We start from the raw sequence: 57671 nt of genomic DNA, 5'->3' as shown, positions 1-57671 counted from the left end.
CCGGCGCGGCACCTTCGAGGCGCGGGGCCGATCCTCGTCGTCGGCCCGCCAGACCGTGGGCGAGGCGGTGCGCTGCGGCTTGGCGGGCGCCCGCGCGGCGGCACGCGGGGCGGCGGCGGGCCGGGCCGGATCACGCGGCGGACGAGCGCTCGCAATGCGCGCCCGCGAAGCGGGGCGCTCGTCGTCCTGCGCCGCGCGGGCGGCACCCTTGGCGGCCTTTTTGGGGCTGCCGAACGGGGCGATCGCCTCGCGCACCGGGCTCTCGAAATCGACCCCGGCCTCCTCGGCCAGAGTCTTGCCGAGCTGTTCCTTCAGCACCTTGGTGCGGATTTCCTCGACGAGGCCGACTTCGAGGTCGCCGAGCTGGAACGGCCCGAACGAGAGCCGGATCAGACGGTTCACCGAGAGGCCGAGATGTTCGAGGATGCGCTTGACCTCGCGGTTCTTGCCCTCGCGCAGGCCCAGCGTCAGCCAGACGTTGTCGCCCTGGGCCCGGTCGAGCGTCGCCTCGACGGGGCCGTACTCCATCCCGTCGACGGTCACGCCCTTCTTCAGCTTGTCGAGATCGGCCTGGTTCACGTCGCCGAAGGCGCGCACGCGGTAGCGGCGCAGCCAGCCGGTGTCGGGATGCGCGATCACCTTGGCGAGACCGCCGTCGTTGGTGAGCAGCAGCAGCCCTTCGGTGTTGATGTCGAGCCGGCCGATGGCGACGACGCGGGGCAGGTCGTCGGGCAGACCGTCGAACACGGTGGCGCGCCCTTCCGGGTCGCGCGCCGTGGTGACGACGCCGCGGGGCTTGTGCAGGATCCACAGACGGGTGCGCTCGCGGGCCGGCAGCGGCTCGCCGTCGACGGTGATGCGGTCGGCATCGGTCACGTTGATCGCGGGCGAGGTCAGCACCTGCCCGTTCAGGGTGACGCGGCCGGCCTCGATCAGGGCCTCCGCGTCACGGCGCGAGGCGATGCCGGCCCGCGCGATGGCCTTGGCGATGCGCTCGCCTTCCGGCGTGGCGGCGGCTTGCTCGGGCGCGACGGCTTCTTCCGCGGGCGCGGCTTGGGTGGGGTCGTTGTTGTCGGTCATCCCGGCCCCTTAGCAGAGCGAGGGGCCGGGCAAAAGGAAAAGGCGGCCCGAAGGCCGCCTCTCCGCATCGGGCCGCGAGGCCCGAGCCGTCAGGGTGTCGTCACAGCCGCGGTGAGCGACCGCGCACGGCGCCCATCACCGCCGAGATCAGGAACAGCGCGATGGCGACGAAGAAGACGATCTTCGCCGCTTCCATCGCGGTGCCGGCGATGCCGCCGAAGCCGAGCAGAGCGGCGACCAGAGCGACGACGAGGAAGGTGACTGCCCAACCGATCATGGTGTCCTCCTAGAGGGGTCCGTATCTGGCTTGGAGAATTGCCAAGCTGCCCGGTTCGTTCCGTCCATGGACCATAAAACGTGTTCGGGGCGAAACGGTTCGCCGGGCGGCGGGCCTTGAAGCCCTCGCCCGGCGAGGAAAGGATCAGGGCCGTCGCTCGAAGCCGCGTGAGCGGGGACGGTGAACCGATCAGATCTTGCCTTTGATCTTGTCGGCGGTGTCGTGGGCGGCCTGCTTGGCGTCGCCCTTGAGCTGCTGGCCCTCGCCCTTGACCTCCTGAGCCTTGCCCTCCGCCTGGAGACGCTCGTTGTCGGTGGCCTTGCCGATGCCCTGCTTGACGTTGCCCGCGGCCTCGTTGGCGAGGCCCTTGATCTTGTCGACGGTGCTGCTCATGGCGCGTCTCCCGGCCCGGACCCGTCCCGACGGTGGCGTCGGGCTCGGTCGGACGGGAGGGCAACGAAGGCCCGCGCCGTCATGTTCCGCCGATTAACATTGCGGTGCGCCGCGGCTCGCTCACCTTTCGGAGAGGTCAGGCCGCCAGGGTGGCCTTGTCCGGCTCCCCTTCCTGCGCGGCGAGCAGGGCCGCGGCTTCCGCGGCGGGGCGGGGTGGGCTGAACAGGAAGCCCTGCACCTCGCGGGCGCCCTCGGCCCGGATGGCGGCGAGCTGCGGCTCGGTCTCGATGCCTTCCACCAGCGTGGTGATGCCGAGGCTCGCGCCCAAACCCACGATGGCGCGGATGATCGCTCCGGCATCCGGGCTCGTGGCGCAGTCGCGCACGAAGGAGCGGTCGATCTTGATCTTGTCGAAGGGGAAGCGGCGCAGGTAGCTGATGGAGGAATAGCCGGTGCCGAAATCGTCCATCGAGATGCGCACGCCGAGGCCCCGCAGGCCGTGCAGCGTCTCGAGATTGGCCTCGGTGTCGTCCAGCAGCACGCTCTCGGTGATTTCCAGTTCCAGCCGCGCCGCGTCGAGGCCGCTGGCGGCGAGCGCCGCGACCACGGTCTGGGCAAAGCGCCGGTGGCGCAGTTGCAGCGGCGAGACGTTGACGGCGACGCTGGTCTCGCCGGGCCAGGAGGCGGCGTCGCGGCAGGCCTGGCGCAGCACCCACTCACCGAGCGGCACGATCAGGCCGGTCTCCTCGGCGAGGGGAATGAACACCGCCGGGCTCACCAGGCCGCGCTCGGGATGGCGCCAGCGCACCAGCGCCTCCATGCCGGTGATGCGGTCGTCGGAAAGATCGACCAGCGGCTGATAATGCACCTCGAACCGGCCGGCCTGAAGCGCCTCGCGCAGTTCCCGCTCGAGCGCGAGGCGCTCGCGCACGGTCTCGTCCATCTTCGGCTCGAACAGGCGGAAGGTGCCCCGGCCCGCGGCCTTGGCCTCGTAGAGGGCCATGTCGGCCTCCTTCAGCAGGCGCTCGATGTCGCCCGCGCCGCCCTCGGGCAGGGCGAGCGCGATGCCGACGCTCATACCGATCTCGGCGTTGACGCCGTCGAGCCGGTAGGGCGCGCTGACGACGCGGATCAGCCGCTCGGCCAAAGCCGCCGCCTCGTCGGCATCCGCCACCGTGTAGAGCACCGCGAACTCGTCGCCGCCGAGCCGGGCGACGACGTCGCCCCCGCGCACCTGATTGCGCAGCCGGGCCGAGACTGCTTTGAGCAGGCCGTCGCCGACCGCGTGGCCGAAGCTGTCGTTGACCGGCTTGAACCGGTCGAGGTCGAGGCAGAGCACGGCGAGCCCCGTGCCGGCCGCACGCGCCTCGATGAGGCGCTCGGTGCCGATCTCGCGCAGAGCCGTGCGGTTGGGCAGATCGGTCAGCCCGTCGTGGCGGGCCATGTGGACGATGCGGGCCTCGTTGCGGCGCCGCTCGGTCACGTCCTCGAAGGTCGAGACCCAGCCGCCGCCCGCCATCGCCCGGTGGGTCACGGCGATCACCCGCCCGTCGGCGAGTTCGCGCATCAGCGCTTTCGGGCCGTCGGCGGAGAGCGAGGTGCGGGTGCCCTCGCTGATCGAATCGATCGTCACCCCGGCGCGATAGCGCCCGAGGGCGACCAAATGCTCGATGATCGCCTGCTGGGTCATGCCGACCCGAAGCGCGTCGGGCCCGAGCCCGAACATGTCGAGGTAGCGCCGGTTCCACACCTGCAGCCGATGCCTGTCGTCGAACAGGCACAGCCCCTGGCTCATGTTCTCCAGGGCCGCGTCGAAGCGCCGGTTCTGCTCGGTCAGTTCGGCATGGGCCTGCACCAGGGCGTCGCGGGTGCGGCGCTGCTCGCTCACGTCGCTGCCGACGCCACGATAGCCGAGGAACGCGCCCTCCGTTGAGAAGCAGGGGCGGCCGCTGATCTCGAACCAGCGCGGGGCGCCGTCGGGATGGCTGTAGACGTAGGTCAGTTCGCGGAACGGGCGCCGCGCGGCCAGGGCGGCGCGGTAGAGGTTCAGGCCCTCCGCCTCGAACGCCCAGGCGAAGGCCGCGCGATCGACGCCGAGCAGGTCCGCGACCGGGCGGCCGAGGAACGCGGCGGCCTCCGACGAGAGCCGGGTGAAGCGGCCCTCCGCATCCGTTTCCCAAATCCAGTCGGCGGCGATCTGGGCGAAATCCTCGAATTGCGTCCGGTTCATGGGGCGGCCCACATCGTGATTTTTTGCGGTGCAACCGCGCGATCCTGGGCGGGAATCTGCCCTCCGATGTCTTAATTTTTGTTGTGCCTAGCATTGAGGCAATATGCTTAGTCCTTGACCGCACAACACAATCGCCGCCGCCCCCGGCGACGGAGCGACCGGCGCCGGGCGGGAGCCAACCTCGGCCGCCGCCGTTGTCCCGGACATTTTCTCGAAGACTTTGCGAGGACAGCCCATGGCGGATGGCGGCGACCTGTTTCCCGGCTTCGACCCGCTCTGGATCGATGGGCCGGCCGGGCGCTGGTTCGCCCGCATCGGCGGCCGGGAGGACGCGACCCCGCTGCTGCTGCTCCACGGCTTTCCCCAGTGCCACGCGATGTGGCACCGGCTGGCGCCCGCGCTCGCCGAGCGGCACCGGGTGATCGCCCTCGACCTCAAGGGCTACGGCTGGTCGGCGGCGCCGGACTCGGAGAACGGCGAGGGCTACGCCAAGCGGCGGATCGCCGAAGAGATCGTCGCGGTGATGGAACGGATCGGGCACATCCATTTCCGGCTCGCCGGGCACGACCGCGGCGCGCGGGTCGCCTACCGCTTGGCGCTCGACGCGCCGGGCCGGGTCGAGCGCCTCGCGCTCCTCGACATCGTGCCGACGCATGTCCAGTGGGAGCGGATCGAGGCGCAAGCCGGGATGAACCCGCATTGGCCGTTCCTGGCGAAGCCCGCGCCGGAGCCGGAGCGGGAGATCGGCCGCGACCCGGACGGCTATTTCGAGGGCTTGCTGCGGCAGTGGAGCGGCCGGGACGACCTCTCGGCCTTCGACGAGCGGGCGCTCACCCTCTACCGGCCGGCCTGGGGCGTGCCCGAGCGCATCCACGCGATGTGCGAGGATTACCGCGCCGGCAGCGCCGACGGGCCGGACCGCGCCGCCGACCGGGCCGACCTCGCGGAGGGACGCACCCTGCCGATGCCGGTCCTCGTGCTGGCGAGCCGACGCTACCTCGACAAGGACAAGCCCGAGACCGCGCTCGACGCGTGGCGGCGCACCTTCGCCCCGAAGGCGGACGGCGTCTCCATCGACAGCGGCCACTTCATGGCCGAGGAGGCGCCGGATGCGACGCGCGCGGCGCTGACGCGGTTCTTCGCGGGGTGAAGGCGGCCCCGCGCCTCCCTCAGAACCGCTCCACCCACGGCCGCACCGCGACCTCGTCGCTCCAGGCAGAGCGGTCCTGGCGCAGCAGGGCGAGATAGGTTCCGGCAATCGCCTCCGGGTCGAGGGTGGCGTCGGGGCGATCCCCGGAATCGGGGCGGGCGGCAGAGCGGATCGCACCGTCGACGATGACGTGCGCCACGTGGATGCCCTGCGGCTGCAACTCGCGCGACAGGCTCTGGGCGAGGCCGCGGAGCGCAAACTTGCCCATGGCGAAGGGGGCGGATTCCGAAAAACCCTTCACGCTGGCGGAGGCGCCGGTGAACAGGATCGCGCCGTGCCGATGCGGCAGCATCCGCCGCGCCGCGGCTTGAGCGACGAAGAAGCCGCCGGTGGCCGTCACCGCGAGGGCGCGGGCGACCGCTGCCGGATCGAGATCGGCGATCCCGCCCCGCAGCCGGGCGCTGGCGTTGTAGACCACCACGTCGGGCGCCCCGCCGAGCGCCGGCTCACACCGGGCGAACAGGGCCTCGACCGCGCCCGGATCGGTGGCGTCGCAGGCGTGGAGCGCGGCCCCGGTCTCACCGGCCAGGGCTTCGAGCTTTTCGATGTTGCGCGCGGCGAGGGCGACCTTCAGACCCTCGGCAGCGAAGAGCCGGGCCAGGGACGCGCTGAGGCCGGAGCCGGCGCCGACGATCAGGGCGCGCCGATAGGTCGGGATCATGGGGGCCTCCTCGCTCTCCGCTCGAAGAAGGCGAGCCGGGGCGGCTGGTTCCGTGTCAGGCCCCCCGTTCCTGCACCAACACGACGATGTCGTCCCAGCGCGACAGGAAGGCGGCGACGCAGGCCGGGTCGAAATGACGGCCGGAATCCGCCTCGATATGGGCGCGGGCCTTCTCCAGCGGCCAGGCCGGCTTGTAGCTGCGGGCCGAGATCAGGGCGTCGAACACGTCGGCCACCGCCACGATGCGGCCGGAGCGGGGAATCTCCTCGCCCTTGAGGCCGCGGGGATAGCCGGTGCCGTCCCAGCGCTCGTGATGGGTCAGCGCCACCTCGGCGGCGATCTGGAGGAGGCGCGAAGGGCTGTCGTGCAGCATGCGGTAGCCGCGCAGCGCGTGCTGGCGCATCTCGACCCACTCCTCGTCCGTGAGGGGGCCGGCCTTGCGCAGGATGTGGTCGGGCACGCCGATCTTGCCGATGTCGTGCATGGTGGAGGCCAGCGCGATGTCGTCGGCCTCCGCCTGACTGAGGCCGAGCCCCTCGGCCACCGCGATGACGCAGCCGGCCACGCGGGTGAGGTGGTCGCCGGCCTGATCGTCGCGGTATTCGGCCGCCAGCATCAGGCGGCGGATGATCTCGCGCTCGCGGGCGGCGGCCTCGGCCAGCGCCTGGGCGGCGTCGCGGCGCATGGCGATCGCCCGGCGGGCGCTGTCGGCGCGGGCGAGCGCCAGCTCGATCAGCACCCCGACCCGGTCCTGGAGTTCCGGCCCGTCGAACGGCTTGGCGAGCACGTCGTCGGCGCCGACCTCGCGGGCGAGCCGCCGCAAGGCGCGGGCCTCGCCCGCGGCCACGAGCAGAACGGGGGTGCGGGACAGGGCCTCGCGCTCGCGTAGCGCCCGGATCAGAGCCGGGGCGTCGAAGCGCTCGGGCTCGGCCTCGACCACGATGACGTCGGGCGCCTGGGCGACGAGATCCTCGATCACCCGGACGCCGACGGAGACGATGCCGGTGCCGCAGGGCAGGCCGTGCAGGGCCAGGACCAGCGGGGCGGGGGTGCGCGCCGCCACGACCGCGACGCGGGCACGGCCGTCGGCCTCCCCATCCGGGAGCCGGGCCGGGCCGCCTTCCGGGGGCAGGAGGAGGGGCGCCTGCGGCACGGGATGGGCGCGCCGGGTCTCGAGCGCCGCGCTCAGCCGGGACAGGACGCGCTGGACCGGAGCCGGAATCACCGGGGCAGGCCCCCACGGCACGCGGGACGGAGCGATGTTTTGCGACCGGCTCTCGCCACCTTGCACAACCCTGCTCTAGATGCCCCCCGCATGAGCGACGACTTCTCCCTCGACCCGCGGCTCCTCGCCGACACGCATCACGTCGGCGACCTCGCCCTGTGCTCGGTCCTGCTGATGGACGACGCGCGTTTCCCGTGGCTGATCCTCGTGCCGCGCCGGACGGCCGCGAGCGAGCTGACCGACCTCGACGAAGCGGACGCCGCCGCCTTGACCGGGGAGATTCGCTTGACCGTCAAGGTGATACAAGCGCTCGCCCAACCCGACAAGGTGAACGTCGCGGCGCTCGGCAACGTCGTGGCGCAGCTCCATGTCCACGTCATCGCACGGTTCCGCTCGGACCCCGCCTGGCCGAATCCGGTCTGGGGCCACGGCGAGCGCAAGCCCTACCCGCCGCACGCCCGCGCCCAGATCCTGGAGCGCGCCGCCCAGCTCTTCGCGGCCGCCTGATGAGCGGCCCGGAGGCGAGCGGGCGCGCGGCCCTGGCCTATGTCGAGAGCGGCCTCGTGCGCCATTCGGCGGAAGGCGGCGCCGCCCCGGCCCTCGCCGAGGCCGGGGCGGGGGCCGGCCTGGTCCTGATGGCGGGAGAGCGGGTTGTCCTGCGCGTCGCGGCCGATTCGGCGACGGTCCTGCTCGAGCCCGGCGCGGGGGCACGGGCCGGGCACCTCAGCCACGAAGTCTTCCTCGGGCGGGTCGCGGAGCGGCCGGTCTTCGCCGCTTCCGTCGCGGCGGACATCGCCGAGATGTTTCCCGAGCCCGATTACCGGGCGGTCGATCTGCGCGCGCTCGCCAGCGAGGGCCGCGTCGCGACGGCCGAACTCGGCCTCGCGGCCACCGCCAAGTCGCTGCTGGCCTGGCACGCCCGCCACGGCTTCTGCGGCCGCTGCGGCAGCCCGACCACGGTCGGGGCCGGCGGCTTCCGGCGGGAATGCCCGGCTTGCGGCCTGCACCATTTCCCGCGCACCGATCCGGTGGCGATCATGCTGGTGCGGCGGGGCGGGACCTGCCTGCTGGGGCGCAGCCCGCACTTCAAGCCGGGGATGTATTCGTGCCTGGCCGGCTTCATCGAGCCCGGCGAGACGCTGGAGGACGCGGTGCGCCGCGAGACCTTCGAGGAGACCGGCGTGCGGGTGGGGGCGGTCGCCTACCACGCCTCGCAGCCCTGGCCCTTTCCCTCCTCTCTGATGCTCGGATGCGTCGGCGACGCCACGTCGGACGACATCGCGATCGATCCCGCCGAGTTGGAGGATGCGCGCTGGTTCTCTCGGCAGGACGTGGCCGCCATGCTGGCGGGCACGCATCCCGAGGGCTTCAGCCTGCCGCCGGCGACGGCCATCGCCCACCTTCTGGTGCGCGACTGGGTCGAAGGACGCCTCTGAGCGCCCGGCTCGGGCGCGCCTTCCGCGAGAGCCCCGGCCCGAACGGTGGGAACCGGCTTTCGGCAAACAGCCGATGCACCACGACACCCCGGACCATCGTGCCGAAGGCGGGATCCGGCATGATGCGCCAACCGCGACGATGTCCGATTAAAACAAGCAAACCCACGGAATAAGCGCGCGTCTCGAACGTGCTGCACCGTCCTGCGCGCGCCCTGGACAGCATACCCTCAGTCATTTTTGCAACGTGATCGGCTTACCGCATAAATTCTTGATGAAAAATCCGATTCCGGACCTTCCTGCCCTCTTCTTCCGCGACGCGTCTTGACATAGCGTTCGCCCGCACCAAGCGCGGTGTCAAAAAAAGCAAGTCCAAGATCTGGAGGAACGCCTGATGGCGACAGGAGCCGCAATACCGCGGACGGAAGCGGACGTCCGACCGATGACCGGCAACGAGAAGAAGGTCATTTTGGCCTCTTCGCTCGGCACCGTCTTCGAGTGGTACGATTTCTATCTCTACGGCTCGCTGGCGGCGATCATCGGCGCCCAGTTCTTCTCGGCCTATCCGGAGGCGACCCGCAACGTCTTCGCGCTGCTCGCCTTCGCGGCGGGCTTCCTCGTGCGCCCGTTCGGCGCCCTGGTGTTCGGCCGGCTCGGCGATTTGGTCGGGCGCAAGTACACCTTCCTCATCACCATCCTGATCATGGGCATCTCGACCTTCTGCGTCGGCCTGCTGCCCTCCTACACTACGCTCAACGCGTACGGCGTCGGCTGGGTCGCTCCGGTGACGCTGCTGGCCCTGCGGATGCTCCAGGGCCTCGCGCTGGGCGGCGAGTACGGCGGGGCGGCGGTCTACGTGGCCGAGCACGCGCCCAAGGGCCGGCGCGGCTTCTACACCGCCTTCATCCAGACCACGGCGACGCTGGGCCTGCTCCTGTCGCTGATGGTGATCCTGTTCACGCAGATCTACGTCAACGCCAACTACGCCCCCGTCCCGGTCACGGCCGCCGACGGCAGCGCCTCGACCATCACGGCCTTCGCCGCCTGGGGCTGGCGCATCCCGTTCCTGGTCTCGATCGTGCTGCTCGGCATCTCGGTCTGGATCCGGATGCAGATGCAGGAGAGTCCGGCCTTCAAGAAGATGAAGGAGGAGGGCACCGGCTCCAAGGCGCCGCTGTCGGAGGCCTTCGGCCAGTGGAAGAACGCCCGCTGGGCGCTGCTGGCCCTGCTCGGCCTCACCGCGGGCCAGGCCGTGGTCTGGTACACCGGCCAGTTCTACGCCCTGTTCTTCCTGCAATCGATCCTGAAGGTCGATCAGTTCACGGCCAACGTCCTCATCGCGTGGTCGCTGATCATCGCCACCGGCGGGTTCCTGTTCTTCGGCGCGCTCTCGGACAAGATCGGCCGCAAGCCGATCATCCTGGGCGGCTGCGTGATCGCGGCGCTGACCTTCTTCCCGCTGTTCAAGGCGCTGACCGCCGCCGCCAACCCGGCGCTCTACGCGGCGCAGCAGAACACGCAGGTGATCGTCAAGGCCGACCCGGCGGATTGCTCGTTCCAGTTCAATCCGGTCGGCACCGCCAAGTTCACCAACTCGTGCGACGTCGCCAAGGCGCTGCTCGCCCGCGGCGCGGTGAACTACACCACCGAAGATGCGCCTCCCGGCACCAAGGCCACCGTCAGCGTCGCCGGCAAGGAATTCGCGGCCTCCGACCCGACCTTCGCCAAGGATGTCGGCGCGGCGCTCACCGCGGCGGGCTACCCGGCGGCGACCGATCCGGGGATCGTCAAGATCGCCATCGACCCGAAGGACGGCCTGTCGAACTTCGCCAAGGTGATCGACATCTTCTCCGCGCAGAAGCTGACGATCATCGCCATCCTGACGATCCTCGTCCTCTACGTGACGATGGTCTACGGGCCGATCGCGGCGGCTTTGGTGGAGCTGTTTCCCACCCGCATCCGCTACACCTCGATGTCGCTGCCCTACCATATCGGCAACGGCTGGTTCGGCGGCCTCCTGCCCGCCACCGCCTTCGCCATGGTGGCCCAGACCGGCGACATCTATTTCGGCCTCTGGTACCCGATCGTCATCGCGCTGATGACGGCGGTCATCGGCCTGCTGTTCGTCCCCGAGACCAAGGACCGGGACATCTTCGCCGACGACTGAGGCTCGTCGGCGACGTGAACGAAACCGGAGGGGGCTCCGCCGCGAGGCGGGGCCCCTTTCCATTTGAAGCGCCCGACTGTTCGCCGGCCCCGGCTTGGCCTATGTGCGCTTCGCACAGCGTGGCACGGCACGGAGCGGCGGGCGGACAGGTGGAAGACATCCTCACCCGCTGGCTCGGGCAGACCGCGGTGATCCGCACCGATCTCCTCGCGGTCTTCGGCGTCCTGATCTCCCTCGGCGTCAGCCTCCACATCCTGATGCGCAAGCGCGTGGTCGGCTCGGCGATCGGCTGGACCGGGCTGGTGTGGCTCTCGCCGGTCTTCGGCACTGCGCTCTACCTCACCTTCGGCCTCAACCGGGTCGAGCGGCGCGCGCGGAAGCTCAAGCGGCGGCCCTCGGTCCAGTACGACGAGACGCCCCAGGCCCCGGCCGCCGTGCCAGAGGCCTACGCGCCGCTCGACCGGGCGGTGCGGGCCATCACCGGACTGCCGACGGTGGCCGGCACCGGCATCACAATGTTCCGCAACGGCGACGAGGCCTATCCGGCGATGCTGGAGGCGATTCACGGGGCGCGCCGCAGCGTCGCCCTGTCGAGCTACATCTTCCTCGACGACGACATCGGAAAGACCTTCATCGCGGCGCTGAAGGCGGCCAAGGACCGCGGCTGCGAAGTCCGCGTCATCCTCGACGGCATCGGCAGCGGCTATTTCTACCCCGCGGCGTGGCGGCGGCTGCGGAACCTCGGGGTGCCGGCGGGGCTGTTCATGCACTCGGTGCTGCCCTGGCGGATGCCGTTCCTGAACCTGCGCACCCACAAGAAGCTCCTGATCCTCGACGGGCGCGTGGCCTTCACCGGCGGGGTCAACATCTCCGACGGCAACCGCGTCGCGACGAAGCCGGAATTTCCGATCCGCGACACTCATTTCCGGATCGAGGGGCCGGTGGTCGAGCAACTGGCCCAGGCCTTCATCGTCGATTGGGCCTTCGTCTCGGGCGAGGATCTGGAGGGCGAGGCGTGGATGCCGCGGCTCTCGCCCGCGGGCGATCTGACCGCCCGCGTCGTCACTTCGGGACCCGACGCCGACATCGAAAAGATCGCCACCGTGGTCCTGCAGGCGATCGCCTGCGCCCGCTCCTCGATCCGGCTGACGACGCCCTATTTCCTGCCCAACGACCTGATCGTCAGCGCGCTCTGCCTCGCGGCCACCCGCGGGATCGAGGTCGATGTCGTGATCCCGCGCAAGAGCGACCACCCGATCGTCGATTGGGCGACGCGGGCGCATATCGAGCCGCTGCTCGAGAGCGGCGTGCGGATCTGGCTCGACGAGCCGCCCTTCGACCACTCCAAGGCGCTCTCGATCGATCGCGAATGGTGCTTCGTCGGCAGCGCGAACTGGGATTCCCGCAGCTTCCGCCTCAACTTCGAACTGAACGTCGAGGTCTACGACGCAGCCCTCGCCCGCCGGCTCGACGCCTTCATTTCGGAGAAGTGCGAGACCCGCCTGACCCAGGCCGATCTCGACGCGCGCCCGCACCTCGTGCGCCTGCGCGACGCAGCCGTGCGACTGCTTCTGCCATACCTCTGAGCCGCCCCGGGGCGCAGGCGCCCTCCGGCGCGGGCGAGAGCCGCACCGTGATCGGATGGTGGTCGGACAAGCCGCGGGGCAGCACCGCCCGCTCGTGGCAGACGAGGCCGCGCACGAGGCAGCGGTCGAGCCGCAGGGGCAGCACGTCGACCATGGCATGGGTCGGGCGCCGCGGCCCGACATCGCGGAACCCCGGCAGCAGGGCCGGGCCGACGATGTTGTAGTCGCCGAGCACCGCCGCGCGGGCCGGCAGGTGGCTCTCGATCCGCCGGAGCTGGCGCCGGTTGAGCACCTGCCCGTGCGAGAGATGGACGTTGCCCACCCCGAACCCATCCCAGTCCAGAACCTGACACACCCGGTCGATCAGCACGCCCGGCGGCAGCGGCACGATCTCGGGGGGGTTGCTCCACGGCACCGGGCTCCACATCGCGAGGCCGTGGATGCGCCCCGGCAGCTGGGCCCAGGCATAGACGCCGCCGACCCGCTCGGGCAGGGCGCCGATCTCGCGGGTCGCCTCCTGCATCAGCAGCAGGTCGGGCCGCTCCCGCTCGATCAGCTCCGCGAGGCAATCCACCGCCGCGCCGGTGCGGCGCAGCAGGTTCCAGCTCACGATCTTCTTGGAGTCCGACCCCGGCGGGGAGGGTGGGGTCGTCTGGCTTTGCAGGAGCATGGGACGATCGTTCTCGCGCCTTCTGTCCGCTTCGAAGCACCGGGCAGGCAATGCGCGGATCGCGAAACGGTTCGCCTTCAGCGCCCCTTCCGGTTCAGGAAGGCGCCGATGCCTTCCTCCGCCGAGCGCGCCAGCATGTTCTCCGCCATCACCCGGCCGGCATGGGCATAGGCATCCGCCAGCGGCATCTCGATCTGCTCGTAGAAGGCGCGCTTGCCCACCCGCACGGTATAGGCGCTGCGCGCCGCGATGCCCTTCGCGAGGTCCTGCGCGTGGGCCAGCGCGGTGCCGGCCTGCGTCACGTCGCTGACGAGGCCGAGCGCGCGGGCCTCCTCCGCCCCGACGAGGTCGGCAGTGAGCAGCATCCGCATCGCCGCCTTGCGCGACAGGTTGCGCGAGAGCGCCACCATCGGGGTCGAGCAGAAAAGGCCAATCTGCACGCCGGGCGTCGCGAAGCGGGCGTTTGCACCGGCCACGGCCAGGTCGCAGGAGGCCACGAGCTGGCAGCCGGCGGCGGTGGCCACGCCCTCCACCGCCGCGATCACCGGCTGGGGCAGGGCGGGAATCGCCATCATCACCGCCGAGCACAGCCCGAACAGCTCTTCGAATTGTCGGGCGCCCCGGTCGGGCTCGGCGCGGTAGCCGGTCATCTCCTTGAGGTCGTGCCCGGCACAGAAGGCCGGCCCCGAACCCGCCAGCACCACGGCGCGAACCGATTCGTCCTCGGCGAGCGCCGCGAAGGCGTCGCGCAGGGCCTCCAGCAGGGCGAAGGAGAGCGCGTTGCGGGCCGACGGCCGGTTGAGGGTCAGCGTCGCGACACCGTCGCGGTCCTCGCGCAGCAGCAGGGCGGGGTCGGCAAGTTCGGCCATGGCGGTCTCCGGGGCGTGCAGCCAGTCTATCACGGGCGGCCTATCACGGGCCGCCGCAGCCGCCCGAACCGGCGCAGTGCGCGTCGAAGCTGCGGGCGAGGTCGGCGAGGCTGATCCGGCCGAGCCGGGCGACGAGCAGCGCCTCGGCCTCGCCCAAGGCGTCCTCGATCGCCGCGTTGACCACCTTCTCGACCGCGCAGTCCGGGTTCGGGCGGTCGTTGCCGATGGCGAAGAGGCGCGGGCCGCCCACCGCGCGGTGGATGTCGAGGAGCGTCACCGTGGCGAGGTCGGCGGCGATGGCCCAGCCGCCGCCATGGCCCTTATCGGAGCGCACGTAGCCCGCCTCGCGCAGGCCCGCCATCGTGCGCCGGACCACCACCGGGTTGGTGGCGAGCATCGCGGCGATCGCCTCGGACGTCATCGGGCGCTCGTGCCGCGCCATGTGGAGCAGCACGTGGAGCATCCGGGAAAGGCGGCTGTCGCTTCGCACGGCGCGATCCTTCCCATGCCGGGCCGGATTGGCAAGCGGGGCCTTTCACGATACTCATGAAGTTACATGATGGAGGAGGGTCCACGTTGAGCGGCTACGACGATCCGGAACGGTGGGACGCGGCCGCCCGGCATTACGCCACCACCGCCCACCCCTTCACCGCGCGCTACGCCGAGGCTGCGCTCGCGGACGTGCCGCTCGGGCCCGAGACCCATGTCCTCGACGTGGCCGCCGGCACCGGGGCGCTCGCGCTGGCGGCGGCGCGGACCGGCGCGCAGGTGCTCGCGACCGACTTCTCCCCCGGCATGGTCGCCCGGATTACGGAAGCCGGCCTGCCGAACGTCGAGGCGCGGGTGATGGACGGGCAGGCGCTCGCCCTGCCCGACGGGCGTTTCGAGGCGGTGTTCTCGATCTTCGGCGTGATCCTGTTTCCCGACTGGCGCCGGGGCCTCGCCGAGATGGCGCGGGTGACGAAGGGTGGCGGGTACGGCGTCGTCGCCACGTGGCAGCGGGGCGGGGCGGCGACGTTCCTGCTGCTCAGCGAGGTGCGGGGCCGGCTGTTTCCCGAGATCGAGGGGATGCCGATGCCCGAGGGTGTGCTCGCCTTGAGCGATCCGGAGGACTTCGCGCGCGAACTCGTCGCCGCGGGCTATCGCGACCCGCACATCACCTTCGTCACCCACGATTTCGAACTCGACGTCGCCGCCCTCGACGCGCCCGAGACCCTGTTCGGGATGTCGCAGGACTGGGCCCGCCTGAGCGAGGCCCAGCGGGCGGCGATCCTCGACGAGATGCGCCGGATGGCGGCGGGGCGCCCGATCCTGCCCGTGCCCTCGACCGCCCTGATCGCCGTGGCGCGGCGCTGACGGTCGCGCCCGATCACGCCGCCTGCGGGATGCGGGCGATCACCTTGATCTCGAAATCGAAGCCCGCGAGCCACGTCACGCCGACCGCGGTCCAGTTCGGATAGGGCGGGGCGCCGATCATCGTGTCGCGCACGGCCATCAGGGCCTCGAACTGCGCCTCCGGGTCGGTGTGGAAGGTGGTCACGTCCACCACGTCGTCGAAGCTGCAGCCCGCCTCCCGCAGCACCGCGTCGAGCCGCTCGAAGGCGCGGCGCACCTGGGTCGCGTAGTCCGGCTCGGGCGAGCCGTCCTCACGGCTGCCGACTTGGCCGGAAACGAACAGCAGGTCGCCGGAGCGGATCGCGGCGGAGTAGCGGTGCTTGTCGTAAAGCGCCTGGCGGCCGGGCGGGATGATCGCGTCGCGCTTGCCCATGATCCGATCCTCTCGATGGCCGGGGCCCTTCCCCGGCGTCGCGGCGCGCTTCATATACGCACCGTATGCGAGAGGCATGCTCGCATACGGTGCGTATGTCAACTTGCATACGCGGTGTATGCGAACGGGCGGAGATCACGATGGCGGCCGGGCAGCGCGTGCGGATGATGGAGGAGACGCGGGCCAAGCTCTTGCTGGCGGCGCGAAACGCCTTCGCCGAGAAGGGGTTCGCCGCGGCCTCGATGGACGAGCTGACCGCAGCAGTCGGGCTGACGCGCGGGGCGCTCTACCACAACTTCGGCGACAAGAAGGGCCTGCTGCGCGCGGTGATCGAACAGCTCGACGCCGAGATGGTGGCGAAGGCGCGGGCTGCGCGCGAGCGGGCGGCGACGCCGTGGGCGGGCTTCCTGGAGGAATGCGTCGCCTATATCGAACTCGCGCTGGAGCCCGAGATTCAGCGGATCATGCTGCTCGACGGGCCGGCGGTGCTCGGCGATCCCTCGCGCTGGCCGGGCCAGACCGCCTGCCTGCGGGCCACGACCGAGACGATCCAGGCCCTGATCGACGCGGGCACCCTGCATCCGGTCGATGCCGAGGCCGCGGCCCGACTCATCAACGGCGCGGCCCTCGACGCCGCCCTCTGGGTCGCCGCCGCCGACGAGCCCCGCACCGTCCTGCCGAAGGCGATCGATGCGTTCCGCTGTCTCGCCTCGGGCCTTTTGAGGAGCGAGGCCTGACCGGCCTTTTGCACCGCACCGCGCGGTGCCCTACCTCTGTCGGACGAGACAGGAGACCGCGCGCACGTGACGACCGAGACCGACCGCCCGACCACCCGCACGCCCGACCACGCGATCGAGCCGCTCTTCACGGAGCGCTGGTCGCCCCGCGCCTTCACCGGGGAGGCCGTGCCGGAGGCCGAGCTGATGCGGATGTTCGAGGCGGCGCGCTGGTCGCCCTCCTCGTACAACTCGCAGCCCTGGCGCTTCGTCTACAGCTTACGCGACACGCCCGACTGGCCGGTCTTCCTCGACCTGCTGACGCCGGGCAACCGCAAGTGGGCGGTGGATACGGGCGCGCTGGTGTTCCTCGTCTCGAACAGCCGGATGAAGGTCGGCGACGAGCTGAAGCCCGCCCCCAGCCACTCGCTCGATGCGGGCGCGGCCTCGCTCGCCTTCGCGCTCCAGGCCAATCGCCTCGGCTGGCACGTCCACGGCATGGGCGGGTTCGACCGCGAGCGCGCGCCGGGCGTGCTGAACGTGCCGGAGCACCACAAGATCGAGGCCGCCTACGCGGTCGGCCGTGCCGTGCCCTGGGCCGACCTCACCGAGGAGCAGCGGGAGAAGGAGCGCCCCAACGCCCGCCGCCCGATCACCGACTTCGTCCATGCCGGCGGCTTCCCGAAAAGCGAGGCCTGAGTCGAAGGTCCGGGTTGCGGCGGGCCGGCCCGCGCGGCGAGAAGCCGGCGCACGGTGAACGAGGAGACGCGGGGTCCGGCGAGACGGAAGCCCCGCGAGGGTCGAGGAACGATGCCGTGCTGCAGCCGGCCGCCAGTTACGACGCACTGATCGACCAATTCCGCTGGGACATTCCCGGGCGCTACAACATCGCAGCCGATGTCTGCGACCGCTGGGCGCTGTCCGAGCCGGAGCGCCCGGCGATCCTCGAGGTCGCCCCCGACGGCACGGTGGCGACGATCCCCCACGGGGATCTGCGCGCGCGCTCGCTGGCGCTGGCCGCCGGCCTCTCGGCCCGCGGGATCGGCGTGGGGGATCGGATCGCGGTGCTGCTGCCGCAATCGGCCGACGTGGTCGTGGCACATCTGGCCGCCTATCGCCTCGGCGCGATCGCCCTGCCGCTCGCCGGCCTGTTCGGGGCGGAGGCCCTGCGCTACCGCCTCACGGATTCCGGCGCGCGGGCGATCGTCACCGACGTGGCCGGGCTCGCCAAGCTCGCGCCGATCCGCGACGCGCTGCCCGACCTCACGCTCGTGATCAGCGTCGACGGCCCCGCGGACGGGGCCGAAGCGCTCCACGACATCCAGACCGCGGGAAACCCGGAGGAATTCGCACAGCAAGAAACCGGGCCGGACGATCCGGCGCTGATGATCTACACCTCCGGCACGACCGGGCTGGCCAAGGGCGCGCTGCACGGGCATCGCGTGCTTCTCGGCCACATGCCGGGCTTCCTCATGATGCACGACTTCCCAGGGCCCGAGGACGGGCCGGTCTGGACGCCGTCCGACTGGGCCTGGGCCGGGGGCCTGCTCAACGTGGTGATGCCGAGCCTGCGCCTCGGCCTGCCGGTGGTGGCCCGCCTGTCCGCCCGGTTCGAGGCGGAGGACGCGTTCCGGCTGATGGCCGCGCTCAAGGTCAGCCACGCCTTCCTGCCGCCGACGGCGCTGCGGATGCTGCGCGCGGTCCCCGCGCCCCGCGAGCGCTTCGACCTCTTGGCGCTGAGGAACATCGCCTCGGCGGGCGAGGCGCTCGGCCCCGAGACCTTCGCCTGGGCCCGCGACGCGCTCGGGCTCACCATCGGCGAGGCCTACGGCCAGACCGAGTGCAACCTCGTGCTCGCCGCCTGCCGCCGGGCCGGGGTGGCGCGGCCCGGCTCGACCGGCCGTCCGGTTCCGGGCCACCGCGTGGCGGTGCTGCGAGCGAACGGGACCGAGGCCGGCGTGGACGAGCCCGGCGAGATCGCCGTGAAGGCCCCCGATCCGGTGCTGTTCCTGGGTTACTGGCGGCAGCCCGAGGCGACGGCCAAGAAATTCCGGGACGGCTGGTGGCTCACCGGCGACACCGCGCGGCGCGACGCCGACGGCTACATCCATTTCGTCGGCCGCGAGGACGACCTCATCACCTCGGCGGCCTACCGCATCGGCCCGACCGAGATCGAGGATTGCCTGCTGCGCCATCCGGCGGTGGCGCTGGCCGCCGCGGTCGGCGTGCCCGATCCGCTGCGCACCGAGATCGTCAAGGCCTTCGTCGTCCCGCGCGAGGGCTTCGTCCCCTCCGAGGAACTCGCCGCGGACATCCTCGCCTTCGCCCGAAAAAACCTCTCCGCCCACGAGGTGCCCCGCGCGCTCACCTTCCGCGAGAGCCTGCCGATGACCACGACGGGCAAGATCATTCGCCGGGCGTTGCGCGACGGGGCGTCTTGACCGATACGGCGGCGAGCTTGGCCGGCAACGGCCTGTTGACGAATTCGGTGCGACTCGACCGGTCATGTCGGCGCGACGCTGCTTCTCCCTCTTCCGGTCCGGTCGCCGCCGCGCGGCCCTGCTCGCGGCGTTCCTCGTCGCGACCGGCGGCGCCCGCGCCGAAGAGGCGCCGGCCTGGGCGGTCTACGACGCGCCGCCCTTCATGATCGCGGAGGGCGAGGACCGGGATGCCGGCATCTTCGACCGCATCCGCCACCTCTTGGACGACCGCCTGTTCGGAGCTCCGGCCCGTACCCTGCGCGCGCCCTTCCCCCGCGTCGTGAGCGCGCTCAAGGACGGCACCGAACTCTGCTTCGTCGGCGGCGTGAAGACGCCGGAACGGGAGGCCTTCGCGGTGTTCTCGCTGCCGGTGGCGATGTTCTATCCCCTGAGGATCGTCGTCCACGCTCCGGAGCGGGCGCGGTTCGAAGCCCGTGGGCCGCTCTCGCTGCCGGTCCTGCTGGCGGACCGGAGCCTGCGCACGAGCTTCCTGCGGGACCGCAGCCTCGGCCCCAGGATCGACCCCCTCCTGCGCGACGCCGGCCCGGCCACCCTCCATTCGGAGTTCAGCGAGGCATTCCGCATGCTGCTGGCCGACCGACTCGACTACCTCGTCGAATATTCCGCCATCGCGACCTATCAGGCGAAGAGCCTGGGCCGGCCGGAGGGCATCGCCGCGCTCCCCTTCGCCGAGGCGCCTCCGCCGGTGTTCAGCCGCGTGATGTGCCCGAACACCCCCTGGGGCCGGGCGCGCGTCGCCCGGATCGACGCGATCCTGCGGACCGAGCGGCCGGGCCCGGCCTTTCGGCGGATCGTCGAAGCCTGGGCGGAACCGAGCGATCTCGGCACGATTCGTGCTGCCTATGACGGGCCGTTCCTGACGACCGAGTAGGGCGTGCCCGCGACATGGAAAAGCCGTCGATTGAAGCGTGACGGTCCGGCAAGGTAAAGCTAAGGTATCGCCTCGAATACGGTATACCCGGTACGGGCCGCGACCGATCCGACCATGGGAGACCGCGTGACAGCCTCGGCCCCGCCCCCCGATCCGGCTTCGACCGACGCGCGGCCCGGCCCGGCGCGCCGGCTGTTCGGGCGCTCGCTGGCCGCCCGCCTGCTGCGGGTGATCCTCGGCTGCTACCTCGTGGTCGCGGTCGCGGTGACGGGCGCGCAGGTCGCCATGGAATATCGCAGCGCGCATCGGCGCCTGGAGGCCGATGTCCGGGCGATGGAGCGGACTTTCGGCGAAGGGCTCGCCGACGCCCTGTGGAACTTCAACAAGGGCGTGCTGCGCGGCATCCTGCGCGGCGTCGACGAGATGCCGGTCGTCACCGGCGTCGAGGTTCGGGACGAGCATGGCGGGCTCTTGGAGAGCGTCGGCGGGTCGGAGGACGGCCAGCGCTGGCCCAGCCTGTTCGACCGGCCGTTCGAGCGCCGGTTCGACCTCGTTTACTATGACGAGAACCGCCGACCGCACCGGGTCGGCCACTGGATCGTCCGCTCCAACGACGGCATCGCCCTCGATCAGGTGAAGGAGACGCTGATCGTCATCCTGATCAACTCGCTCTTGAAGACCCTGGCGCTGCTGGCGATCTTCTCGATCGTGGTTCACCGCATGGTGGGCCGCCCGCTCGCCGAGATCGCCGGCTTCGTGACGCAGCTCGACATCCGTACCCTCGGAGACCGGCCGCTGCAGCTGCGGTCGCGGGGCAATCACGAACTCCACCTGCTGGCCGGCGTGTTCAACCTGATGACGGCCCGGCTGCGACGCGCCTTCGACGACAACGCCGTCCTGCTGCGCGACCTGCAAGAGGCGAACGCCACGCTCCAGGCGCGGGTCGAGGAGCGCACCCGCGACCTCGAACGCCTCGCCGTCACCGATCCGTTGACGGGCCTGGGCAACCGCCGCGCCCTCGACGAGGCGCTGGCGAAGGCGGTGCGGGAGGAGGGGGCCGGCCTCAGCCTGATCCTGGCCGACATCGATCACTTCAAGGCGATCAACGACCGCCACGGCCACGCGGTGGGCGATGCCGTGCTGGTGGCGCTCGCCGCCGCCCTCGGCGCCGAGGCGCGGGCGGGCGACCGGCTCGGCCGCTGGGGCGGCGAGGAATTCGTGATCCTGTGCCCGGCGACCGGCCTCGCCGAGGCCCAGGGGCTGGCCGAGGCGATGCGCCGGCGCGTGGCGGAGACGGAGCTTCCGGGGGTCGGGCAGCGGACCTGCTCGTTCGGCGTCGCCGAGCGCATCGCGGGCGAGAGCGCCGACGGCCTGCTGGCGCGGGCCGACGCGGCGCTCTACGCCGCCAAGCACAACGGTCGCGACCGGGTGGAGACGGCGGACGCCGACCCGGCCTTCGACCGGCGAAGCGCCGCCTGAGGATCGTGGGGGCGGGATCGCCGCCCGGCGTCAGGCCGCGTCGAGGAAGAGGCGCTCGCGAAGCTGGCTCTCGCTCCAGTGCTGGTTGGGCTTGCGGTATCGATATCCCGAATAGAGTTCGAAGCCGGAATCGGTGTTGTTCGGCATGACATGCACGAACACCCTGTCGCGCGCGGCGGGCTTGAGGCGGGGAGGCGAGGGAGACCAGTCGAAGAATTCATCGACGACGACGCCGGTCCCGGTCAGAGCGAACAGGTCGTAGCCGACATGATCGCCGGTGGCGCGCTCCTTCGCCCAGTGATCCCGGAGATTGCGCATCTGCCGGTCGAGGACGCGGTCGAGTTCCGGCGCGCCCCGCCGCGCCGCAAGAACGCCGTTCATCAGATCGAAGCCGCCCTGCTCCGGCAAGAGCCAGCCCTTGCCGAAGAGCAGGAGATGACGGTCCTCGAGCCGGCTCAGCGTCGCCATCAGGTCGGACGGCGCGGTCGGGGCGACATGGGCATCGACGTACAGCCCGCCATGCGCGCGCAGGAGGAAGAACCGCGCGATGTCCGACTTGGCGGCAGGGAGCCGGATCGAGGTGAAGATCGGCACGAACGCTTCCGGCATGAGCGGCAGGACGTCCGGATCGGAAAAGACCCTGAACCGGGGATAGATCGCCCGCCAGGCCGGGGCCGCGGGAGGGTCCCGGACCTCGGGGTTGACCCAGTACATGAAGATCGTCGTGTTCTCGACGAAGTCCTTCAGCGGCGGGGCGAGGCCCGCGGTCTCGAGCCGCGGAACGGGCGGGGGCGACGCGGGATCCTTCTGCCAGCCGGTCCGCCCCTCCGCCAATCCGCTCTCCAGGAAATGGCTCAGGGGATCGAGGCCGCCGGCCGCGACGTCGGGATTGGCCGCGAGGTAGCCGTCGCCGCCGAAGCCCGCGCTCGGATCGCGGCCCTCCTTCCAGCCGTGCCGGAGATAGTGCTGCAGCGGCGGCCCGGGAAAATGCGCCACGTCGGGATAGGCGCGTCGGTAATAGGCCTCGTCGAAGCCCGGCATCCGGCTCTGCGCCGGGGCCCGCGATCGCCCCCGGAACAGGCGCAACAGTCTCGACCAAGTCATGCACGGCTTCGTAAGCCGCCGTCGGGCGGAGGGACAGGCCTGCCGCGTGTCCGATCCGCAGGTCGGTGGGCCGAGGCGCGGCCAAACTGTTGCGAATCGCTCCAAACGCATAAAGACATCTTTATGTCTTGATTGCTCCCTGGCCCCGGCCCTGCTACAGGGGCGGCCGACGCGCCGGTCTGCCGGCGCCCGTGGGCCGTGACGGCCCCGCTTCGGAGAGGGACATCAGATGGCTGCAGCCAAGGATTACATCGTCCGCGACATCGGGCTGGCCGATTACGGCCGCAAGGAAATCTCGATCGCCGAGACCGAGATGCCGGGCCTGATGGCGACCCGCGAGGAATACGGCGCGAGCCAGCCGCTGAAGGGCGCCAAGATCGCCGGCTCGCTGCACATGACGATCCAGACCGCGGTGCTGATCGAGACGCTCAAGGCTCTCGGCGCCGACATCCGCTGGGTGTCCTGCAACATCTACTCGACCCAGGACCACGCCGCCGCCGCCATCGCCGCCGCCGGCATCCCGGTCTTCGCCGTCAAGGGCGAGACGCTCGAGGAGTACTGGGACTACACCTCCAAGCTGTTCGACTGGCATGACGGCGGCCTGCCGAACATGATCCTCGACGACGGCGGCGACGCCACCATGTTCGTGCATCTCGGCCTGCGCGCCGAGAACGGCGACACCGCCTTCCTCGACAAGCCGGAATCCGAGGAGGAGGAGATCTTCTTCGCCCTCCTGAAGAAGAAGCTCGCCGAGAAGCCGAAGGGCTGGTTCGCGGGGCTCGCCGACTCGATCAAGGGCGTCTCCGAGGAGACGACGACGGGCGTGCACCGCCTCTACAACCTCGCCAAGGAGGGCAAGCTGCTCTTCCCGGCGATCAACGTGAACGATTCGGTCACCAAGTCGAAGTTCGACAACCTCTACGGCTGCAAGGAATCGCTGGTCGACGGCATCCGCCGCGGCACCGACGTGATGATGGCCGGCAAGGTCGCCATGGTCGCGGGCTTCGGCGACGTGGGCAAGGGTTCGGCCGCCTCGCTGCGCAACGCCGGCTGCCGCGTCATGGTCTCGGAGATCGACCCGATCTGCGCGCTCCAGGCCGCGATGGAGGGCTACGAGGTCACCACCATGGAAGACGCCGCGCCCCGCGCCGACATCTTCGTGACGGCCACCGGCAACAAGGACATCATCACGATCGAGCACATGCGCGCCATGAAGGACCGCGCCATCGTGTGCAACATCGGCCACTTCGACAACGAGATTCAGGTCGCCGGCCTGAAGAACCTCAAGTGGCAGAACATCAAGCCGCAGGTGGACGAGATCACCTTCGCCGACGGCCACCGCATCATCCTCCTGTCGGAGGGGCGTCTGGTGAACCTCGGCAACGCCACCGGTCACCCGTCCTTCGTGATGTCGGCCTCGTTCACCAACCAGACGCTGGCCCAGATCGAGCTCTGGACCAATCCGGGCAAGTACGAGAAGCAGGTCTACACGCTCCCGAAGACCCTCGACGAGAAGGTCGCGGCCCTGCACCTCGAGAAGATCGGCGTGAAGCTCTCCAAGCTGCGCCCCGACCAGGCCGCCTATATCGGCGTTTCCGAGACCGGCCCGTTCAAGCCCGAGCACTACCGCTACTGAGCCGCGGGCGCCGGCAAGGCCGGCGCGCCGACGGGACGAACCAGGGAGCCCGGCCGCAAGGCCGGGCTTCTTTTTTTAGGGCTTCGAGGCCTCTATCTGAAGCGTGCGGCAGCCCCGTAGGGCCGGGCGCGAAGCGCGCCCCGCGCAGCGGCCTCGGCTTTCAGCCGAGGCGTCGAGCGGAGCGAGAAGCCTAAGCCCGCGGACGCGGGCGCCGGCGCTTGAGGCCCCAAATCTACTGTGGCTTTTCTGCGCCCCGCCGCATCCGAATGCGGCCCGGTCCCCTTCCGACTCACAAAGGCGCTTCCAGCCGGAATCCCCCCCGCGTTAGGATGGCGGCGAATGAAACGAAGCGGGCGCCCGCGCCCCGGCTCTCGCCGGGCGTGACGGGATGCCTTTGCCCGGACGGCGTCGTTCGTCCGGCTCGGGTATCGGGGGCTTGGGATGGGTCTGGAACGGGCGGCGCGCGTCCTCACGCGTGCCGGCGTCCTCGTGATCGCGGCGCCGCTGGCGGCGGCGGCCGAGGAGGCTCCGTCCAGCGGCGCGGGGTCGATGCTGGGACCGATGCACACGCACAACGCCGCCGGCTTGGCCGTGCTGATCGGGATGACCGTCTTCGCGACGATCCTGTCGCTGCTGCACATGCGCGAGCGCGGCCGCTGGATGCGCCGCGAGCGCGCCTTGCAGGATGCGCTCGCCGCCCTCAGCGGCGCTCACGACCGGGCCGAGATGCTGCTCCATTCCGAACGGCAGGTGCTGATCACCTGGGCCGGGCGCGGCGAACCCGCGGTCGAGGGCGATGCCGGCTTCGCCCAGGATCTGCGGGGAGGGGCGGCGGATATCCGCGGTGCCCAGAACGGGGCCCGGCGGCTCCTCGCCTTCCAGTCCTGGCTCGCCGCCCAGGACGCGCAGCTCCTCGAATCCGCCGTGGCGTCCTTGCGCGAGCGCGGCACCGGCTTCCGGATGAACCTGCGCAGCCTCGCCGGGCGCTACATCGAGGCCCAGGGGGGCGCCGTCGGCGGGCGGGCGCTGCTGCGCCTGCGCGAAACCACGGAGGAGCGGCGCGAGCTGATCGAGCTGCGCGGCACGCTGGAGGAGGCCAAGCGCGGCTTCGCGGCGCTCGCCGGCCTCCTCGACGCCATCCCGCAGCCGGTCTGGCACCGGGCGCCGGACGGGCGCCTCGCCTTCGCCAACACGGCCTACGCCGCCGCCGTCGAGGCGCCGAACCGCGAGGCGGTGGTGGAGAGCGGGCTGGAGCTGCTCGACCGCGCCGCCCGCGAGCAGATCGCCCGCCGCCAGGCCTGCAGCGCCGCCCGGCCCCAGCCCCTGCGCCTCTCCGCGGTGGTCGCGGGGGCGCGGCGCACCCTCGACGTCTGCGAGAGCGAAACCGAGACGGGCCGCGTCGGCATCGCCGTCGACGTGTCGGAGCTGGAGAGCGTGCGGGCCGACCTGCAGCGGCAGATGGACGCCAACGTCCGCACCCTCGACCAGCTGCCGACCGCGGTGGCGATGTTCGACGCGCGCCAGCGCCTGATCTTCCACAACGCCGCCTACCAGCGCCTGTGGGACCTCGATCCGGCCTTCCTCGATTCGAAACCCCTCGACGGCGAAATCCTCGATCGGCTCCGCGCCGACCGCAAACTGCCCGAACAGGCCGATTTCCGCTCGTGGAAGGCCGAGGTGCTGGCCGCCTACCGCGCGGTGGAGGCCACCGACACGCCCTGGTACCTGCCCGACGGGCGGACCCTGCGCGTGCTCGCCGACCCCAACCCGCAGGGCGGCCTGACCTACCTGTATCAGGACGTCTCGGAGAGCATGAAGCTCGCCTCGCGCTACGACGCGCTGATGAAGGAACAGGCCGAAACCCTGGAGGCCCTGAAGGAACCGGTGGCGGTGTTCGCCGCCGACGGGCGCCTCACGGTCGCCAACCGCGCCTTCGCGGCGACGTGGCGGATCGATCCGGCCACGCTCGCCGGCAAGCCCTATGTCGACGCCGTCATCGCCGCCTGCCGGACGCTGACGCCCGACCAGGGTGCCTGGGCCGGCATCCGGCAGGCCATCACCGGCCTGTCTGATTCCCGCAGCGGCCATGCCTGCCGCCTCGACATGAACGACGGCACCGTGCTGGACTGCTCGGCTCAGCCGCTGCCGCTCGGCGCGACCCTGCTCACCTTCATCGACGTGACCGCCAGCGCCAATGTCGAGCGCGCGCTCACCGAGAAGAACGACGCCCTGGAACGCGCCTCGCAGCTGCGCGACACCTTCGTCCACCACGTCTCCTACGAGCTGCGCTCGCCGCTCACCAACATTATCGGCTTCACCCAGCTGCTGGGCGACGAGACCGTCGGGGCGCTCAACGAGCGCCAGCGCGAGTATTCCGAGCACATCATGCGCTCGTCGGCGGCGCTGCTCGTCATCATCAACGATATCCTCGACCTCGCCTCGATCGATGCCGGCTCGCTCGAACTCCAGCGCGAGACCATCGACGTGCGCGCCACCGTCGAGGCCGCCGTCCGCGGCATCGAGGACCGGCTCGCCGAATCCCATATCGGCCTCGATCTCGACGTGCCGGACGGCGTCGGCAGCGTGTTCGCCGACGGCAAGCGGGTGCGCCAGATCCTGTTCAACCTTCTGTCGAACGCGGTCGGCTTCTCCGAATCCGGCCAGCACGTGCGCGTCGAGGCCCGCCGCCAGGGCGGCGCGCTGACGCTCTCGGTGATCGACCAGGGCCGCGGCATCCCGGCGGAGGTGATCGACCGGGTGTTCGACCGGTTCGAGAGCAACACGCTGGGCACCAAGCACCGGGGCGTGGGCCTCGGGCTGTCGATCGTGCGCTCCTTCGTCGAGCTGCATGGCGGCCGGGTCGAGATCACCTCGGCACCGGGCCGCGGCACCCGGGTCAGCTGCTTCTTCCCCGCCGAGCCCTCTCCGGGCAACGGGCAGCTCCCCGGGGCCGGGCCTGAAGCCGAGCCCGCCCGCCCGTCGACGAACCGGCAGACGCCGGACAACCGGGCCGCGGCGAGCCTGGAGGCGGCCGAATAGGCCCCACCGACCTGACCGGACGTCGCTTCGCGGTCGGGGCTTGGCGGCAACCATTCGGTTTCGCCTTCCTTGAGCATCGGCCCGGAAGGGGGTTTTTCGGCTTTCGGGACAATCCGATGCGCCCCGGCAACCGAGCGGATCGTCCCGGATCTCAGATCCGGGGCGATCCTCTGGAAAATCCGGTTAATCATCCCCTGCTAGGATCGGTCGAAACCGTCGGATCGGGCATCCGGCGGCGCGTGCGGAGGGTTGAGGCGTTGAGCGAGGACACGGACGGCACGGCCGGGGCTGCCTCATCCGAGACGCCCCCGCGGCGCCCGGCCTGGGAGGTGCTGCTGCCGGAGGAGGGCGCCACCGAGGACATGGCGGCCTTCCTGGCGGGCTTCCTCCTGCCCGGCGATCTCGTGGCGCTCTCAGGGGGTCTGGGAGCCGGCAAGACCACGCTCGCCCGGGCGATGATCCGCGAACTCGCCGGCGACCCGCGCCTCGAAGTCCCGAGCCCGACCTTCACCCTGATGCAGCCCTACGAGGGCCGGGGCGGCCGCTCGATCATCCACGCCGACCTCTACCGCCTGCGCAGCGCCGACGAGCTGGTCGAACTCGGCTTCGACGAACTCGCCGAGACCGCCATCACCCTGGTGGAGTGGCCGGAGCGATTGGGCCCGCGCGACAGCGAGATCCTCTCGGTCGAGCTCTCGCTGCGGCCCGAATACGGCGAGGGCGCCCGCCTCGTGCGCATCGACGGCACGCCGGGGATGCGCGAGCGCATCGACCGGGCCCGCGCCGTGCGCGCGCTGATCGCCCGCACCGGCTGGGACGAAGCCGAGCGGGTGCCGATGCAGGGCGACGCCTCCTCGCGCGCCTACGAGCGGCTGGTGAAGCCCGGCGGCGAGACCGCCGTTCTGATGATCGCGCCGCCGCGCCCCGACGGGCCGCCGGTGAAGGACGGCAAGCCCTACAGCGCCATCGTCAAGCTCGCCGAGAGCATCCACGCCTTCGTCGGCATGGACCGCGCCCTGGTCGGCCTCGGCGTGTCGGCCCCCAAAATCCTCGGCGAGAATCTGGAGGCCGGGCTGCTGATCCTGGAGGATCTCGGCGCCGAGCCGGTGGTCGAGAACGGCGCGCCGCGGCCCGAGCGCTACGCGGAGGCCGTGCGCCTGCTCGCCAAGCTCCATGCCACCGACCTGCCCGACCGGGTGCCGGTGGCGGACGGCATCGAGCACGTCCTGCCGCGCTACGACGAAGAGGCGCTGCTGTTCGAGGCCGAGCTGATGCCCGAATGGTATGCGCCGGCCATCCGCAACACCCAGCTGTCGCCGGACGCGCGGCGCGAATTCGTGGCACTCTGGGGCGACGCCCTCAAGGACCTGCTCGCCGAGCGCCGGACCTGGACGCTTCGCGACTACCACTCACCCAACCTGATCTGGCTGCCCGAGCGCACGGGGCTGGAGCGGGTCGGCGTCATCGACTTCCAGGATGCGGTGATGGGCCACCCGGCCTACGATGTCGCCTCGCTCTTGCAGGACGCCCGCGTCGATTGCAGCGCGGATTTCGAATTGCGGCTGCTGGGCCTCTACATCCGCGAGCGCCGCGCCCGCGATCCGGGCTTCGATCTCCAGGCCTTCGCCCGCTCCTACGCGGTGCTGGCGGCGCAGCGCGCGACCAAGATCCTCGGCATCTTCGCCCGGCTGGACAAGCGCGACGGGAAGCCGGGCTATCTCGCCCACCTGCCGCGGATCGAGGGGTATCTCGCCCGCAACCTCGCCCATCCGGCGCTCGGGCCCCTTCGGTCCTGGCACGAGAGCCAGCTCCCGAGCCTCGTGGCGCCCTCCGCCTGATCCTGTCTCCAACCCGCCGATGGCCGCCATGAATGACGCGACCGACCCCAAAAGAATCACGCGTGCCTTCGTGCTCGCTGCGGGCCTCGGCAAGCGGATGCGGCCGATCACGGCCACGGTGCCGAAGCCGCTCGTCGAGGTCGCTGGCAAGGCGCTGATCGACCACGCCCTCGACCGGGCGGCCGAGGGCGGGATCGAGACGGCCATCGTCAACGTCCACTGGCTCGCCGACCTGATGGAGGGCCATCTCTCCCACCGCGTCGGCGGCCCGGCGCTGATCGTCTCCGACGAGCGCGCGGCGCTGTTGGAGACCGGCGGCGGCATCAAGAAGGCATTGCACCATATCGGGTCGGAGCCCTTCGTGGTGTTCAACTCCGACTCGTTCTGGCTGGAGGGGCCGCGCCCGAACCTGCCCCGGCTGATCGAGGCCTGGAACCCGGAGACCATGGACATCCTGCTGCTGGTCGCGCCGACGGCGACCAGCCTCGGCTACGAGGGCGCGGGCGATTTCGACATGGATGCCGACGGGCGCCTCTCCTGGCGCGGCGAGCGCGAGGTCGCGCCCTTCATCTACGCGGGCGTCGCCATCCTGAAGCCGGAGCTTTTCGAGGACTCGCCGGAGGGCTCGTTCTCGCTCACCCTGCTGTTCGACCGGGCGGCCAAGCAAAACCGCCTGCACGGCCTTCGCCTCGACGGCCAGTGGCTCCATGTCGGCACGCCCGACGCGATCGCGGCGGCGGAAGCGCGAGTCCGCCAAAGCGCCCAGGTGCCGTGAACCGGAGGCCGCGCGGCGTGTTGAAGCCGGTTCGGAAATGACGGCAGGGCGGGAATGGGTCTGATTTCGGAAACGGTGGAGCGGTTCCGCCGCACGCTGACGGCTTACGCCGGCGACGAGAGCCTGATGCAGGCGGGGGTCTCGGCCTGCGCCAACGTCGCGGTCGCCGACGGCGAGGTGATGTCGGAGGAGTTCGACACGGCGCTCGCGGGCCTGCGCGCCAACCCGATCCTGGAAAAGGGTTACGACAGCCTGATGCTGGAGCATGCCCTCTACGAGGGCCTCGGCCGCGCCCGCACCCGCGCCGGCCGCGCCGAGAACCTCGTGCGCATCGCCACCATCGCCGACCGCCCGGAAGAGCAGCGCCGCAACGTCTTCCTCCTCGCGGCGGATGTCGCCGACCACGAGGGGATCGGCGAGAAGGAACAGGCGGCGCTCGCCGAGATCGCCGAGGCTTTGGGGGTCGATGGGGCGGGGCTGCTGGCGCGATTCGGATAGAGATGGGAGCAGGCGGCTGCATATCCTCTGCGCCCGTGCTAGAACAAAGCTCGAACGGTCGAGCCGGACCGAGGTCGCGGCACGCCGGGCGCTTTCATTCGGCCCGAGACGAGTCCGTGCCGACGTTTGAAGAAGCTTTAGCCATGTTCGGCTGAGATGGACCGGAGGCGAGCGGCGGTGAAACGCCAGATCGCCTCTCCACGAAGATCGCGATGACCGCCGCCCGCGTCCTCACCATTCCCCCCGGTGCGCCGTTCCTGCCGACGCTCGCCGATGCGCTCGTGTCCGGTCGCCTCGTCGGCACGCTCGGCGACGATCCGTTCGCGCTCGCCTCCGTCACGCTCTACCTGCCGACGCAGCGCGCCGTGCGGGCGCTCTCGACCGTGCTGGCGCAGCGCCTCGGCGGGGCGGCCCTGCTGCCGCGGATGATCCCGCTGGGCGAGGCCGACGAGGCGGAGCTCGACCTCTCGGCCAACGCCCTGCTCGACACGCCGGAGGAGCTGCTGCATCCGGCCGTCGCCCCCCTGGAGCGGCGGCTGATCCTGGCCCGCCTCGTCCAGAAATGGGCCGAGACGGTGGACCGCGAACTCTTACCCATCGACGACGAGGTACCCTTCCTCGTGCCGTCCTCCCCCGCCGACGCGGTGGCGCTCGCCGCCGACCTCGAAGGGTTGATGGACGCGCTCACCGTCGAGGGCCTGCCCTGGAACGAGATCGGCGCCGCGGTCGAGGCCGAGCATTCCCGCTATTTCGGCCTCACCCTCGATTTCCTGCGCATCGCCGCCGAGAACTGGCCCGGCATCCTCGCCGCCCGTTCGCTCGCCGACCCGGCGGTGCGGGCGCGGCGCCTCGTGCTGGCCGAGGCCGACCGGCTGTCGCGCGAGCGGCCCGGCGATCCGGTGGTGGTGGCGGGCTCGACCGGCTCGGTCCCGGCCACCGCCCGGCTGATCGCCGCGGTGGCGCGCCTTCCCCGCGGGGCCGTGGTCCTGCCCGGCCTCGACCTCCATCTCGACCCGGAGGGCTGGGACGCCATCGACGGCGGCGGCAACCCGGAGGAGGCCGCCCACGGCCATCCGCAGGCGATCCTGCGCCAACTCATGGGCCGCAGCGCGCTCAGTGTCGGCCGCGAGGCGGTGGCGCCGCTCGGCGATCCGCCGCCCGAAGCGGTCGCTCGCGAAAAGCTGCTGTCCCAGGCCCTGCGCCCGGCCGAGACCACCGACGCCTGGGCCGGGCTCGACCCGGCCGAGCGGCTGGTGCTCGCCCGCGAGGGCCTTGCGGGCCTCGCGGTGGTCGAGGCCGCGGACGAGCGCGAGGAGGCGCTGGTCGCGGCGCTGGCCCTGCGCGAAACCCTGGAGACGCCCGGCGCCACCGCCGCCCTGGTGACGCCCGACCGGGGGCTGGCCCTGCGCGTCTCGGCCGAACTCGCCCGCTGGGGGATCGTGGCGGAGGATTCCGCGGGTCTCGGGCTCGGCCGCTCGCAGGGCGGGCGCTTCGCCCGGCTGGTGGCCGAACTCGCCGCCGAGCCCGCCCCGTCCCGCGTCATCTCGCTCTTGGCCCACCCCTTCGTCCGCCTGGGGCTGACCCGCAGCGAGGTGGTGCGCGCGGGCGCGGCGCTGGAGATCGGGGGCCTGCGCGGCCCCGCCCCGGTGCCGAAGAACAGTTTTGACGGCATGCGCACCGCCCTCGAACTCAACCGCACCACCACCGGGCGGGTGCCGCGGGCGAAAAGGCGGCTCAAGGCGATCGACTGGGAGCTGGCGGCCTCCGTTCTCGACCGGCTGGAGATCGCGCTCGGCGCGTTCCGCACCGACCGGCAGCCGGCCGTCGGCAACCTCGTGGCGCTCGCCGCCCTCCACCGCGAGGCCTGCGAGCGGATGCTGGATGGCCCCGAGGACGAGATCGACGACCCGTCCCTCGACACGCTCGACCAGCTGTTCGACGACCTCGAAGCGGCGGCCGACGAGGAACTGCCCGGCCGCTTCGGCGACTACGCCGCCGTCTTCACCGCCCTCGCCCGCGACCGCACCGTCGCCTGTGCCCGCGAGAACGCGCATCCGCGCCTGCGCCTGCTCGGGCCGCTGGAGGCGCGGCTCCTGACCGTGGACCGGATCGTGCTCGGCGGCCTCGACGAGGCGGTGTGGCCGGTGCGTCAGACCACCGACGCCTTCCTCAACCGGCCGATGCGGGGCCAAGTGGGCCTGAGCCCGCCCGAGCGGCGGATCGGGCAGGCGGCGCACGACTTCGTGCAGCTCCTCGGCACCCACGATGCGGTGCTGACCCGCGCGGCCAAGCGCGAGGGCTCGCCGACGGTGCCCTCGCGCTTCCTCCAGCGCCTGCGCGCCTTCGGCGGCGAGGGGCCGTGGGAGGACGTGCTCACCCGCGGCCAACGCCTGCGGGGGCTCGCCGCATGGCTCGACCGCGGCCGCGAGCCCGCCCCGCCGCGCCTGGTGCGACCGGCCCCCAAGCCCGACCCGGCCCTCTTCCCGCGCCGCCTCAGCGTCACCGAGATCGAGACGCTGGTGCGCGACCCGTATTCGATCTTTGCGAAGCACGTGCTGGGACTGGAGGCGCTGGAGCCGGTCGCCGTGGTGCCGGGCGCCTCGGAGCGCGGCACGCTGATCCACAAGATCCTCGGCGACTTCGCCACCGCCCATGCCGGGCCGCTGCCGGATTTGGCCGAGCAGCTTCTCTACACGATCGCGCTCGAGGCCTTCGGCCGGCTTCAGGATCAGTACCCCGAACTCTACGCCGAGTGGTTCCCCCGCTACGAGCGCATGGCGATCGAGTTTCTGGAATGGGAGCGCGCCCGCCGCCCCGAACTCGCCGGCATCCATCCCGAGATGTCGGGCCAATGGGTGATCCCGCTCGGCTCGGAGACCTTCACCCTTACCGGCCGGGCCGACCGGATCGAGCGGCGGGCCGACGGCGGCTTCTGCATCGTCGATTTCAAGACCGGCTCGCCACCCTCCAACCGCACGGTCTTCGCCGGCTTCTCCCCCCAACTCACCCTGGAAGCCGCCATGCTGATGCACGGCGCCTTCGAGGGCCTGCGCGCGGGGACCGTGCCCGATCTCCTCTACGTCCACGCGTCGGGCGGGCGCGAGCCGTTCCGGCCGATCCCGATCAAGCCGCCGCCCGGCGAGGCGCGGGCGGTGGAGGTCATCGTGCAGGAGCACGTCACGCGCCTGCGCGGGCTCTTGGCCCGCTACATGACCGGGGAGGCGGCCTACGTGTCGCGCCCCTTCCCGCAATATGTGCGCGCCTACAGCGACTACGATCACTTGGCCCGCGTCCTCGAATGGTCGCTGGCGGGCGAGGGGGAGAGCGCGTGAGCGGTTTCGTCGTCGACGAGCGCACCAAGCTCGCCCAGCGCCAGGCCGCCGACCCGCGCCTCTCGGCCTGGGTCTCGGCCAATGCCGGCGCGGGCAAGACCAAGGTGCTGACCGACCGGGTGCTGCGGCTCCTGCTCGACGGGGCGCCGCCGGGGCGCATCCTCTGCCTCACCTTCACCAAGGCGGCCGCCGCCAACATGTCGATCCGCGTGTTTCAGCGCCTCGGCCGCTGGGTGACGCTGGACGACGCGACGCTCACCGCCGAACTCACCGAACTCACCGGCGAACGCCCGGCCCGCGCGACCCTGCGGCTCGCCCGCCGCCTGTTCGCCCGCGCGGTCGAGACGCCGGGCGGCCTCAAGATCGAGACGCTGCACGCGCTCTGCGAGCGGCTGCTGCACATGTTCCCGTTCGAGGCCAACGTGCCGGCCCGCTTCGTCGTGCTCGACGAGACCCAGGCACGGGACATGTTCGAGATCGAGACCGACAATGTGCTCGCCGACGCCATCCTCGGCGGCGACAAGGGCCTCTCGGAAGCGCTCGCCGTAGTCGGCGCCGAGGCCTCCGGCGACACGCTCCGCGACGCGATCCGCGCCGCCATGCGCACCCGCGCGCTGTTTTCCGACCACCGGGCGCTCGGGCCCGCGCTCGCCCGGCTGCCGCGGGCGCTGTCGCTCAAGGACGGCGCCCGCGTCGAGACCATCGAGCGCGACATCTTGGAGGGGGGCGACCTCGGCGACTGGCTGGCGCTGGCCGCCAAACTCCGCACCGGCAAGGCGACCGACGAACGGCTGGCCGACGCGCTCACCGAAGCGCGCGGCCTCCTGGACGCCGGCAAGGCGCTCGGGCCCTACCGCTCGGTCTTCTTCACCGACAAGGACGAGCCCCGCGCCGAAAAGTCCCTCGGCACCAAGGCGGTGGACCCGGAGGTGAAGCAGGCGCTTCTCGACGAGCAGGCCCGCCTGATCCCGCTGTTCGACGCGCTCCGCGCCGCGCGCGCGCTCGCCCGCACGGAGGGGCTCTACCGGCTCGCCGCCGAAATCCACCGCCGGATCGAGGCGCAGAAGACCCGCCAGGGCGCCCTCGATTTCGACGACCTGATCCACAAGACCCTCGACCTGCTCTCCCGCGTCGGCGCCTCCTGGGTGCTGTACAAGCTCGACCGCGGCGTCGATCACGTGCTGGTCGACGAGGCGCAGGACACCAACCCGCAGCAATGGGAGATCCTTCGGACGCTCACCGCCGAGTTCGCGGCGGGCGAGGGGGCCCGCGGCCTGCTGCGCACGCGCTTCGCCGTGGGTGATCCTAAGCAGTCGATCTACAGCTTCCAGGGCGCCGACCCGCGCGAGTTCGAGCTGACCCGGCGGGCCTGGGGCAAGGCGGCAACGGAGGCGGGAATCGGCTTCGCCGATGTCGGGCTGACGCTCTCGTTCCGCACCGCCAACCCCGTGCTCAAGGCGGTGGACGCCGTGTTCAAGGTGCCGGAGCACTTCGCCGGCCTGTCCTTCGAGGACCGGGCGACCGGTACCGTCCACGCCTCCGCCCGCGGCGCCGTGCCCGGCGCGGTCGAGCTGTGGGGCATCGAGGAGCCCGCCGAGGCCGAAGAACCCGATGCCTGGGCCGCCCCGGTCGATGCGCCGGAGGCCAACGCCCCCGCGATCACCGTGGCGCGCCGCATCGCCCGGGCGGTCAAGGACTGGACCACGACGGGGGATGCTTGCGGCCGGGTCTGGCGGCCCGGCGACGTGCTGATCCTCGTGCGCAAGCGCTCGGCGGCGTTCGAGGAGGTGATCCGGGCGCTGAAAGGCCTCGGCGTGCCGGTGGCGGGCCAGGACCGGTTGGAAGTGGCGGGCCACATCGCCGTGCTCGACCTCGTCGCGGTCGGCCGCGCCGGCCTGCTCCCCGCCGACGACCTGACGCTCGCCACCGCCCTCAAGACCCCACTGGTGGGACTGACCGACGACGACCTCACCCGCATCGCCGCCCGCCGCCCGCTCGCCGAGACGCTGGAAGACGCGCTCACCCGCCACGCGGAGGCCGGTGACGAAGCCGCGATCCGCGGGCGCGACGCGCTGGCCCTGTGGATTCGGCTCGCCGCCGAGAACGGCCCGTTCGGCTTCTACGCCGCGCTCCTCGGGGCCCATCGTGGGCGCAGCCGCCTCGTGGCGCGGCTCGGCGGCGAGGCGGGCGATGCCATCGACGTCTTTCTCGCCCAGGCCGCCGACGCCGAGGCCGGGGCGGATGCCGCGCCCTGCCTCGACGCGTTCCTGTCCGACTACGTGACCCGCCCCGGCCGGGGCAAGACGGGCCTCTCGGTCAAGCGCGACCTCGAATCCGGCCGCGACGAGGTGCGGGTGATGACGGTGCACGGCGCCAAGGGGCTGGAAGCGCCGGTCGTCGTCGTCATCGACGGCTGCGAGCCCTTGGGTCGCAACGACCCGCCGCTGCTGGCGCTCGACGCTCCCGCGGACGGCCCGCTCCCGCCGGTCTGGACCGGGGGGCGCACGCAGGATTGCGCGGCGACATCCGTTGCCCGACAGGCCCTCCAGGCGCGCGCGCGGGAGGAGCACAACCGCCTGCTCTACGTCGCCATGACGCGGGCGGCCGACCATCTCGTCATCGCCCCCTATCGCGGCGCGACCCGCGAGACCCCGGCCTCGTGGTGCGAGATGGTCCGCATCGGACTGGAGCGGAACCTCGGCCCCGGCGAGGGGATCGAGACGGCGCACGGGCCGATCACCCTCTGGCGCGAGGGCGGGGCCGCCGCGCCCGGCCACGCCGCGCCCGCGACGCTCCCCGAACCCGAGACGGTGCCGGACTGGCTGTTTGCCCCCGCCGCCCCCGAGGCAGAGGCGGCGCCGCCCTTGAGCCCGTCGGGCGCGCTCGCCGCCGCGGACGGCCACCGCGAGCCGCGCCGCCGCCAGGGCGATGCGGAAGCCCGCCGCCGCGGCGCCCTGATCCACTCGCTGCTGGAGCACCTGCCCCGGATCGACCCGGCCCGCCGGGAGGAAGCCGCCGCCCGCTTCGCCGGCGCCCGCGCCCCGACCCTGGACGGGGCCAAGCGCAACGAACTCGTGCGCGCGGTGCTGCGGCTGATCGCGATGCCGGAGCTGGCGCCGCTGTTCTCGGCTCAGGCGCGGGCCGAGGTCGCGCTGTCGGGCCGGCTCACGGTGGACGGGATCGAGCGCGACGTGACCGGCCGCATCGACCGCCTCGTGGTCGACGCCGACACCGTGACGCTCTGCGACTTCAAGACCGGTCGCCCGCCGGAGGACGACGCTCCGATCCCGCAACGCGAGGCCGCCCAGGTCGCACTCTACGCGCGGCTGGCCGCCGCGGTCTGGCCGGGCAAGCGGATCACGGCTTTGCTGGTGTGGACCTCGGGGCCGGTGGTGCGGCGCCTGGAAGAGGGGGAGATGGCGGCCATCCGTTGATCAAACCGGAAAGCCGTGCATCCCCTCGCCCCGCTTGCGGGGAGAGGGGAACGCAGCTGCAGCCGTCCAACCTTCGGGCAAGGACGCGCGAGCGCCCTCAGCTGCTCTTCTTCGGCGTGATCTTCACGATCTGACCGTCATCCTCGGTGAGCGCGTAGACCGCGCCATCGGGGCCGACGCGCACGTCGCGGACGCGGTGGTCGAGGGGGATGCGCTCCTCGGTGACGACCTTGTCGCCGTCGAGCTTGAGCGCGACGAGGCCGGTGCTGACGAGGCCACCGATCAGGAACTCGCCCTTCCAGTCGGGGAACAGGTCCTTGTCATAGTAAGCCATGCCCGAGGGGCCGATGACCGGATCCCAGTAGTAGACCGGCTGCACCGTGCCGCCGGCCTGAGTCTGACCTTCACCGATTTTCTCACCCGAATACTCGATGCCGTAGGTCACCACCGGCCAGCCGTAGTTGAGGCCGGGGCGCGGGCGGTTCAGCTCGTCGCCGCCGCGGGGGCCGTGCTCCACGGTCCAGAGGCGGCCCTGGCCGTCGAGGGCGGCAGCCTGCACGTTGCGGTGGCCGTAGGACCAGATCTCGGGCTTGGCCTTGTCGCCGCCGACGAAGGGGTTGTCCTTGGGCGCATTGCCGTCGGTGTCGATGCGGAAGACCTTGCCGAGCCCGCTCGACAGATCCTGCGCCTGGACGCGGGTCTGCTTGTCGGAGCGCTCGCCCACCGTCACGAACAGCTTGCCGTCGGGAGCGAAGACGAGGCGCGAGCCGAAATGCTTGTCGCCGTCGTAGGTCGGCGTCTGGCGGAAGATCACCTTGACGTCGTCGAGGCGGGCCTTGCCGTCGCTCTCGACCAGCTTGGCCTTCGCCACGGTGGTGCCGTTGCCCTTGTCGCGCGGCTCGGCGTAGCTGAAATAGACCGTCCGATCCGAGGCGAAGCCCGGGCTCAAGGCGATGTCAAGCAGGCCGCCCTGGCCGCGCGTATCGACCTTCGGCACCCCCGTCACCGGCTGACCCGGCGTGCCGTCCTTGGCGACGATGCGGATCTTGCCGGCCTTCTCGGTCACGATCACGCGGCCGTCCGGCAGGAACTCCATCGCCCACGGGCTGTCGAGGCCCTTGGCGAAGACCGCCGTCTCGACCTGCGCCTTCTGGCTCGGCTCGGGCGCGCGGGTCTGGTTCGGCAGGAGCGGCTTGTACTCGGTGTTGGGCGGACCCTGCTCGGCGGTCTTGGTGCCGGCGCCCGGCGCGGCCGGCGCCTGGAACGCCTCGCCCTCGACGCGGGAGGGGCGCGCCTCCTGGGTGGCCTCCTGTGCCGCCGATGAGCGAACGAAGGCCGACGCGTCGAGGCCGAGGGCCGCGACGGTGGCGAGCAGGAAGGGAAGGGTGCGCATCACGTCTCGAGTCCTTGTCCGCCTGTCCCGGAATCTGCCCGCCACATGGGGCGCCGGGCCGAGATGGCGAGGGTCGGAGGCCGGAGGAGCGGCCAAGCAACGCGGGAACAAGGGCGGCGCGATGTGGAGCGCTGTGCACATCCATGCTCGCCTCGCGCCTCAGACCCGTGCCGGCCGGGCGGGCGGAGGAGGGCGCCTTGACCGCTGACGGGTGCGTCGCCAAGTTCCCGCTCGAGCCCAGGAGGCGCCGACCCCGCTCCCCGGTGCCCCGAAGGACACGAGTCGAAAGGACGTTGACGATGGCGACGGTGAAAGTGACCGACGCGAGCTTCGAGCAGGACGTGCTGAAGTCCGCCGAGCCGGTCGTGGTGGATTTCTGGGCGGAGTGGTGCGGCCCGTGCCGTCAGATCGGCCCGGCGCTGGAAGAGATCTCGGTGGACCTCCAGGGCAAGGTGAAGATCGTCAAGGTCAACGTCGACGAGAACCCCGGGATCGCCTCGACCTACGGCATCCGCTCGATCCCGACGCTGATGATCTTCAAGAACGGTCAGCTCGCCAGCCAGAAGGTCGGCGCGGCCCCCAAGGGCGACCTTTCGCGCTGGATCCAGGCCAGCGCCTGATTTCGCCCGGCAGATCTCAAAAGAAAGCCCGGCCGCGAGGCCGGGCTTTTTTCATGACCGCAGAACAGACGGTTGGATCGAGTCGGCCAAAACAAAGGAGCCCGGCCTTGCGGCCGGGCTCCCTCGGTCTCGAGACCCTGGATGGGTTCGGCTTAGTAGCTGCCGAACTTGTAGTTCAGGCCGGCGCGGACGACGGCGAAGTCGTTGTCGCGGCGAGCCACGTTGTTGACGATGGTCGAGGTCGGGTTGGTCAGAGCGCCACCGACGATCGGGCCGGCGGTGATGATCGTGCCGTTGGCGTTGGCGAAGCCGTAGCGGCTGTTGTTGCCGTCGAAGTTCACGTACAGACCTTCGATCTTGAGCGTCACCGCCGAGGAGCGGAAGAAGTTCAGGAACGAGTCGGTCGGGAGCGCGTACTCGACACCACCACCGACGGCGTAGCCGGTCTTGAAGTCGTCGGTGTCGACGGCGCGACCGCCACCGAAGCTGCCGTAGGCGAAGCCGCCGGTGCCGTAGAACAGGACGCGGTCGAAGGCGTAACCGATGCGGCCGCGGACGGTGCCGAAGAAGTCGAGGCCCTGGAGACCGGTCGGGTTGATCAGGGTCACGCCCGGGTTGATGACGCCGGCCGCGTTGTTGAAGATGCAGGTGATGCCACCGGCGCCGCAGACGCCGTTACGGCCGTTGCGACCGCCGAGGTCGGCGTACTGAGCGTCCGCCTCGATACCGACGACGATGCCGGAACCCGGGGTGAACTGGTAGTTGTAGCCGATCTGACCACCGCCGACGAAGCCGTCGTTACGGCCGCCGTTGTTGAACAGGATGGCGGCGACGGTGCCGGGCGGGCCGTTGATGACGCGCTGGTCGATGGTGTTGACCTGCGTCGGGGCCAGCGAGTCCTGCACGCCGAAGCCGTAACCGGCGTTGAAACCGGCGTAGAAGCCCGTCCAGGTGAACACCGGAACCGGGGTGAAGATCGGCGGAGCAGCGCGACGCGGCAGGTCGGCAGCGGAAGCGACGGTGGTGAGCGCCGTGAAGGCGGCGAGCGATGTCAGAAGCTTTTTCATTTTTTGATCCCCAGCAGAATGCCCGATCGCCATGAAGCTAGACCATTTCCGCCGGTGGCGATGTAGCCGGAAGGCCACACCCGTTGATGCCGTTTCAGGTCTCCCGGGCGCCTGAAACCGCGATTTCGGGCTCCCGGAGGTGCCATGACTGGACAAGGCGTGTTCGAAGCGCCGATCTCGGAGACCGGCGGCCGGGCACGACGTTTCGGGATCAGGCGGGGATCGTCCCGTTGGCTTCCAGGACGACGCCCGCGAGGTAGAGCGAGCCGCAGATGAGGACGCGGGGCGGGCGCTCGAAGACGGTATCGGAGAGCCCGGCCACCGCCGCCTCGACGCTGTGGGCGGTGCCGGCCTGCAACCCGACCGAGCGGGCGATCTCGGCGACCTCCTCGGCGGGGCGGGCCGCCATCTGCCCGGAGATCGGCACCGCCACGAGGGAGCGGGCGAGCCCGACGAAGTTCTTCAGGAAGCCTTCGGCGTCCTTGGTGCCGAGGAGGCCGACGATCAGGACGAGGGGCACGTCGCTGCGTTCCCCCAGATCGGCCATCGCCGCGGCCAGGATCCGCCCGCCATCGGCGTTGTGGCCGCCGTCGAGCCACAGCTCGCCGTCCCGCGGCATCCGTTCGGCCAGCGCCCCGTGGCGCAGCCGCTGGAGCCTTCCGGGCCAATCGACGTTGCGCAGGCCCGCCTCGAAGGCCGCCATGCCGATGTCGCCGAAGCCCGCGGCCCGAAGCGCCGTGATGGCGGTGCCGGCATTGGTCAGCTGATGGCGCCCGGCCAGGCGCGGCCGGGGCAGGTCGAACAGTTCCGCCTCGTCCTGATAGACGAGCCGGCCGTTCTCCTCGTGAACGGAAAAGTCCTGGCCGCCGACCCGCACGGGGCTCGCGCCCACCCGCTCGGCGGCGCGGCAGAGCACCGAATCGGCTTGGGCATAGTCCTGAGGCGCGATCACCGCCGGGCAGCCGCGCTTGAAGATGCCGGCCTTCTCGGTCGCCACCGCCTCGACGGTGTCGCCGAGATACTCGGCATGGTCGCGCCCGATCGGCGTGACGACGGCGCAGGCCGGCCGGTCGATCACGTTGGTGGCATCGACCCGGCCGCCGAGACCCACTTCGAGCAGCAGCACGTCGGCCGGGGCCTCCGAATAGAGCAGCAGGGCGGCGGCGGTGGTGATCTCGAACACCGTGATCGGCTCGCCGCGATTGGCCGCCTCGCAGCGGGCGAAGGCGTCGGCGAGGCGATCCTCGGCCACGAACTGGCCGCCGCCGATGCCGCCGAGGCGGATCCGCTCGTGGAAGCGCACGAGATGGGGCGAGGTGTAGACGTGGGCGGCCAAGCCCCCCGCCTCCAGGATCGCCCGCATGAAGGCGATGGTCGAGCCCTTGCCGTTGGTGCCGGCGACGTGGATCACCGGCGGCAGGCGCCGCTCGGGATGGTTGAGGGCGCCCAAGAGCCGCTCGATCCGCCCGAGCGACAGGTCGATCGTGCGGGGATGCAGGGCGAGGAAGCGCGCCATCAGCGCGTCGGAGGATTCCATCTCGCGCTCGAACCTTCGTCAGTCTCTCAGGCGCATCCCGACGAGGCGGGGACCGGCTCGTCGGGATGCGCAGTCAAACAAGGAACGGGCGCCGCCCGATGCGATCACGTGGCGGCGCCCGGTGAGGTCAGGCCGCGTCCGGCAGGGAGGCCGGAACGGGGGCGTCGCGGCGCACGTCCATCAGCAGGCCGCAGAGCCGGCCGATCGTGTCCTTGAGCTGATGGCGATGCACCACCTGATCGACCATGCCGTGCTCGCGCAGGTATTCCGCCCGCTGGAAGCCGTCGGGCAGCTTCTCGCGGATCGTCTGCTCGATGACGCGGGGGCCGGCGAAGCAGATCAGGGCACCGGGCTCGGCCAGATGCACGTCGCCGAGCATGGCGTAGGAGGCGGTGACGCCCCCCGTCGTCGGGTTCGTCAGCACGACGATGTAGGGCAGCTTCGCGGCGTTGAGGCGGCGCACCGCGACCGTGGTGCGGGGCATCTGCATCAGGGAGAGGATGCCCTCCTGCATGCGGGCGCCGCCGGAGGCCGCGAACAGCACGTAGGGCGTGCGTTTCTCCAGGGCCGTCTCGGCGCCGCGGATGAAGGCTTCGCCCCCGGCCATGCCGAGCGAGCCGGCCATGAAGCCGAATTCCTGCACCGCCAGCGTCATCGGCAGGCCGGCGACGCGGCCGAAGCCGATCTTGAAGGCGTCGGCCATGCCGGTCTTGGCCCGCGCCTCCTTGAGGCGGTCGACGTAGCGCTTCTCGTCGCGGAACTTGAGCGGGTCGGCGGCGACCTCGGGCAGCGGCACGTCGATCCACGTGCCCTCGTCGAACATCATCTTGAGCCGCGCCTGGGCACCCATCTTGAGATGGTGCTCCGAGCCGGGAATGACCCAGTGATTCTGCTCGACCTCCTTGTGGAAGACCATCTGCCCGGTATCCGGGCACTTGATCCAGAGGTTCTCGGGCGTCTCACGCTTGAACAGCGTCTTGATCTTGGGGCGCACGACCTCCGAGATCCAGTTCATCGCCTCGACCATGGGGCCTCTCGCTCCTCGAACCGTGACACGCTGATATCGGACCGCCCCCGGCTCCCTGCCAAGGGGTCCTTGCCAAGGGGTCCTTGCCAAGGGGTCCTTGCCAAGGGGAAGGGGCGGCGATGAGGCGAGTCGGCTTCAGCCCTTCGTGACGCCGCGCACGCCGCCCGCGAGTTCGCGCACCAGACCGGCGACGGCCTCGACCGTGCCCTCGCCGGCGCGACCCTCGGCGTCGAGGCTGCGGGCGAGCGCATCGACCAGGGCCGAGCCGACCACCACGCCGTCGGCGCCCCGGGCCACCGCCGCGGCATGCTCGCCGGTGCGGACGCCGAAGCCGACCACGATCGGGAGGTCGGTCTTCGCGGTGATGCGCGTGACGGCCTGCGCGACCTTGCCGAAATCGGGCGTGGCCGTCCCGGTCACGCCGGTGATCGACACGTAGTAGACGAAGCCCGCGGTGTTCGCGAGCACGGCCGGCAGGCGCCGGTCGTCGGTGGTCGGGGTGGCGAGCCGGATGAAGGCCAGGCCCTGCGCGCGGGCCGGCAGGCACAGCTCGTCGTCCTCCTCGGGGGGCAGGTCGACGACGATGAGCCCGTCGATGCCGGCCGCCTTGGCATCCGCCAGGAAGGGCTCGACGCCGTAGGTGTGGATCGGATTGTAATAGCCCATCAGCACCACGGGGGTCTCGGCGTCGCCCTCGCGGAAGCGGCGCACCAGCGCCAGCGTGCCCTTGAGGTCCTGGCCCGCCTTGAGGGCGCGCAGGCCCGCGGCCTGGATCGCCGGGCCGTCGGCCATCGGATCGGTGAAGGGCAGGCCGAACTCGACGATGTCGGCGCCGGACTTCGGCAGCGCCTCCAGCACCTTGAGCGAGGTCTCGGGATCGGGATCGCCCGCCATCACGTAGGTGACGAGGGCGGCCCGCTTCTCCGCGCGGCAGCGGGCGAAGGCGGCGTCGATGCGGGCGGTCATCCGTGGCACTCCCGGGCGGCTCGAGCCGGGGTTCGTTTGCGACAGGCGGGGCCGAAGCGGCGCCGCCGTATCCCGGCCAGGGGGCGCGCCTACACCATCCGCTTGCCGAGGTGAAGCTTTCTCGGGTGAAGCGGCCGTCGCGCCCGAGCGGAGCGATCCGAAACACTGTCCCGATCCCGCTGACGATTTCCTAACCGCCTTTCTCAAGCGCGGCTTCACGCGCCCCTGTCACGGTCGCATCCGAAACGCGGCCTGTTGGGGCGGCGCAAGGAGTGGCGTACCGGACGATGACCCTCGCGCTGATGATCCTGGGCCTGAGCGTCGTCGCCGGGCTCGCGGGCCTGATCGTCGTCGGGCTGCGGCGGCACGCCGCGTCGGACCTGCCCTCGGAATCGCTGCAGGACCGGCTCTGGCAGGTCGCCGAGAGCGAGGAGCGCTACCGGGTGCTGGTCGAGGCGACCACCCAGGCGGTTGTCCAGCGCGACGGACAGGGGCGGATCACCTTCGCCAGCGAGGGCTTTGCCGCGCTTCTCGGCGCCAAGCCGCTCGACCTGATCGGCTCGACGCTGACCCCGCAGGTGCTGGAGCGCGGGCCCGTCCAGGTGCGCCCCGACGGCGTGCGCCGGGTCGAGGAGCGGCTGGTGCCGGTCGATGGCCATCCGCGCTGGTTCTCCTTCGTCGAGCTGCCCGCCGCGGGCAGCGAGGGCGGGCCGAACTGGCTCAGGGCCGGCAGCGACGTGACCGAGCATGTCGAGGCGGTGCGATCCCTCGACGAGGCAAGGAGCCGGGCGGAATCCGCCAACGTCGCCAAGTCGCGTTTCCTCGCCACCGTCAGCCACGAATTGCGCACGCCATTGAACGGCATCCTCGGCATGGCCGACCTCCTGCTCGACACCCGTCTCGATCCGGAGCAGCGCACCTATGTCGAGGCCCTGCGCACCAGCGGCAAGGCGCTGCTGACCCTGGTCGACGGCATCCTCGACTTCTCGCGGATCGAGGCCGGGCGGCTCGACCTCGCCGCCGAACCGTTCGACGCCGCCCTCCTCGTCGAGGGCGTGGCGGAATTGCTGGCGCCGCGGGCCCAGGACAAGGGCCTGGAGATCGCCCTCGACATCGCCGACGACCTCGTGGCCCTGCGCGTCGGCGACGCCGACCGGGTACGCCAGATCCTGCTCAACCTCGCGGGCAACGCGGTGAAGTTCACGCAGACCGGCGGCGTCGGCGTGAGCCTGACCCGCGAAGGCGAGGGGATCGCGCTGACCATCGAGGACACCGGCCCCGGCATGGCGGAGGACCGCATCCCGATCCTGTTCGAGGAATTCGAGCAGGGCGACGGCAGCGCGAGCCGGCGCCACGAGGGCACGGGCCTCGGCCTCTCCATCACCCGCCGCCTCGTCGAGCGGATGGGCGGCACGATCGAGGCGCGCTCGACGCTGGGGCGCGGCTCGACCTTCCGGGTCGTGCTGCCGCTGCCCGTGGCCGAGGGGGCGACCGCCCCGGCCGCCCCGCCCGCGCTTCGGGCCCGGCGCGTGCTGATCGTGGCCGATTCCCCGTTCCAGGCGCCCGCCCTCGCCCGCCGCCTGACCCGCTCCGGCGCCGCCGCGGTGGTGGTCGGCACCGTCGAGGCCGGCCTCGACGCCCTGGCGAGCGCCGCCTTCGACGCCGTCATCGCCGACCGCTGCCTCGGCGACGCCCCGGTGCGGGCGCTGGCCGCGGAAGCCGGGCGCTGCGGCGTGCGCTGCCGCCTGATCCTGCTCTCGCCCTTCGACCGGCGCGAGTTCGGCGCGGTGAACGCTTCGGGCTTCGACAGCTACCTGATCAAGCCGGTGCGGGCCCGCTCCCTGTTCGACCGCCTGCTGGAGCCGAACGCCGCCCCGGCACAGGTACGCCCGGAAGCGCTCCCCGAGGTGACCCCGGCCGAAGCCGGGACCGAGCCGCCTCCGCCCGTGCGCGCGGCGGCTGCCATGGCGTCGTCCGGCCGGCGGGTGCTGCTGGCCGAGGACAACCCGATCAACGCGCTTCTCGCCACCAAAGCGCTGGAGCGGCTGGGCGCCCAGGTGACGCTGGCCCGCGACGGGCTGGAGGCCCTCGCGATCGCCGAGGCGCAAGGCCCGTTCGACCTCGCGCTGATCGACATCCGCATGCCCGGCCTCGACGGTCTGGAGACCGCCCGGCGCCTGCGCGCCCGCGAGGCGCAGACGAAGGCGAGCCCGCTCCACATGGTGGCGCTCACCGCCAATACCGGCCGCGAGGACATGGAGGCGGCCGAGGCGGCGGGCTTCGACGGCTTCCTGGCCAAGCCGCTGAACCTGCGCGCGCTGCCGGGTCTCCTGGAAGGGCGCCGGGAGGCGGCTTGAGGGCAAGTGCTACCATCGCTCGCAGGGAACGATCGCCCTGAAACAGAAGGTTCTCCCCTCGCCCTGGCGCGGGAACTGCCTCATCTTCGCGGCAGCGAAGAGTTGAGGACTGCATGACACGAGCGACCTTGGGACACGCGCAGACTCGGCCGGGGAGGGCGCGCGCGTGAAGCACCTGCGCTGGCTCGCCGTGCTGCCGCCCGCCGGCATGCTGCTCGGGCCCTACCTCCTCAACCGGGTCGAGCCGCTGGTGCTCGGCATGCCGCTGCTGCTGGCCTGGCTCGTCGGCTGCACGGTGGCGACCTCGGCCGTGATGGCCCTGATCTACCTCACCGATCCGGCCAACCGCGACGCGGGAGAAGAGCCATGAACGCGGCGCTCCCGATCATCGCGCTGGCCTTCGTGGGGGCGCTCGGCCTCGGTCTCTGGGCGCGGGCCGGCCACGACATGGACATGGAGCAGTGGAGCGTCGGCAAGCGCGGCTTCGGCACCGTGCTGGTCTTCCTGCTGATGGCGGGCGAGATCTACACCACCTTCACCTTCCTCGGCGGCTCGGGCTGGGCCTACGGCAAGGGCGGGCCGACCTACTACATCCTCTGCTACCTCACGCTGATCTACGTGATCTCCTACTGGCTGCTGCCGCCCGCCTGGACCTTCGCCAAGCAGCACAACCTGTTCTCGCAGCCCGACTATTTCGCCGCCCGCTACGAGAGCCGTCCGCTCGGCTTCCTCGTGGCGCTGGTCGGGCTCGTGGCGCTGGTGCCCTACATGGTGCTCCAGCTCAAAGGCCTCGGCATCATCGTCTCGACCGCCTCCTACGGCGTGATCCCGCCCACACTCGCGATCTGGATCGGGGCTGCGGGCGTCAGCGTCTACGTGATGGTGTCGGGGATTCGCGGCTCGGCCTGGACCGCGGTGGTCAAGGACATCCTCATCCTCGCCGTGGTGGTGTTTTTGGGCCTCTACCTGCCCTACCACTATTACGGCGGCATCGGCCCGATGTTCACGGCCATTGATCAGGCCAAGCCCGGCTTCCTGGCGCTGCCCGACCGGGGTCAGAGCGCGACGTGGTTCGCCTCGACCACGATCCTGACGGCGCTCGGGGGCTGGATGTTCCCGCACATCTTCGCCTCGATCTACACCGCGAGCGACGCCCGCACCTTCCGGCGCAACGCGGTGTTCCTGCCGCTCTACCAGCTGATGCTGCTGTTCGTGTTCTTCGCCGGCTTCGCGGCGGTGCTGCAGGTGCCGGGCCTGACCGGGCCCGACGTCGACCTGTCGCTGTTCAGAATCGCGCTGGAGACCTTCCCGCCGTGGTTCGTCGGAGTCATCGGCGCCACCGGCGTGCTGACCGCCCTAGTGCCGGGTTCGATGATCCTGATCGCGGGCGCGACGCTCATCGCGCAGAACCTCTACCGGCCGCTGGCGCCGGGCGCGACCGACGCCTCGACGGGGCGCTTCGCCAAGATCATGGCGCCCGTGCTGGCGCTCGCCTGCGTCGGCTTCACCCTCTACGGCGGCGAGACCATCGTGCAGTTGCTGCTCATCGGCTACGCCGTGGTGACGCAGCTGTTCCCGGCCTTCTTCTTCAGCCTGTGGCGCAACAACCCGCTGACCAAGGCCGGGGCCATCGCCGGCATCCTGGCGGGCGTCGCCGCGGTCTCGGTGACGGTGGTGGGCGGCTACACGCTCGCGAAACTGTTTCCGGGCCTGCCCGGGCCGATCCAGGATCTGAACGCGGGCGTGGTGGCGCTGGCGCTCAATCTGGCGGTGGCGTTCGCGGTGAGTTTGTTCGGGGGGCGGGAGGCGAAGTCCGGTACGGCTTCCGCCTGATCACGAGGAAAGCCGCGGCATCCCCTCGCCCCGCTTGCCGGGAGAGGGGGAACCGTCGGCGCGTGCGCGATCGAAACCGCAGGCTCTCAACGGAGAACCGCGCCGAACAAAATCAAGCGCGGCAGAAACGTAAGGCTCAGGCCCGCGCGGTGCGGGTCCTGGCCAGCGCGCCCTTCAGCGCGGTGACGGGCAGGAGCACCGTCTTCACCATGGCGGTGACGGCGAGGACGGCGAGAACCGGCAGGATCGCCACGCAAATTCCGCTGACGCGCATGGGGTGTTTCCTTCAGCGACTCGGGCGGCATCGACCGCCGTCTTGGGCACAGTCCGCCACTCAATCGCGGCAAGACCAAGGTGAATTCGGTCCGTGAATGCGACAGCCTCACGGGTTTGTTGCGCCGGCCAACTTGCCCGCCCGCGGATGCGCCGCCTCGAAGGCGCTCATCAGCCGGGCGGCGTCGACCTTGGTGTAGAGCTGCGTCGTCGAGAGCGAGGCGTGGCCCAGAAGTTCCTGGATCGCGCGCAGCTCACCCTGGCGGGCGAGGAGATGGGTTGCGAAGGAGTGACGCAGGGCGTGCGGCGTCGCGCTCTCGGGCAGGCCCAGCGCGCCGCGCAAGCCGGCCACCGCGTATTGCACGATCCGCGGCGAGAGCGGCCCGCCCTTCACGCCGACGAAGAGCGGCCCGTCCGGATCGAGCGGGTAGGGGCAGAGGGCGAGATAGTCGGCGACCGCCTGCGCCACCGCCGGCAGCACCGGCACGGCACGGACCTTTCCGCCCTTACCGGTCACCCGAACCTCGTCGAGGCCCGGCACCGGGGCGTCGCGGGCGGTGAGGCCCAGCGCCTCGGAGATGCGAAGCCCCGAGCCGTAGAGCAGCGCGATCACCGCCGCGTCGCGGGCGAGCACCCAGGGCTCGCGCGATTCGTCCGCGCGGGTTTCCGGCAGGGTCATGGCCACCGCGGCCTGGACGGGCAGCGGCCGCGGCAAGCGCCGCTCGACCTTGGGCTGGCGCACCGCGCCGAGCGCGGCGACGCTGCCGTGGCCCTCGCGCTCGAGATGGCGGGCGAAGGAGCGCAGGCCCGCCAGCGCCCGCATCAGCGAGCGCCCGGAAATGTCGTCGGCCCGCCGCGCCGCCATGAAGGCGCGCAGGTCGCGGGGCTTGAGGGCGATGAGTTTTTGGATCGTCGGCGGGCCGGAGCGGGCGTCGAGATGGGTCAGGAACTGGCGGAGATCCCGCTCGTAGGCCTCGACCGTGTTGGCGGCCATGCGCCGCTCCTGCGCCAGCGCCCGGCGCCAGCCCTCGGCGGCGGCGCGCAGGGCCGCGTCACCGGGGAAGGGGAGGTCGGCATCGAGCTGTCGGGCGCTCCGGGACATGGGGGGAGCAAGCGCCGCCTATGGTTGACGAACGGTTAATCCCCTTTCCCCCGACGGCGGCTGCGCCATCTGGCCGCCCATCGACGTCCAACAGAGAGCCCCGATGGCCAAGCCCGTCCACAGCATGATCCGCGTCCGCGACGAGGCCCGCTCGCGCGACTACTACGCCCGCGCTTTCGGCCTGGAGCCCGCCGACCGGTTCGACTTCCCGGACTTCACCCTGCTCTACCTGCGCGACCCCGCCTCGCCGTTCGAGCTGGAGCTGACGGTCAACAAGGACCGCTCAGAGCCCTACAATCTCGGCGACGGCTACGGCCATATCGCCTTCGTGGTGGACGATGCCGAGGCCGAGCATGCCCGCTTCCAGCGCGAAGGCTTTCCGGCCACCGACCTCAAGACGCTCAAGCACGGCGACACGCCGCTCGCGACCTTCTTCTTCGCCACCGACCCGGACGGCTACAAGATCGAGGTGATCCAGAAGGGTGGGCGGTTCGCCTGAGCGCGACGCAAAAAGGGAGACGCCGCCGTGCCTTACGGCGCCGTCTTCTCCAATCGCTCGAAGGCCGCGATCCCCTTTTCGCAGGCCGCGGGCGAGGGCGCCGGAAGGCTCGTCTCCAGCCTCAGGGCGTCGTCGAGGGAGAGCAGGTAGCGCTCGTCGGTCAGCGCGCGGCCGACCGCCGCCTGCATCCGGGCGCGACCGGCGGCGATGGCGGCATCGACCCGCTCGCGGGCGACGCCGCAGGCCAGCGCCCGGCCAAAAATCTTGCCGTGCTTTTCGCCCTCGGCCTGCGGGATGACCAGGGGCTTGTCCTGTGCCGAGGCCGCCACCGACCACAGCAGCGGGGCCAGACACAACGCCGCGCGCATCCTCATCACCACACGTCCTCCCTGTTGCTCTCGTCGTATCCTCGCGCGGGCAGGTCCGTCACGTGCCGCGCGGCTTCGCCCGCCGGGTCGGCGCCTCGGCGAGCGGGTCCTCCGGCCAGGGATGGCGGGGATAGCGCCCGCGCATCTCGGAGCGCACCGCGCTCCATGAGCCGCGCCAGAAGCCCGGCAGGTCGCGGGTGATCTGGATCGGCCGATGGGCCGGCGAGAGCAGGTGCAGGACCAGCGGCACCCGCCCGCCGCCCAGCGTCGGATGCCGGTCGAGGCCGAACAGCTCCTGCACCCGCACCGCCAGCACCGGCTCGGGGCCGGATTCGTAATCGACCGGGATGCGCGAGCCGGTCGGCACCTCGACATGGCTCGGCGCCTCCTGCTCCAGCCGGGCACGCAGCGGCCAGGGCAACAGCGCTTGCAGCGCCTGGCCGAGGTCGTCGGCGGTGATCGAAGCGAGGGAATTGCGCCCGACGATGCCCGGGGCGAGCCACTCCTCGACCGAAGCCGTCAGCGCTTCGTCCGACAGGTCGGGCCACTCGCTCCCTTCCGCCCCATGGAGGAAGCGCACGCGGGCGCGCCATTGCGTCAGCGCCGGGGTCCAGGGCAGACGCTCGATGCCGAGCCCAGCGATCCCGCGGGCCAGCACCTTGGCCGCCTCCTCGTCGGCCGGGACGGGCAGCGTGCGCTCATCGAGGCTGACCGCGCCGAGGCGGCGGATTTCGCGCGCCCGCAAGGCCCGCGCCTGCCCGTCGAAGGAGACGCTCCGGACCGTCTCGATCCGGTCGGAAAACAGCGCGTCGATGGTCTGCGGGGAAATGGCCGCGGCGGCGAGGATGCGGGCATTGGCCGCCGTCCCGGTGAGGTCGGCCACCACGACGAAGGATTCGCGGGCGAGCGCGCTCGCGGGGTCGAGGAGCCCGGCCCGGCCGTTCGCCATCAGCACCGCACCCTCGCGGCCTCGCGCGCGGGCGACCCGGTCGGGATAGGCGAGCGCCAGCAGCGCGCCGGGCTCGGCCCAAGCTGGATCGGGCTCCTCCGGGCGGGAGCCGGCGGCGCGCTCGGCCTGCCGCGCCCAGCCCTCGGCGAGGCGGCGCATGTCGGCGGCGCGCCCGCCGCGGTCGCGGGAAAAGCGGTCGAGGCGGTCGGCGAGATCGACGGAATCGCCGCCCAGCCCCCGCTCCACCAGCACGGCGGCCAGTTCTGCGGCCGTACGGGCATGACCGGCTTCCGCGGCGCGGGCGACCATCCGGGCGAGGCGCGGCGGCAGCGGCAGGGCGCGCAGGGTCCGGCCCGTGGCGGTCAGGCGCCCGTCGGCGTCGAGCGCGCCGAGATCGGCGAGCATCGCGCGCGCTTCCGTCAGCGCCGGGGCGGGGGGCGGGTCGAGGAAGGGCAGGGCGGTCGGGTCGGACACACCCCAGGCGGCGCAATCGAGCACGAGGCCGGCGAGGTCGGCCGACAGGATTTCCGGCCGGGCAAAGGGTTCGAGCGCGGCGGTCGCCGCCTCGGGCCAGAGCCGCCAGCACACGCCCGGCTCCGTGCGCCCGGCGCGGCCCCGGCGCTGATCGACCGAGGCGCGGGAGGCGCGCGCCGTGACGAGGCGGGTCATGCCGTTGCCGGGCTCGTAGAGCGGCACGCGGGCAAGCCCGGAATCGACGACGATGCGCACGCCTTGAATCGTCAGCGAGGTCTCGGCGATGGCGGTCGCCAGCACCACCTTGCGCCGACCGGGCGGAGCCGGGGCGACCGCCCGGTCCTGCTCGCCCTGGGTGAGCGCGCCGTAGAGGGGCGCGAGGTCCGTATCCTCGGGCAGGCGGCCTTCCAGCCGCTCGGCGGTGCGGCGGATCTCGGCCTGTCCGGGCAGGAAGGCGAGCAGTGAGCCCGGATCGGCCCGCAGCGCCCGCAGGATGGCCCCGGCCATGGCCTCCTCGATGCGTTCGTTCGGGGAACGGTCGAGATGGCGCGTCTCGACGGGAAAGGCGCGGCCCTCGGATTCGACGACCGGCGCATCCCCCAACAACCCGGCGACGCGGGCCCCGTCGAGGGTCGCCGACATGGCGAGGATGCGCAGATCCTCGCGGAGAGCGCCCTGCGCGTCGAGGGCGAAGCCGAGGCCGAGATCGGCGTCCAGCGAGCGCTCGTGGAACTCGTCGAACAGCACGGCGCCGATGCCGGTCAGTTCCGGGTCGTCGAGGATCATGCGGGTGAACACGCCCTCGGTGACGACCTCGATGCGGGTACGCGCCGAGACCTTGGAGCCGAGCCGCACCCGCAGGCCCACCGTGTCGCCGACGCGCTCGCCCAACGTCTCGGCCATGCGCTCGGCCGCACCGCGGGCGGCCAGCCGACGCGGCTCCAGCAGGATGATCTTTTGGGTGCCGAGCCAGGTTTGATCGAGCAGAGCCAGCGGCACCCGCGTGGTCTTGCCCGCGCCGGGCGGGGCGACGAGCACCGCGGCGTTCCGCTGCTCGAGCGCCGCGCGGAGCGCGGGGAGGGCGGCCTCGATCGGGAGCGGGGCGGGGTCGTTCGGCATCGGCGGGGAGGTGACCCGGATCGGGTTTCCGCGCAACCCATTGAACCTTCACGCTCAAGGTCCGCCGGCAATCCCGCCGAGCTCGCTTGCGACGATCAAACATTTGTTACTGGATTCCGGCCACAGAACCGGAACGGCCGCGCTCACGCCGACTTGAGGGCTCGACGTGCCGAGCGTGCACGGACCTAACGACGGACGGACGAGAGACCCATGCGGATTGCCCTCACCCTCGCGGCCGGCGTGCTGCTCTGCGGCCTCGGCGCCGGCTCGGCCTCGGCCGCCCCGGCCATGCCGGCTCCCGGTGTCGTCGCCGGCGACACGGTCGAGACCGTGATGCATGGCGGTCGCCACCATCACCGCCATCACGGCTGGCACCACCACCACGGCACCACCAAGGCCTATCGCCGCGCCCGCCGCTACAACACCCACCGCCACGGCAACCCGAACGCCCGCAACCCGGAGCGTCCCGGCTACCAGCAGCAGCTCGGCAACACCACGAACGGCCCGCGCTACTGATCGGCTTGTAGGGATCGTCGTCTCCATCCACGACGATCCTGGCAATCGAGAACAAGATAGCCCGCCCGGCTCGAAGCCCGGCGGGCTTTTTCGTGCTCGGCACCATCCGCTTGCACGGCCTGGGGAGAGCGCACACTTGTCCACGATGTTCGCTGTCCGTCTCCGGTGCCGCTTCGGGGCGGGGCTGCTAGCCTCCTCCCCATGCGTTCCAGTTCCTCTCGTCCTAAAGCCCTCGAACGTCGCGCGAGCCCGGCGGATTCGGTGACCTCCTCGCCCGTCTCATCCCCGTTGGACATCCCCGGCGCCACGCCGATGATGGCGCAGTACATCGAGATCAAGGCCGCCAATCCGGACTGCCTGCTGTTCTACCGGATGGGCGACTTCTACGAGCTGTTCTTCGAGGACGCCGAGATCGCCTCGCGTGCGCTCGGTATCGTGCTGACCAAGCGCGGCAAGCATGGCGGCGCCGACATCCCGATGTGCGGCGTGCCGGTGGAACGGGCCGACGACTACCTCCACCGCCTGATCGCGCTGGGCCACCGCGTCGCGGTCTGCCAGCAGACCGAGGACCCGGCGGAGGCCAAGAAGCGCGGCCCGAAATCGGTGGTGCGGCGCGAGGTGACCCGCCTCGTCACGCCGGGCACGCTGACCGAGGATCGCCTGCTCGATCCGGCCCGCGCCAACCTCCTGCTCGCCATCGGCCGCCGCAAGGTCTCGGATTCGCGCGAGGCCTATGGGCTGGCCGCCATCGACATCTCGACCGGGCGCTTCTCGCTCAGCGAAGTGGACGGCCCGGAACTCCCCGCCGCCATCGCCCGGCACGAACCGCGGGAGATCGTACTGTCGGAGGCGATCCACGCCGACCCGGCGCTGGCGCGGCTGTGGCGCGACACGTCGGCCGCGGTGGTGCCGCTGGCGGCGGCCGAACTGGAGCCGGCCTCGGCCGAGCGGCGCATCCGCGAGCAGTTCGGCGTCAAGACCCTCGACGGGTTCGGCAGCTTCTCCCGCGCCGAGATCGCGGCGGCGGGCGCGGCGCTCCTCTACATCGAGCGCACCCAGTTCGGGGCGAAGGTGCCACTCTCGGCCCCCTCCCGCGAGGCCTCCGGGGCGACGCTCGCCATCGACGCGGCCACGCGGGCCAACCTCGAGCTCACCCGCACGCTCTCGGGCGAGCGCAAGGGCAGCCTGTTGGAGGCCATCGACCGCACCGTCTCGGCGGGCGGGGCGCGGCTGCTCGCCGAGCACCTCGCCGGTCCGCTGACGGACCTGAAGAAGATTGCGCGGCGGCACGACGCCGTGGCCTTCCTCGTCGCGGACGGCTCATTGCGCGCCCACCTCCGCGACGCGCTCAAGGCCGCCCCCGATCTCGCCCGCGCCCTGTCGCGGCTCGGCCTCGGCCGCGCCGGCCCGCGCGACCTCGCCGCCCTCCGCGGTGGGTTGGATGCCGCACTCGCCATCGCCGAGGGCCTCGGCGGGGCCGCGTTGCCCGAGGGCATCGCCCGCCTCGTGCGCCGCCTCGACGCCGCCGATCGGGAACTGGCCGCGGAACTTGGGAGCGCGCTCGCCGACGACCTGCCGCTCAACCGCCGCGACGGCGGCTTCGTGCGCGCCGGCTACCACGCCGAGATCGACGAGGCCCGCCTGCTCGGCCAGGACTCGCGAAAGGTCATCGCCGCGCTCCAGGCGCGCTACGCCGAGGCCACCGGCTGCCGGACGCTCCGGATCAAGCACAACAACGTGCTCGGATATTACATCGAGGTGCCGCAGGCGGTGGGCGAGGCCTGCCTCAAGGGCCTGATGAAGGAGTTCGTGCATCGCCAGACCATGGTCGATGCCATGCGCTTCACCAGCGTGGAACTCGGCGAGCTGGAATCGAAGATCGCGGGCGCCTCCGACCGGGTGCTGGCGCTCGAATCCGAAGTGTTCGACGGCTTGAGCCAGCGCGTGATGGCCCAGGCGGACACCATCGCGGACATCGCCGACGCGCTCTCGGCGCTGGACGTGGCGGCCAGCCACGCCGAACTCGCGGTCGAACTCGACTGGACGCGGCCGCGCCTCGACGACAGCCTCGCCTTCGCGATTGAAGGCGGGCGCCATCCGGTGGTCGAGGCGGCGCTCCGCAAGGCCGGCGAGGCCTTCATCGCCAATGCCTGCGACCTCTCGGGCGAGGAGGCCGGGCGCATCCGCCTCGTCACCGGCCCGAACATGGGCGGCAAGTCGACCTTCCTGCGCCAGAACGCGCTGGTGATCGTGCTCGCGCAGATGGGCGCCTTCGTGCCGGCGAGATCCGCCCATCTCGGCGTGGTCGATCGGCTGTTCTCCCGCGTCGGGGCGGCGGACGACCTCGCGCGGGGGCAGTCGACCTTCATGGTCGAGATGGTCGAGACCGCCGCGATCCTGAACCAAGCGACGCGCCGCTCCCTCGTCGTCCTCGACGAGATCGGCCGCGGCACCGCGACCTTCGACGGGCTCTCCATCGCCTGGGCCTGCCTGGAGCACCTGCACGAGAAGAACGGCTGCCGGGCCCTGTTCGCCACGCATTTCCACGAGTTGACCGCGCTCAGCAAACGCCTGCCGCGCCTCGACAACGCCACTCTCAAGGTCGCCGAGCACGGCGGCGACGTGGTGTTCCTGCACGAGGTGGTGCCGGGCGTGGCCGAGCGTTCCTACGGCCTGCAGGTCGCCCGCCTCGCCGGCCTGCCGGCGAGCGTGGTGGCGCGGGCCGGCACCATCCTCAAGGGCCTCGAATCGTCCGAGCGCGAGCGCCCCTCCCGCGCCCGCATCGACGACCTGCCGCTGTTCGCGAGCCTCACCGAGATCGCCCCGCCTCCGCCGGAGCCGGCCGTCGTCACGCCCGAGGACACGCTCGGGCCGCTCCTCGACGGCATCGATCCCGACAGCCTGACCCCGCGCGAGGCGCTCGACGCCCTGTACCGGCTGAAGGCGGAACGGGGGCGGGGCTGAGGGCCATCAGGTCGTCGACAGCTTGCCCCGGATGAAGCACGTCCCCGCCACGCCGCCCTTTTCGTAGAGCGCGAACACGAGGCTCGGAAACGAACTCGATCCGAACTTGAAGTTTGCCGGGAGGTTGAAGTTCGATCCGGACGGCGGGGCGTTCGGGATGTCCGGAATCAGGGCCTGCATCTCGACCCGCAGCGGGTGGAAGCGGGCATTGTCCGTTGCCCCGTATTTCGATCCCAGGGCCAAGTGGAGCCGCACATAGGCCGTCGTCTGATTGAACATGCATCCGACATCGGTGACGGTCAGGAATTTGCCGGATGGAATCGCGGCGAATTTGAAGACGACCTGGGACACCCCGGAAACGCTGACAACGGCCTTATCCTCGTAATAATCGCCCAATACGACCGGCGCGTTGCTTTGTGCGCGCACCTCGGATCCTCCCAGAGCAAAAAACACGCAAGCAACGCAAGAGAGATAACGAATCATTTCCAAGGTCCGGCCGACGCTTTTGCCAATGATCGAACCTTGGCCGTGGGACGACAAAACTGTCAATGAAATGTTCGCCGTGGCAAGAACCGGGCAGGAACACCCCGCCCCCGATACAGGAACCGTGGGCTGTCGCTGCGACGAGACGGCCAGCCGCAAATCTTGGAGTGCCTCACAAGATTCCGGTTCACGGCCGGTGTCCCCTCCGGGCGCGACGGCGCAAGGGGAGTTTGTGAGAGACACTTAACGAGCCGTGAGGAGATTCCAGCCGAAGCTGATCCCGGCAAGCACAGGATGCAAGGGGCCATGGCGCTCGAACTTCGGTCGTCTCGTCGGAATTTCCTCGCCGGCCTCGGCGGGTTCGCCGCGGCGACCCGACTCATGCCGGTCCCGGCCCTTGCCTTCGAGGCGGGGCGGTGCCCGCCGCCCTCGGCCTGGCGCGATCTCGCCCGCGCGGTGAAGGGCGGCGTGTTGCGGCCCGAGGACCCGTTCTTCGCCGATACCTGCCGGCCGAACAACCTGCGCTACGGCGCGACCCTGCCGGCCGGCATCGCCCGCTGCGTCGGCGCGCAGGATGTCCAGGCCTGCCTTCGCTGGGTAACGGCGCAGGGCATGCCCTTCGCCGTCCGCTCCGGCGGGCACAACTACGCCGGTTTCTCCACCACGCCCGGCCTGCTGATCGACATGTCCCGCATGGCGGGCGTGGCGCCGGTTGCCGGGAGCGACAGCCTCGTCACGGTCCAGGGCGGCACCCTCAACCTCCTCGCCTACAAGCAGATGGAGCGGCTCGGCCGCACCATCACGCATGGCCGCTGCGACACCGTCGGCGCGGCGGGCTTCCTGCTCGGCGGCGGCATCGGCTTCAACATGCGCAAGTTCGGAATCGGCGCCGACCTCATGCGCGCGACCGAACTCGTCACCGCCGACGGCCACCGCGTTCGGGCCGACGCGACCACCGAATCCGACCTCTTCTGGGCCTGCCGCGGCGGCGGCGGCGGGAATTTCGGCATCAACACCGCCTTCACCCTCGACACCCGCCCGGTCGGGGCCGTGACGGTGTTCGACCTGACCTGGAGCAAGGATCTGCCGAAGGTCCTCAAGCTCCTGCTGACCGAGCTGGCGAGCGCCCCCGACGATTTCGGCTCCAAGATCGCCGTCACCATCCCGAGCCGGCCGGAGGGCTGCGCGCCGGGGCCGGTCACCCTCTCGATCCTCGGCCAGCTCCACGGCTCGACCCACGCCCTCAAGGACATCTTCAAGTCCACCTGGGAGATGGTCGACACCGGCCGGTCGCAGATCAAGGCGGACGTGCCCTACTGGCAGGGCCAGGAC

The 57671-nt window shown here is 71.3% G+C and carries 47 protein-coding genes (2 of these 47 only partly in view); 26 read left to right on the top strand and 21 right to left on the bottom strand.

The genetic code is table 11. From position 1 onward, the window contains the following. From BM140_RS11830 to BM140_RS11815, 4 genes are all read right to left on the bottom strand, one after another. Positions 1-1080: the 5' portion of a pseudouridine synthase gene (locus tag BM140_RS11830; RefSeq protein WP_091945992.1), read on the bottom strand. The gene continues 864 nt to the left of window position 1, outside the view; 1080 of the gene's 1944 nt are visible here — the first part of the coding sequence; it begins with the start codon at positions 1078-1080; its stop codon lies off the left edge, out of view. Positions 1081-1180: 100 nt separating this feature from the next. After that, positions 1181-1357, bottom strand: coding sequence for a DUF1328 domain-containing protein (locus tag BM140_RS11825; protein ID WP_082552349.1), 177 nt, complete (start codon positions 1355-1357; stop codon positions 1181-1183). A gap of 189 nt (positions 1358-1546) precedes the next feature. Further along, complete coding sequence (locus BM140_RS11820) at positions 1547-1750, bottom strand: CsbD family protein (protein WP_091945989.1); 204 nt, start codon at positions 1748-1750, stop codon at positions 1547-1549. A 136-nt stretch (positions 1751-1886) separates the two neighbouring features. Further along, positions 1887-3980 carry a putative bifunctional diguanylate cyclase/phosphodiesterase gene (locus BM140_RS11815; RefSeq protein WP_091945986.1) on the bottom strand — a complete coding sequence of 698 codons (2094 nt, stop codon included), beginning with the start codon at positions 3978-3980 and terminating at the stop codon, positions 1887-1889. A gap of 235 nt (positions 3981-4215) precedes the next feature. Here BM140_RS11815 and BM140_RS11810 point away from each other — a divergent pair, with 235 nt between their 5' ends. Then, entirely contained in the window at positions 4216-5130 is a 915-nt protein-coding gene (locus BM140_RS11810) for an alpha/beta fold hydrolase (RefSeq protein ID WP_091945983.1), read from the top strand. Positions 5131-5149: 19 nt separating this feature from the next. On the opposite strand, the gene BM140_RS11805 is transcribed toward BM140_RS11810, so the two are convergent. Together BM140_RS11805 and BM140_RS11800 are read right to left on the bottom strand one after the other, a co-directional pair. Beyond that, positions 5150-5851, bottom strand: coding sequence for an SDR family NAD(P)-dependent oxidoreductase (locus tag BM140_RS11805; RefSeq protein ID WP_091945981.1), 702 nt, complete (start codon positions 5849-5851; stop codon positions 5150-5152). A gap of 55 nt (positions 5852-5906) precedes the next feature. Continuing rightward, complete coding sequence (locus BM140_RS11800; RefSeq protein ID WP_207549454.1) at positions 5907-6983, bottom strand: HD-GYP domain-containing protein; 1077 nt, start codon at positions 6981-6983, stop codon at positions 5907-5909. A 183-nt stretch (positions 6984-7166) separates the two neighbouring features. On the opposite strand from BM140_RS11800, the gene BM140_RS11795 reads away from it, so the two are divergent. The 4 genes from BM140_RS11795 (at position 7167) to cls (ending at position 12262) form a co-directional block, all read left to right on the top strand. Then, positions 7167-7583, top strand: coding sequence for an HIT domain-containing protein (locus BM140_RS11795; protein WP_091945978.1), 417 nt, complete (start codon positions 7167-7169; stop codon positions 7581-7583). Beyond that, the gene (nudC, locus tag BM140_RS11790; protein WP_091945973.1) at positions 7583-8512 is read left to right on the top strand and encodes an NAD(+) diphosphatase; all 930 of its coding nucleotides are present in this window, start codon (positions 7583-7585) and stop codon (positions 8510-8512) included. Before BM140_RS11795 ends, nudC begins: the two co-directional genes overlap by 1 nt. 439 nt (positions 8513-8951) lie before the next feature. Further along, positions 8952-10676, top strand: coding sequence for an MFS transporter (locus tag BM140_RS11785; protein ID WP_091945970.1), 1725 nt, complete (start codon positions 8952-8954; stop codon positions 10674-10676). Positions 10677-10825: 149 nt separating this feature from the next. After that, on the top strand, positions 10826-12262 hold the full coding sequence (gene cls, locus BM140_RS11780; protein WP_091945967.1) for a cardiolipin synthase: 1437 nt from the start codon (positions 10826-10828) through the stop codon (positions 12260-12262). Here cls and BM140_RS11775 read toward each other — a convergent pair. From BM140_RS11775 to BM140_RS11765, 3 genes are all read right to left on the bottom strand, one after another. Then, positions 12153-12932 (bottom strand): endonuclease/exonuclease/phosphatase family protein, encoded by a 780-nt coding sequence (locus BM140_RS11775; protein WP_091945964.1) that lies wholly within the window; start codon positions 12930-12932, stop codon positions 12153-12155. The two genes, cls and BM140_RS11775, sit on opposite strands and share 110 nt — an antisense overlap. 77 nt (positions 12933-13009) lie before the next feature. Next, positions 13010-13801, bottom strand: a complete 792-nt coding sequence (locus BM140_RS11770) for an enoyl-CoA hydratase (protein ID WP_091945962.1) — start codon at positions 13799-13801, stop codon at positions 13010-13012. A gap of 43 nt (positions 13802-13844) precedes the next feature. Continuing rightward, complete coding sequence (locus BM140_RS11765) at positions 13845-14291, bottom strand: Rrf2 family transcriptional regulator (protein WP_091945958.1); 447 nt, start codon at positions 14289-14291, stop codon at positions 13845-13847. Positions 14292-14377: 86 nt separating this feature from the next. On the opposite strand from BM140_RS11765, the gene BM140_RS11760 reads away from it, so the two are divergent. Next, on the top strand, positions 14378-15157 hold the full coding sequence (locus tag BM140_RS11760) for a class I SAM-dependent methyltransferase (RefSeq protein ID WP_091945955.1): 780 nt from the start codon (positions 14378-14380) through the stop codon (positions 15155-15157). Between the two features lie 13 nt (positions 15158-15170). Here BM140_RS11760 and BM140_RS11755 read toward each other — a convergent pair whose 3' ends face one another. After that, positions 15171-15569 carry a RidA family protein gene (locus tag BM140_RS11755; protein ID WP_091945952.1) on the bottom strand — a complete coding sequence of 133 codons (399 nt, stop codon included), beginning with the start codon at positions 15567-15569 and terminating at the stop codon, positions 15171-15173. 140 nt (positions 15570-15709) lie between these two features. On the opposite strand from BM140_RS11755, the gene BM140_RS11750 reads away from it, so the two are divergent. The 5 genes from BM140_RS11750 to BM140_RS11730 all read left to right on the top strand — a co-directional run bounded on the left by BM140_RS11750 (position 15710) and on the right by BM140_RS11730 (position 21136). Beyond that, on the top strand, positions 15710-16306 hold the full coding sequence (locus BM140_RS11750) for a TetR/AcrR family transcriptional regulator (protein WP_091945950.1): 597 nt from the start codon (positions 15710-15712) through the stop codon (positions 16304-16306). Positions 16307-16372: 66 nt separating this feature from the next. After that, the gene (locus BM140_RS11745) at positions 16373-16984 is read left to right on the top strand and encodes a nitroreductase family protein (RefSeq protein WP_091945947.1); all 612 of its coding nucleotides are present in this window, start codon (positions 16373-16375) and stop codon (positions 16982-16984) included. 116 nt (positions 16985-17100) lie between these two features. Beyond that, positions 17101-18726 (top strand): acetate--CoA ligase, encoded by a 1626-nt coding sequence (locus BM140_RS11740; RefSeq protein WP_244535398.1) that lies wholly within the window; start codon positions 17101-17103, stop codon positions 18724-18726. A gap of 64 nt (positions 18727-18790) precedes the next feature. Then, positions 18791-19657, top strand: coding sequence for a hypothetical protein (locus tag BM140_RS11735; protein ID WP_091945942.1), 867 nt, complete (start codon positions 18791-18793; stop codon positions 19655-19657). A gap of 126 nt (positions 19658-19783) precedes the next feature. Beyond that, positions 19784-21136: a GGDEF domain-containing protein gene (locus tag BM140_RS11730; protein ID WP_165616441.1), complete on the top strand. Its 1353-nt coding sequence runs from the start codon at positions 19784-19786 to the stop codon at positions 21134-21136. Positions 21137-21166: 30 nt separating this feature from the next. Here BM140_RS11730 and BM140_RS25130 read toward each other — a convergent pair whose 3' ends face one another. After that, positions 21167-22240 (bottom strand): glycosyltransferase, encoded by a 1074-nt coding sequence (locus tag BM140_RS25130; protein ID WP_131803801.1) that lies wholly within the window; start codon positions 22238-22240, stop codon positions 21167-21169. Positions 22241-22469: 229 nt separating this feature from the next. Here BM140_RS25130 and ahcY point away from each other — a divergent pair, with 229 nt between their 5' ends. The 7 genes from ahcY to addA all read left to right on the top strand — a co-directional run bounded on the left by ahcY (position 22470) and on the right by addA (position 36792). Next, a complete protein-coding gene (gene ahcY, locus BM140_RS11720) occupies positions 22470-23876 on the top strand; it encodes an adenosylhomocysteinase (protein WP_091945937.1) in 1407 nt (468 codons plus the stop codon). A 441-nt stretch (positions 23877-24317) separates the two neighbouring features. After that, a complete protein-coding gene (locus tag BM140_RS11715; protein WP_091945935.1) occupies positions 24318-26915 on the top strand; it encodes a sensor histidine kinase in 2598 nt (865 codons plus the stop codon). A 257-nt stretch (positions 26916-27172) separates the two neighbouring features. Then, positions 27173-28753: a tRNA (adenosine(37)-N6)-threonylcarbamoyltransferase complex ATPase subunit type 1 TsaE gene (gene tsaE, locus BM140_RS11710; RefSeq protein ID WP_244535397.1), complete on the top strand. Its 1581-nt coding sequence runs from the start codon at positions 27173-27175 to the stop codon at positions 28751-28753. A gap of 28 nt (positions 28754-28781) precedes the next feature. Continuing rightward, positions 28782-29528 (top strand): nucleotidyltransferase family protein, encoded by a 747-nt coding sequence (locus BM140_RS11705; RefSeq protein ID WP_091945931.1) that lies wholly within the window; start codon positions 28782-28784, stop codon positions 29526-29528. A 54-nt stretch (positions 29529-29582) separates the two neighbouring features. Then, positions 29583-30026 carry a tellurite resistance TerB family protein gene (locus BM140_RS11700; protein ID WP_091945929.1) on the top strand — a complete coding sequence of 148 codons (444 nt, stop codon included), beginning with the start codon at positions 29583-29585 and terminating at the stop codon, positions 30024-30026. A 212-nt stretch (positions 30027-30238) separates the two neighbouring features. After that, positions 30239-33358: a double-strand break repair protein AddB gene (gene addB / locus BM140_RS11695; RefSeq protein ID WP_091945926.1), complete on the top strand. Its 3120-nt coding sequence runs from the start codon at positions 30239-30241 to the stop codon at positions 33356-33358. Then, positions 33355-36792 carry a double-strand break repair helicase AddA gene (gene addA / locus BM140_RS11690; RefSeq protein WP_244535396.1) on the top strand — a complete coding sequence of 1146 codons (3438 nt, stop codon included), beginning with the start codon at positions 33355-33357 and terminating at the stop codon, positions 36790-36792. Before addB ends, addA begins: the two co-directional genes overlap by 4 nt. A 97-nt stretch (positions 36793-36889) precedes the next feature. On the opposite strand, the gene BM140_RS11685 is transcribed toward addA, so the two are convergent. After that, positions 36890-38188: a PQQ-dependent sugar dehydrogenase gene (locus BM140_RS11685; RefSeq protein WP_091945921.1), complete on the bottom strand. Its 1299-nt coding sequence runs from the start codon at positions 38186-38188 to the stop codon at positions 36890-36892. A gap of 296 nt (positions 38189-38484) precedes the next feature. Here BM140_RS11685 and trxA point away from each other — a divergent pair, with 296 nt between their 5' ends. Continuing rightward, positions 38485-38805 (top strand): thioredoxin, encoded by a 321-nt coding sequence (gene trxA, locus BM140_RS11680; protein ID WP_091945920.1) that lies wholly within the window; start codon positions 38485-38487, stop codon positions 38803-38805. 152 nt (positions 38806-38957) lie between these two features. On the opposite strand, the gene BM140_RS11675 is transcribed toward trxA, so the two are convergent. The 4 genes from BM140_RS11675 to trpA form a co-directional block, all read right to left on the bottom strand. Next, entirely contained in the window at positions 38958-39872 is a 915-nt protein-coding gene (locus BM140_RS11675) for an outer membrane protein (protein ID WP_091945917.1), read from the bottom strand. 211 nt (positions 39873-40083) lie between these two features. Next, positions 40084-41409 (bottom strand): bifunctional folylpolyglutamate synthase/dihydrofolate synthase, encoded by a 1326-nt coding sequence (locus BM140_RS11670; protein WP_091945914.1) that lies wholly within the window; start codon positions 41407-41409, stop codon positions 40084-40086. 127 nt (positions 41410-41536) lie between these two features. Beyond that, on the bottom strand, positions 41537-42436 hold the full coding sequence (accD, locus tag BM140_RS11665; protein ID WP_091945912.1) for an acetyl-CoA carboxylase, carboxyltransferase subunit beta: 900 nt from the start codon (positions 42434-42436) through the stop codon (positions 41537-41539). A 135-nt stretch (positions 42437-42571) separates the two neighbouring features. Further along, positions 42572-43402, bottom strand: coding sequence for a tryptophan synthase subunit alpha (trpA, locus tag BM140_RS11660; RefSeq protein ID WP_091945909.1), 831 nt, complete (start codon positions 43400-43402; stop codon positions 42572-42574). A 287-nt stretch (positions 43403-43689) separates the two neighbouring features. On the opposite strand from trpA, the gene BM140_RS11655 reads away from it, so the two are divergent. The 3 genes from BM140_RS11655 (at position 43690) to BM140_RS11645 (ending at position 47592) form a co-directional block, all read left to right on the top strand. Beyond that, positions 43690-45759 carry an ATP-binding protein gene (locus BM140_RS11655; protein ID WP_091946160.1) on the top strand — a complete coding sequence of 690 codons (2070 nt, stop codon included), beginning with the start codon at positions 43690-43692 and terminating at the stop codon, positions 45757-45759. Between the two features lie 166 nt (positions 45760-45925). Beyond that, on the top strand, positions 45926-46129 hold the full coding sequence (locus BM140_RS11650) for a DUF3311 domain-containing protein (RefSeq protein ID WP_091945906.1): 204 nt from the start codon (positions 45926-45928) through the stop codon (positions 46127-46129). Then, positions 46126-47592, top strand: a complete 1467-nt coding sequence (locus BM140_RS11645) for a sodium:solute symporter family protein (RefSeq protein WP_091945902.1) — start codon at positions 46126-46128, stop codon at positions 47590-47592. The genes BM140_RS11650 and BM140_RS11645 overlap by 4 nt, the downstream gene beginning before the upstream one ends. Before the next feature lie 136 nt (positions 47593-47728). Here BM140_RS11645 and BM140_RS25850 read toward each other — a convergent pair whose 3' ends face one another. Then, positions 47729-47866: a hypothetical protein gene (locus BM140_RS25850; RefSeq protein ID WP_165616440.1), complete on the bottom strand. Its 138-nt coding sequence runs from the start codon at positions 47864-47866 to the stop codon at positions 47729-47731. Positions 47867-47974: 108 nt separating this feature from the next. Then, positions 47975-48967, bottom strand: coding sequence for a tyrosine recombinase XerC (locus BM140_RS11640; protein WP_091945899.1), 993 nt, complete (start codon positions 48965-48967; stop codon positions 47975-47977). A 103-nt stretch (positions 48968-49070) separates the two neighbouring features. Here BM140_RS11640 and BM140_RS11635 point away from each other — a divergent pair, with 103 nt between their 5' ends. Then, positions 49071-49466 (top strand): VOC family protein, encoded by a 396-nt coding sequence (locus tag BM140_RS11635; RefSeq protein WP_091945897.1) that lies wholly within the window; start codon positions 49071-49073, stop codon positions 49464-49466. A 32-nt stretch (positions 49467-49498) separates the two neighbouring features. On the opposite strand, the gene BM140_RS11630 is transcribed toward BM140_RS11635, so the two are convergent. Continuing rightward, positions 49499-49840 carry a hypothetical protein gene (locus BM140_RS11630; RefSeq protein ID WP_244535395.1) on the bottom strand — a complete coding sequence of 114 codons (342 nt, stop codon included), beginning with the start codon at positions 49838-49840 and terminating at the stop codon, positions 49499-49501. Positions 49841-49892: 52 nt separating this feature from the next. Then, on the bottom strand, positions 49893-52376 hold the full coding sequence (hrpB, locus tag BM140_RS11625) for an ATP-dependent helicase HrpB (protein WP_091945895.1): 2484 nt from the start codon (positions 52374-52376) through the stop codon (positions 49893-49895). A gap of 210 nt (positions 52377-52586) precedes the next feature. Here hrpB and BM140_RS11620 point away from each other — a divergent pair, with 210 nt between their 5' ends. Both BM140_RS11620 and mutS read left to right on the top strand, forming a co-directional pair. Beyond that, on the top strand, positions 52587-52892 hold the full coding sequence (locus BM140_RS11620) for a hypothetical protein (RefSeq protein ID WP_091945893.1): 306 nt from the start codon (positions 52587-52589) through the stop codon (positions 52890-52892). A 312-nt stretch (positions 52893-53204) separates the two neighbouring features. Then, positions 53205-55856: a DNA mismatch repair protein MutS gene (mutS, locus tag BM140_RS11615; RefSeq protein WP_244535402.1), complete on the top strand. Its 2652-nt coding sequence runs from the start codon at positions 53205-53207 to the stop codon at positions 55854-55856. Between the two features lie 6 nt (positions 55857-55862). Here mutS and BM140_RS11610 read toward each other — a convergent pair whose 3' ends face one another. Beyond that, the gene (locus tag BM140_RS11610) at positions 55863-56339 is read right to left on the bottom strand and encodes a hypothetical protein (protein WP_131803799.1); all 477 of its coding nucleotides are present in this window, start codon (positions 56337-56339) and stop codon (positions 55863-55865) included. A gap of 381 nt (positions 56340-56720) precedes the next feature. Between BM140_RS11610 and BM140_RS11605 the strand changes: the two genes are divergently transcribed. Further along, on the top strand, positions 56721-57671 hold the 5' portion of the coding sequence (locus tag BM140_RS11605) for an FAD-binding oxidoreductase (protein ID WP_207549453.1). The gene runs 567 nt beyond the window's last position; 951 of the gene's 1518 nt are visible here — the first part of the coding sequence; the start codon lies at positions 56721-56723; the stop codon falls past the right edge of the window.

The organism is Methylorubrum salsuginis, from assembly GCF_900114375.1.
Classification (GTDB): Bacteria; Pseudomonadota; Alphaproteobacteria; order Rhizobiales; family Beijerinckiaceae; genus Methylobacterium; species Methylobacterium salsuginis.
Note: the sequence above shows the minus strand (reverse complement) of the source record. Positions and strands in the feature narration are given on the sequence as shown.

Excerpts from the sequence above, each read along its gene's own strand:
- BM140_RS11825 (WP_082552349.1), bottom strand. The coding sequence starts at position 1,357 with ATGATCGGTTGGGCAGTCACCTTCCTCGTCGTCGCTCTGGTCGCCGCT.
- BM140_RS11820 (WP_091945989.1), bottom strand. The coding sequence starts at position 1,750 with ATGAGCAGCACCGTCGACAAGATCAAGGGCCTCGCCAACGAGGCCGCG.
- BM140_RS11815 (WP_091945986.1), bottom strand. The coding sequence starts at position 3,980 with ATGAACCGGACGCAATTCGAGGATTTCGCCCAGATCGCCGCCGACTGG.
- BM140_RS11810 (WP_091945983.1), top strand. The coding sequence starts at position 4,216 with ATGGCGGATGGCGGCGACCTGTTTCCCGGCTTCGACCCGCTCTGGATC.
- BM140_RS11805 (WP_091945981.1), bottom strand. The coding sequence starts at position 5,851 with ATGATCCCGACCTATCGGCGCGCCCTGATCGTCGGCGCCGGCTCCGGC.
- BM140_RS11795 (WP_091945978.1), top strand. The coding sequence starts at position 7,167 with ATGAGCGACGACTTCTCCCTCGACCCGCGGCTCCTCGCCGACACGCAT.
- nudC (WP_091945973.1), top strand. The coding sequence starts at position 7,583 with ATGAGCGGCCCGGAGGCGAGCGGGCGCGCGGCCCTGGCCTATGTCGAG.
- BM140_RS11785 (WP_091945970.1), top strand. The coding sequence starts at position 8,952 with ATGACCGGCAACGAGAAGAAGGTCATTTTGGCCTCTTCGCTCGGCACC.
- BM140_RS11775 (WP_091945964.1), bottom strand. The coding sequence starts at position 12,932 with ATGCTCCTGCAAAGCCAGACGACCCCACCCTCCCCGCCGGGGTCGGAC.
- BM140_RS11770 (WP_091945962.1), bottom strand. The coding sequence starts at position 13,801 with ATGGCCGAACTTGCCGACCCCGCCCTGCTGCTGCGCGAGGACCGCGAC.
- BM140_RS11755 (WP_091945952.1), bottom strand. The coding sequence starts at position 15,569 with ATGGGCAAGCGCGACGCGATCATCCCGCCCGGCCGCCAGGCGCTTTAC.
- BM140_RS11750 (WP_091945950.1), top strand. The coding sequence starts at position 15,710 with ATGGCGGCCGGGCAGCGCGTGCGGATGATGGAGGAGACGCGGGCCAAG.
- BM140_RS11735 (WP_091945942.1), top strand. The coding sequence starts at position 18,791 with ATGTCGGCGCGACGCTGCTTCTCCCTCTTCCGGTCCGGTCGCCGCCGC.
- BM140_RS25130 (WP_131803801.1), bottom strand. The coding sequence starts at position 22,240 with ATGACTTGGTCGAGACTGTTGCGCCTGTTCCGGGGGCGATCGCGGGCC.
- ahcY (WP_091945937.1), top strand. The coding sequence starts at position 22,470 with ATGGCTGCAGCCAAGGATTACATCGTCCGCGACATCGGGCTGGCCGAT.
- BM140_RS11715 (WP_091945935.1), top strand. The coding sequence starts at position 24,318 with ATGGGTCTGGAACGGGCGGCGCGCGTCCTCACGCGTGCCGGCGTCCTC.
- BM140_RS11705 (WP_091945931.1), top strand. The coding sequence starts at position 28,782 with ATGAATGACGCGACCGACCCCAAAAGAATCACGCGTGCCTTCGTGCTC.
- BM140_RS11700 (WP_091945929.1), top strand. The coding sequence starts at position 29,583 with ATGGGTCTGATTTCGGAAACGGTGGAGCGGTTCCGCCGCACGCTGACG.
- addB (WP_091945926.1), top strand. The coding sequence starts at position 30,239 with ATGACCGCCGCCCGCGTCCTCACCATTCCCCCCGGTGCGCCGTTCCTG.
- trxA (WP_091945920.1), top strand. The coding sequence starts at position 38,485 with ATGGCGACGGTGAAAGTGACCGACGCGAGCTTCGAGCAGGACGTGCTG.
- BM140_RS11675 (WP_091945917.1), bottom strand. The coding sequence starts at position 39,872 with ATGAAAAAGCTTCTGACATCGCTCGCCGCCTTCACGGCGCTCACCACC.
- BM140_RS11670 (WP_091945914.1), bottom strand. The coding sequence starts at position 41,409 with ATGGAATCCTCCGACGCGCTGATGGCGCGCTTCCTCGCCCTGCATCCC.
- accD (WP_091945912.1), bottom strand. The coding sequence starts at position 42,436 with ATGGTCGAGGCGATGAACTGGATCTCGGAGGTCGTGCGCCCCAAGATC.
- trpA (WP_091945909.1), bottom strand. The coding sequence starts at position 43,402 with ATGACCGCCCGCATCGACGCCGCCTTCGCCCGCTGCCGCGCGGAGAAG.
- BM140_RS11655 (WP_091946160.1), top strand. The coding sequence starts at position 43,690 with ATGACCCTCGCGCTGATGATCCTGGGCCTGAGCGTCGTCGCCGGGCTC.
- BM140_RS11645 (WP_091945902.1), top strand. The coding sequence starts at position 46,126 with ATGAACGCGGCGCTCCCGATCATCGCGCTGGCCTTCGTGGGGGCGCTC.
- BM140_RS25850 (WP_165616440.1), bottom strand. The coding sequence starts at position 47,866 with ATGCGCGTCAGCGGAATTTGCGTGGCGATCCTGCCGGTTCTCGCCGTC.
- BM140_RS11640 (WP_091945899.1), bottom strand. The coding sequence starts at position 48,967 with ATGTCCCGGAGCGCCCGACAGCTCGATGCCGACCTCCCCTTCCCCGGT.
- BM140_RS11635 (WP_091945897.1), top strand. The coding sequence starts at position 49,071 with ATGGCCAAGCCCGTCCACAGCATGATCCGCGTCCGCGACGAGGCCCGC.
- BM140_RS11630 (WP_244535395.1), bottom strand. The coding sequence starts at position 49,840 with ATGAGGATGCGCGCGGCGTTGTGTCTGGCCCCGCTGCTGTGGTCGGTG.
- hrpB (WP_091945895.1), bottom strand. The coding sequence starts at position 52,376 with ATGCCGAACGACCCCGCCCCGCTCCCGATCGAGGCCGCCCTCCCCGCG.
- BM140_RS11620 (WP_091945893.1), top strand. The coding sequence starts at position 52,587 with ATGCGGATTGCCCTCACCCTCGCGGCCGGCGTGCTGCTCTGCGGCCTC.
- mutS (WP_244535402.1), top strand. The coding sequence starts at position 53,205 with ATGATGGCGCAGTACATCGAGATCAAGGCCGCCAATCCGGACTGCCTG.
- BM140_RS11610 (WP_131803799.1), bottom strand. The coding sequence starts at position 56,339 with ATGATTCGTTATCTCTCTTGCGTTGCTTGCGTGTTTTTTGCTCTGGGA.